Source organism: Maribacter aquimarinus, from assembly GCF_047345505.1.
Lineage (GTDB): Bacteria > Bacteroidota > Bacteroidia > Flavobacteriales > Flavobacteriaceae > Maribacter.
This window is the reverse complement of sequence record NZ_JBLFEO010000035.1, coordinates 1-41,572: the sequence shown is the minus strand read 5'-3', so window position 1 is coordinate 41,572 and position 41,572 is coordinate 1. Positions and strand designations below refer to the sequence as shown.

General features: G+C 44.2%; 24 protein-coding genes. 20 read left to right on the top strand and 4 right to left on the bottom strand.

Features of this window, described 5'->3' with window-relative positions:
• Positions 1-155: 155 nt before the first annotated feature.
• From tnpB to ACKWCC_RS17640, 3 genes are all read right to left on the bottom strand, one after another.
• Entirely contained in the window at positions 156-506 is a 351-nt protein-coding gene (gene tnpB, locus ACKWCC_RS17650) for an IS66 family insertion sequence element accessory protein TnpB (RefSeq protein ID WP_413997294.1), read from the bottom strand.
• A 315-nt stretch (positions 507-821) separates the two neighbouring features.
• Positions 822-1,160 carry an IS200/IS605 family transposase gene (gene tnpA / locus ACKWCC_RS17645; RefSeq protein WP_413997293.1) on the bottom strand — a complete coding sequence of 113 codons (339 nt, stop codon included), beginning with the start codon at positions 1,158-1,160 and terminating at the stop codon, positions 822-824.
• A 146-nt stretch (positions 1,161-1,306) separates the two neighbouring features.
• Positions 1,307-2,436, bottom strand: a protein-coding gene (locus ACKWCC_RS17640) for an IS3 family transposase (RefSeq protein ID WP_413997292.1) whose coding sequence is annotated in 2 segments (ribosomal slippage) — positions 1,307-2,175 and positions 2,175-2,436 — 1,131 coding nt in all. Because the reading frame shifts where the segments join, the coding sequence is not laid out codon by codon here.
• 199 nt (positions 2,437-2,635) lie between these two features.
• Between ACKWCC_RS17640 and ACKWCC_RS17635 the strand changes: the two genes are divergently transcribed.
• Positions 2,636-3,298, top strand: coding sequence for an RNA polymerase sigma factor (locus tag ACKWCC_RS17635; RefSeq protein ID WP_413997291.1), 663 nt, complete (start codon positions 2,636-2,638; stop codon positions 3,296-3,298).
• A 668-nt stretch (positions 3,299-3,966) separates the two neighbouring features.
• Here ACKWCC_RS17635 and ACKWCC_RS17630 read toward each other — a convergent pair.
• On the bottom strand, positions 3,967-4,272 hold the full coding sequence (locus tag ACKWCC_RS17630) for a hypothetical protein (RefSeq protein ID WP_413997290.1): 306 nt from the start codon (positions 4,270-4,272) through the stop codon (positions 3,967-3,969).
• 404 nt (positions 4,273-4,676) lie between these two features.
• Here ACKWCC_RS17630 and ACKWCC_RS17625 point away from each other — a divergent pair, with 404 nt between their 5' ends.
• From ACKWCC_RS17625 to ACKWCC_RS17535, 19 genes are all read left to right on the top strand, one after another.
• A complete protein-coding gene (locus tag ACKWCC_RS17625; protein WP_413997289.1) occupies positions 4,677-5,909 on the top strand; it encodes a FecR family protein in 1,233 nt (410 codons plus the stop codon).
• Between the two features lie 109 nt (positions 5,910-6,018).
• Complete coding sequence (locus tag ACKWCC_RS17620) at positions 6,019-9,534, top strand: SusC/RagA family TonB-linked outer membrane protein (RefSeq protein ID WP_413997288.1); 3,516 nt, start codon at positions 6,019-6,021, stop codon at positions 9,532-9,534.
• Between the two features lie 77 nt (positions 9,535-9,611).
• A complete protein-coding gene (locus tag ACKWCC_RS17615) occupies positions 9,612-11,117 on the top strand; it encodes a RagB/SusD family nutrient uptake outer membrane protein (protein ID WP_413997287.1) in 1,506 nt (501 codons plus the stop codon).
• A 271-nt stretch (positions 11,118-11,388) separates the two neighbouring features.
• Entirely contained in the window at positions 11,389-14,940 is a 3,552-nt protein-coding gene (locus tag ACKWCC_RS17610; RefSeq protein WP_413997286.1) for a VCBS repeat-containing protein, read from the top strand.
• Positions 14,941-14,969: 29 nt separating this feature from the next.
• On the top strand, positions 14,970-16,598 hold the full coding sequence (locus ACKWCC_RS17605) for a glycoside hydrolase family 31 protein (RefSeq protein WP_413997285.1): 1,629 nt from the start codon (positions 14,970-14,972) through the stop codon (positions 16,596-16,598).
• The gene (locus tag ACKWCC_RS17600; RefSeq protein ID WP_413997284.1) at positions 16,595-18,220 is read left to right on the top strand and encodes a sulfatase family protein; all 1,626 of its coding nucleotides are present in this window, start codon (positions 16,595-16,597) and stop codon (positions 18,218-18,220) included. The genes ACKWCC_RS17605 and ACKWCC_RS17600 overlap by 4 nt, the downstream gene beginning before the upstream one ends.
• A gap of 56 nt (positions 18,221-18,276) precedes the next feature.
• Complete coding sequence (locus ACKWCC_RS17595; RefSeq protein ID WP_413997283.1) at positions 18,277-20,241, top strand: glycoside hydrolase family 97 protein; 1,965 nt, start codon at positions 18,277-18,279, stop codon at positions 20,239-20,241.
• A gap of 54 nt (positions 20,242-20,295) precedes the next feature.
• Positions 20,296-25,227, top strand: coding sequence for an Ig-like domain-containing protein (locus ACKWCC_RS17590; RefSeq protein WP_413997282.1), 4,932 nt, complete (start codon positions 20,296-20,298; stop codon positions 25,225-25,227).
• 40 nt (positions 25,228-25,267) lie between these two features.
• A complete protein-coding gene (locus ACKWCC_RS17585; RefSeq protein ID WP_413997281.1) occupies positions 25,268-26,530 on the top strand; it encodes a TolB-like translocation protein in 1,263 nt (420 codons plus the stop codon).
• A 69-nt stretch (positions 26,531-26,599) separates the two neighbouring features.
• Complete coding sequence (locus tag ACKWCC_RS17580; RefSeq protein WP_413997280.1) at positions 26,600-29,407, top strand: glycoside hydrolase family 2 TIM barrel-domain containing protein; 2,808 nt, start codon at positions 26,600-26,602, stop codon at positions 29,405-29,407.
• Between the two features lie 104 nt (positions 29,408-29,511).
• Positions 29,512-30,207, top strand: coding sequence for a GDSL-type esterase/lipase family protein (locus tag ACKWCC_RS17575; protein WP_413997279.1), 696 nt, complete (start codon positions 29,512-29,514; stop codon positions 30,205-30,207).
• A 295-nt stretch (positions 30,208-30,502) separates the two neighbouring features.
• Positions 30,503-31,693, top strand: coding sequence for a hypothetical protein (locus tag ACKWCC_RS17570; RefSeq protein ID WP_413997278.1), 1,191 nt, complete (start codon positions 30,503-30,505; stop codon positions 31,691-31,693).
• A 1,450-nt stretch (positions 31,694-33,143) separates the two neighbouring features.
• Positions 33,144-33,860 (top strand): helix-turn-helix domain-containing protein, encoded by a 717-nt coding sequence (locus tag ACKWCC_RS17565; RefSeq protein ID WP_413997277.1) that lies wholly within the window; start codon positions 33,144-33,146, stop codon positions 33,858-33,860.
• 71 nt (positions 33,861-33,931) lie between these two features.
• Complete coding sequence (locus tag ACKWCC_RS17560) at positions 33,932-34,840, top strand: helix-turn-helix domain-containing protein (protein WP_413997276.1); 909 nt, start codon at positions 33,932-33,934, stop codon at positions 34,838-34,840.
• 197 nt (positions 34,841-35,037) lie between these two features.
• Entirely contained in the window at positions 35,038-35,775 is a 738-nt protein-coding gene (locus ACKWCC_RS17555; RefSeq protein ID WP_413997275.1) for a pirin family protein, read from the top strand.
• A gap of 134 nt (positions 35,776-35,909) precedes the next feature.
• Positions 35,910-36,863, top strand: a complete 954-nt coding sequence (locus ACKWCC_RS17550) for an MBL fold metallo-hydrolase (protein WP_413997274.1) — start codon at positions 35,910-35,912, stop codon at positions 36,861-36,863.
• Between the two features lie 35 nt (positions 36,864-36,898).
• Positions 36,899-37,369 (top strand): hypothetical protein, encoded by a 471-nt coding sequence (locus tag ACKWCC_RS17545; RefSeq protein WP_413997273.1) that lies wholly within the window; start codon positions 36,899-36,901, stop codon positions 37,367-37,369.
• Positions 37,370-37,594: 225 nt separating this feature from the next.
• On the top strand, positions 37,595-38,248 hold the full coding sequence (locus ACKWCC_RS17540) for a hypothetical protein (RefSeq protein ID WP_413997272.1): 654 nt from the start codon (positions 37,595-37,597) through the stop codon (positions 38,246-38,248).
• Positions 38,249-38,881: 633 nt separating this feature from the next.
• Complete coding sequence (locus tag ACKWCC_RS17535) at positions 38,882-41,170, top strand: glycoside hydrolase family 3 C-terminal domain-containing protein (RefSeq protein ID WP_413997271.1); 2,289 nt, start codon at positions 38,882-38,884, stop codon at positions 41,168-41,170.
• The last annotated feature ends 402 nt before the right edge of the window (positions 41,171-41,572 follow it).

The following is a 41,572-nucleotide window of genomic DNA, read 5'->3' as shown; positions in this document are numbered from 1 at the left end:
TGTGATAATCACATTTGTAGACAACATGGCTGAGTTTCCTATATTTACCCATACAACAAAAATAGGCATAGCCCTCAGAACATGACCACCTGCAAAGCAGGTGGATTTTTAAGATGAATTAAAAATACGAAAAAAAGCCAATAAAAACAAGGGTTTCAAGGGCTTTTGTACCTGCTCTTCCGGGACAGGTTGCCAATGGTGATCCCATCGAAGAGGAGCACCAGTTGGGCATGGTCCAAGACCAGGCTCTTCACCGATGCATCGTAGAGGGGAAGCTCAAAAGTGCCCTTCTCCAGACGTTTGTAGTACAGCACAAAGCCGCCGGATCGCCAATGCAGAAGCTTTATCCTGTTGTTGAGCCTGTTGACGAATATGTAGACCGTTCCGTCGGTCGGCGTCTTGGCCAGTTCGCCCTGGACGATCCCGCAGAGGCTGTCGAAGCTCTTGCGCATATCGGTCGGTGGAAGGTACAGTTCAAATCTGGCGGTGCTGTCAAGTCCTAACATCGGTTCTGGTTTATGCGATCACAAAACTAGACCGATAGGTTGCCCAAATCAAGATGCGGTTGGTCGGACGGATACATTACCATCCTATAAATTGTTGGACTTCAAAACAAAAATTTCGTTAGAAGTGTACAAGTTTCAATTCCCTGGTGGATTTTTCATCAGGCCCTTCAAAGTTCCAAGTCATCCTTTGATAATTCTGACTAACGGTTGATTTTTATCTTAAAATTCCTAAAAAAACTCGGCTCGTTAGCTAAAGTAACTAAACCACCCTGTACTGCAAGTGCAGGGGTTTTTACCGAAGGACTGAAAGCCCTGCTATTCCAATATGAAATTGGTCCGGTCACTTGAACCTTGTCGTCGGTGATGTTCCAAATAGTCGTCCACCATCTTATCCGTGATGTTGCCAGTGCTCCAAACACCGTTACCACTGGCCCAAAAATGGTTGCCCCAATAGCGCTTTTTCAATTCCGGAAACTCTTGTTGAAGGCGACGCGAAGACCTTCCCTTGAGCCGCTCCACAATATCGCTGACGTTCAACTTCGGGGCATACTCGATATGCATATGGATATGGTCCGAGCTGACCACTCCCTTCAATACGTCGATCTCTTGAGATTCGCACACCTGTATCAACAGCTCACGGCAGCAAACCTTCAAATCGAATCGCCTTGAAGTACTTTGTAACGCTATCTGGTGCACCACACGATATGACAGGTTATTCGACCTACAGTATGAGAACCCTTACGTATAATTCGTACTCATCGGCACGAATGTATATGTAAGCTTCCCTTGATTAAAACTGTTTAGTTTTCCAAAATTACTTTTTTATTTTGTTTTTTAATTCCTCTGGGGCTAGCCCCAGAGGAATTAAGTTTTGCATATTTTACTGGTGGGATTTTCCCTAAGCTATCGTGCGGTCTTTCATGGTTATAATCATCCATCCAGATTTTGGTTTGCTCTCTGACTTGATTTAGGTCTTCAAAAATGTATTTATTAAGGACCCCACGTCTGTATGATCCATTGAATCGCTCTATAAAAGCATTTTGGGTTGGTTTTCCCGGTTGGATATATTTAAATTCTATATCGTGCATTTGACTCCATTCACTTGTTATTTGTGCGATAAACTCTGGACCGTTGTCCAAACGTATCTTCTTGGGCCTCCCTTTTTTATTGATCAAATGGTTGAGTACCCAAACAATGCGGTTGCTTGTCAAGGAACAATCTACTTCAATATGAAGTGCTTCTCTGTTAAAATCATCTATAATGTTAAATGCTCTGAAGCGCCTTTTGTTCTCTAGGACATCGGTTACAAAGTCCATACTCCAAGTATGGTTTAACTCATTTGGAACCCCTAGAGGCTCTTTAATTCTTGTTGGCAAGCGTTTCTTCACCTTTCTTCTCAAAGGAAGTCCCAAGGCTACGTAAACACGGTGCACACGTTTATGGTTCCAAGGTTTGCCCTCTTCCCGTAAACGGTCGTAAGCTTTCCAAAAGCCCTCTTCAGAACGATCCTCTGCTTTTTTCTCAAGTGCATCTTCTATAGCTGAATCGTCTTTGGGCAAGGGTTTGTAACAGTAAACACTCTTGCTCATATTTAAAACACGGCACGTCCTGTTGATGCCGTAATGAACAAGCTCCTTGGCGATACTTCGTTTACGACAGGGCTTTAGAGCTTTTTTTCTATGATCTCTTTGGCCATCTGGTGATCTAGTGCCAAACTCGCATACATCTGTTTGAGTCGCGTGTTCTCTTGTTCGAGTTCTTTGAGCCTTTTTAGCTCCTTTGAGCTCATTCCTGCATACTTGGAACGCCATTTGTAAAACGCAGCGGAACTAACACCGTGCTCACGGCTTATCTGGTCAACACTCTTTCCGTTGTCGAACTCTTTTAAAATCTTTGCAATCTGTGTGGGTGAAAATCTGCTCTTTCTCATACCGTCTAAATTAAGATTATTATTCTACTTTTAAACAGTTCGGTTTTAGGGGAAGCTTACATATAGATTTTTTCGTAGTACTAAAGTTCTACAATAAAATGTAGGCTTATTATTTTCTAGATTAGCGGGTAAATTTTTTAGATATTAATGTTTTGATAATCATTATTTACTATATTAGCAATGAAGTGCAGTCCTTAATATGAAAACTGAAAAGATAAACACAAGTATCTCAGCGTCAGAAAACGGCCTATTCGTTGCTACGAATGAAAAGTCATCCAACTTTGACCCTGTAAAAGACGAAGCCCTCTGGCAGCAGTTTAAGGCCGGGGACGAAGCTGCATTTGGGTTGATTTACAAGCGGAATGCAGAAAAATTGTTCCGATACGGAATGAAAATCGTTAGGAACAAAGAGCTGGTAAAGGATGCCGTTCAAAGCCTTTTCGTAGACCTTTGGAACAACAAGGAGAAACTATCGGCAATAAAAACCATACAGGCATATCTCTTCAAAAGCTTACGGCGATCGTTAATTCGAAAAGCTGCTAAAGAGAGAAAGTTGATTAACATTTGCCAAGATAACACCTTATTTTCAAACCATACTCCGTCTGCTGAATTTAACCTCATAGAAAAACAGCGTTTTGACGAGAAACGAAGGGCATTGCAAAGCGCGTTAGGGCACTTAAATTTGAAACAACGGGAAATTCTACATTTAAAATTCTATGCCCGCTTGAATTATGAAGAAATCATGCAAGTTATGAATCTCAACAAAAAAGCGGCTTATAATTTATTGGCCAGAAGTCTTAAAAAACTTCAAGCGTATATGTCCATTCTAGTTTTTACCCTTTTGTATCTCTCCTCGCTATAATTTGCTATATTAAGATTTAAATGATTCTGTTGCTCGTGCTTTCGGTGATTAACTCTATACAAAGTCAATTATCTTTATAAATAAAAGATGAAATGCACCTGCAAGTTTCCTATAAGTAAACCGACTCATTTCCAAAATAATCCCTCCCCTAGCAAGACCGGCGTTGTTGGCTATTTCAAAAACACGGCTAACAACTGAACCCTACAATTTTTTCTGATTAAATCAAAAAACCAAGAAAGTGAACAACTACTGATACGAGAAGTCGGAATACGAGAATACTTGTAATCTTGATTGATTACCCGTCACCCGTCTATGTACCAGTAGAGTGTCGTGATTGCTATTGTGAGCCTATTGAACAGCCTTTCATCAAAATACCTTCTGTTTGGTTAGTAACAGAATTAGTCTAGGTAGTTCCGCAGGTAAATCCCTTTTATCTTTTGGTAAACCATTTTGCATTGGCAATGGCTATATGAAACCATTTTAGTGTGGTTGCCGTTGTTTCCTTACCGGATTTTTCCATTATGTGCATCTCGATATAAGTGGATATGTTCACATAGCTTGTACTTTTGTCGCTGAAAACGATGCTCGTTTCCTAAAAGTTACCCTTTACAATTTCATCTATTACCTCTGCCTTGTGGGAAGTAAGTATCTTCATCTTGAAATAGACACTATCCCATTAAGTGTGTAAGTTGAAAATATTGGCAATGGCTACTTTTCTCCCCGGTATCGGGGTCTTCCGAAGGGGTCCATTCCGCCATCACCGCAACATTGGACTGTTTTTGGCTGCCGCGCCCCGTTTTGAGGTTCTTCTTTACATTTTCCTTGACAGCGGACTCAAAGTAGCCCTCGTCGAACTCGATTTCTCCTTTGAGTCCGTAAAGCGCACCGAGCTTGCGCATTGCCTCCCTAATCTTGTGCAAGAGCGACCAGACCGTATCGTACCTTTTGTGTCCCAACTGCCGCTGGAGTTCCACCGCGGAAACATCTTTTTGCCATAGGTCATTTAGGTCATGGCGATATAACAAGTGCTTACGGGCAATAGTCTGTTCTCCATCATCGTTCCGCTGAGCAGGGTCGTCCTGAAGCCACAGTCAGCGCATGGCCATTGTCCTTTTGGCCTTGAACCAATACTGCTTTTCCCTTTACGTTGCCCATATCGGAACCACAGGATTCCTCATCGGGGAACTGCTCCATAAATCTCAATAGGTTAACATATTACCATAATTTGTCCTAAAGTTAACAGACCAAAGTACACCGGTAAAGCACTGTGGAATCAATTAATCTTAACAGTCTTCAAAAAAGTTCGCCATTTTGGGAGTAATTGTAGTTTTTTGGTCTCTTATATATTGAGAGGTTTATGTAAACCCTTTTCAAAAGAATGATTTACGAAGAATTTTCAATAGAGGATTTTGCAAGTGATGAGTACTTCCAAATATGGGTTTGGAATAAAAATATCATGGCCGATACCTTTTGGACCGATTGGATCAAGCAGCATCCCGAAAAAAAAGAGACCATAGAAAAAGCACGGCAACTGGTACTCTTAATGGACTTTGACCACGAAGATTTTACCGAAAAGGACTTGGACGGCATATGGCGAAATATTGTATCCACAAGAGGAAAGGGAAAAATGAAGCGTCTTGGGGTACGAAAAATCGGAAGCAGTGACTATCGCCCCTTTCTTAAGATTGCAGGCGTTTTTTTAGCCGCCATTGCAGTGACGACTTTTTTAAATACTACTAGGTTTTTCGACAATGAGGAACATCCCGTGATTGATACCGAATCAAGTGTTGTCCTGGAACTTCAAGACGGAACACGGCAAATCTTGGATGAAAACACCTCCAAGGATATTACGGATAAGGGTGGAAATACCATTCTAACACAAGAGAAAAATGTACTTCACTATGGAGAAGAAGGCTATTTAACTGCCAAAGAACTTGTATACAATCAGCTCACCGTACCTTATGGAAAAAAATTTGAACTAAAGCTTTCCGATGGATCTTATGTTTATTTAAACTCCGGCTCAAAATTAAGATATCCCGTTCATTTTTCGAGCAAAACATCCCGAGATGTTTATTTGGATGGTGAGGCGTATTTTTCCGTAAAACAAGACAAAACACGTCCGTTTACAGTGATTACCGATGAGATGAACACCCGGGTGTATGGTACGAAGTTCAATGTGTCAAGTTATAAGAATGAGAACAATACAGCCACGGTTTTGGTAGAAGGCAGTGTTGGGGTCTACAAATCGAACAATGAAGATGCCGAATCGCCCATAGTAATGGTTCCTGGTACGCGAGCAGTATTTCAAAACGAAGAAATCAAAGTAGCTAAAGCCAACATATCAAAATACACGGCTTGGACAAAAAATAAATTGCTCTTCCTAGATGACCCCTTTCACATAATCATTCGAAAGCTTGAAAGGCATTTTGCCGTGGAAATAAACAACGAATTCACTGAGTTGGAGTCGAAAAATTTCACGGGTACGTTCGAGAAGGAATCGCTCGCAGACATATTAAATATTTTTAGAGAATACACACCTTTCGAATACCGAATAGAAAACGATGTGATCGTCATATCAAAGTATAAAACAATACCAATAGCACGCCAATGAAATAAAACCTTGCCCAATTACAATTTAGAAATGAAATCGGAAAGTGCGTCAACACTTTCCGATTCAAAAAATGATTTCAGTCGTCACAACTAAAACCAAAATTAAAAATATGAAAAAGCCCTACAACTATCAAGATTTTCTCAGGCCTTTTTTTTCCATAAAACTTGATTTGAAAATGAAATTTTCTTTGTTTTTACTCCTTATCGGTATATTTCAACTTCAAGCGGAAAATGGGTATGCACAGAAAACAAAAATAACCCTTAATGTGCGGTCCGTTTCTGTAATAGATGTAATGAACGAAATAGAAACTACTTCCGATTTCAGGTTTTTCTATAGCAAGGATGATTTGAACCTGAGCCGAAGGATAACCATTAAGGCTAACGAAAAAGATATTAGATATGTTTTAAGCAAACTTTTCAACAATAGTTCCGTCAGTTTTAGAGTAATTGAGAAGCAAATTGTCTTAACGCCGCGGACGAAAGCGGTAAATGTAGGGGTAAACTCGAATACCGACAACACCAAAAGCACACAAGAACCAATCGTCGTAACTGGAACTGTAACAGACGATGAGGGGGTTGCTTTGCCGGGAGTAAATATTGTGGAGAAAGGTACCAGCAATGGGGTTTCCACCAATTTTGATGGCGAGTATAACATTGAGGTTAGTGATAAATCTGCGGTACTGGTTTTTAGTTATCTCGGTTTCAAGAACCAGGAATTACCTGTTGGGGAATCTAAACAGATCAATGTTACTATGGCAGTAGACGCAGAAACCTTGGGAGAAGTGGTGGTGGTCGGCTACGGTACACAAGAAAGGGAAGATGTTACCAGCGCCATATCTTCGGTAAAGGCCGCCGATATCGTTCGTAATTCCGTGCCTAGATTAGACCAAGCACTCCAGGGCCGAATTCCTGGGGTGGCCATCTCTACGAACGATGCCTCACCGGGTGGCGAGGTAAGTATTCGAATTCGTGGTTTCTCTACGGCCGCCCAAAATGGAGATAATTCGCCCCTATTCATTATCGATGGTGTGCCTACAAAAAACGGCATCGACCTTCTTAACCCAAACGACATTGCATCGGTAGATGTATTGAAGGATGCCGCGGCATCATCCATCTACGGGGTACAGGCAGCAAATGGGGTCGTGGTGATTACGACCAAACGGGGAACTGTTGGCAAATCAAGCCTGACCTTGAATATGCACACCGGCATAGGTGAAGCATGGCGGCAAAATGTCCAAGTACTTAACCCTAGGGAGCAGGCCATTGTCAACAACATAGCGGTATTAGATCGAAACACCAGACCTGATGGCAGCGTGATTCAAGAGGGGGAAGATGGATTTTTTCCACAGAATCCGTTTTACACAGACCCGCAGTCGCTTCCCTTAACGGGAACCGATTGGCAGAAAGTAATTTTCAGAGCGGCACCTTTTAGTGATTTGAACCTAGCCTTCAACGGAGGTACTGAACAAACACAATACGCGATGTCCGCAGGGTACCGTTCACAAAAAGGGGTCATTATCAACAGTGATTTTGTTCGTTATTCAATACGTGGAAATGTAGACCACAAAGCTACCGACTTTCTGAAATTGGGCACTAATTTCATTTTTAGTCAAAACGAACTTGGAGGAGTTGACACCAACATCAATTTTGATTCGGTCACCTTTTCTGCCTTGGGATATTCACAGCTCTTTCAACCAAGAAGACCAGACGGACAGTACGATGTTACACCCGTTGGGCCAGTGGAATACTGGGGTGGTGCAAAACATCCATTGGCCACCGCTGAAAGGGCTGATAGACGAAATATTAGAAATGCCATTACAGGCAGCCTATATGCCGAATTGGACTTGTTAAAAAACCTTGAATTCAAATCGCTTTTTGGTTATAGCCGGTTTTTTGGTACATCAAAGATTTTTACGCAACCAGCAGTTAAGGATGAGGACGGCATCAACAACCCGGCAGTTTCAAATTTAAACGAGAACTCCTCCAATTCGGTCAATCTGAACTGGGATAACTTCTTGACCTATTCAAAGAATGATGGGAGTCATGATTTTACCGCAGTAGTTGGCTCTTCGGCCCAATCTTTTTCAGATGAATTCATATTTACAAGACAAGACGGTTTTACCGATACCACTCCTAGCAGACGGTTTATCGGTTTTGGTGATCCCAACAGATTAATTGCGAACAGTAATCGTGGAGAAAGGTCGCTGCTCTCGTTTTTCGGTAGGTTAAACTACTCTTACAAGAATAAATATATTTTACAGGCCGTATTGCGAAGGGACGGTGCCTCGGTTTTCGCCGAAGATTTGAGATGGGGTACGTTTCCCGCTTTTTCCGTGGGATGGAATATTGCTAAGGAAAATTTTCTACAGGATAGTAAAGTCATCACAAATATGAAGCTTAGAGGTAGCTTTGGGGAATCGGGTAACTTTAACTTGGGAGATAATTATTTAATATTCAACCGACTTTCAGCTGGAAGCAACTATCCCTTCGGTGGAAGCTTACAACCTGGTGTTCGTCCCTCCCAGCTGGGCAACAGAACGATTTCATGGGAAACAAATGACCAGCTCAATGTAGGTCTTGATGTATCGCTTTTTAACAATAAACTCGATTTTACGGTCGATTATTATAAAAAGACAACCCGTGATATGTTGATCAGAGCCGCCATTCCAGCAGTAGGAGGTGGTGCTGAGGCACCCCCACAGAATTTAGGTCGCGTTCTGAACAGAGGTGTTGAATTTGCTGTATCGTACAATGGTTCAATAGGTAAAGATTTTAATTTTAATGTAACGGCCAACGGGGCTACTTTAACCAATGAGGTGCTAGACCTTGGTGGCGATGAATTTGTAATCACCGATAACAGCTCGGTAGCTTTCCGTATTGATGAGCCAGTAACCCGGGCCGTGGTGGGTAGTACTATATCTTCCTTCTTTGGGTATCAATTCGACGGTATTTACCAAAATGAAGCAGAGATTGCGAATGGACCTACTCCCGATACCCCGAACGTACAGCCAGGTGATGTGCGATGGAAAGACATCAGTGGTCCCGACGGGGTTCCCGATGGTATCATTTCTCCTGACGACAGAACAGTAATTGGGGATCCCATTCCCGATTTTACCTACGGATTCACCTTGAATGCCCAATACAAGAACATTGATTTTAGCACCTTGTTTCAAGGGGTATCAGGAGTGGATATTTTCAGTCTGGTATATCGTAATTTAAATGATGACGCCGGTGGTGGGGGTAACAATCGTTTGCCCGATGCACTCAACGCATGGTCCGGTGAAGGCTCGACCAATACCTTCCCAAGAATATCTTTTAACGATCCCGCGGACAACTATCGAGTATCAGACCGCTATATTTTTGACGGCGACTATTTAAGACTTCGAAATATTGAATTGGGATATACATTTCCCGAGACAATTGTGGAGAGCTTGGGGATGAGGCGATTCAGATTTTATGTCGCGGCACAAAACCTGTTTACTTTGACAAACTATTTTAGTTTTGACCCGGAGGTAGGCCAAAATACCAGGAGCGGTGGTGGAAACCGGGACTTGGAACTCGGTATCGACAAAGGAGTATATCCGCTACCACGAAACTTTTTGATGGGTGTTAACATTACATTCTAGATGGTGCTCATACAACAAGAAACAAAACGAATCGGCGGACTGCTGATGAAACAATACTGTTTATTCAAATAAAAACTATGAAAACAAATAAAATTATTACAAAGGGAATCGTACTGATACTCGTAGCCATCATAACGGGTGCTTGTGAAGACTATTTAGAAAAAGAACCCATAGATGTCATCGTAGCCGACAACTTCTATTCCAACGAGGAACAGGTATTTCAGGCACTTGTAGGTGTGTATGACGCGATGCAGACCCGTGCTATGTATGATTTAAACATGTGGCGAATGGTCGATGGGCCTACGGATAACTTACGAGGCAATACCGGGGCACGCGAATTGGCCGAGTATGCGGCTAGTACCACCGACAGAACCCTTCTTTCAACCTGGCGCGGTCTCTACGATGGTATCAATCGCGCCAACCTATTACTGGAGAACATTCCAAATGCCCAAGGACTCGACCCTGAAATACTCAATCGATTTGAAGGCGAAGCCAAGTTCTTAAGGGCCCTTTTCTATTTCAATTTGGTAAATCTATGGGGTGAAGTACCTTTGGTATCCGAAGTGCTACCCGCTGATGAACTGACAATTGCGCCATCATCTGTCGAAGATGTTTATGCCTTTATCGAACAAGATCTTAAAGACGCCATAGAAGGCTTACCACTTAACTCTGAACTTGGGTCAACCGATACGGGAAGAGCTACTAAAGGGGCCGCCCAGACCCTATTGGCAAAGACTTTTCTATATCAGGAAAAATGGACGGATGCCATTACCTTCGCCAATGAAGTGATTGACTCAGGGCAATATAGTCTTCAGGATGATTTTCTTTCCATCTTCCAAGAAAGTAATGAATTCAACTCTGAAATCATATTTGCCGTAGTCTTCTCACCTCAACAAGGCGAAACTCAACTTACCTCACAATGGATGGAACCTCAAGGATGGGGCCAGTCAACGCCAACCGAAGATTTGGTGGAAGCTTTTGAACCCGGAGATGAACGTATGAATGCAACTGTAATTCAAGAGGGAGATTTCATGATAGAACCAAGTTTTGAGGTACGATCAGCAGGGTACGAGCTAGCACCGGGCGAAACTATAAGTGAGGATTTTATTTCAAGAAATAGGGGCGAGACCTTTACAAAACTTTGGTGGGCCAACAAATTTTGGTCAAGGGATGGGTGGCTAAATAACGTTGCTGCCCCTGACAACGCCATCGATTTTCCTGTATTACGCTATGCCGATGTCATATTGGTTCTCGCCGAAGCCTTGGCAGAAAACAATGATTTGACGGGTGCTTCTACCGAGCTGAACAAAATCAGAAATCGTGCTGGCCTGCCCAATGTGGAGACGGTCATTGATGTTTCCAATCAAGCGGAATTACTTGACAAAATCTATAATGACCGGCGATTGGAATTTGTTAACGAATGCCAACGGCTTTATGACCTCCGACGTTGGGGCATTGTCATTGACCGATTAAATGCTGTTGAAAAGCAGGCTATTGCACCCAGAGATTTGGAATATCCCTACCCGCAGGAAGAAGTTGATCTGCACAACGGAACACTACAACAAAAACAAGGTTGGAATTAGATTTTTGTAATTATGTTTTGAGTTAGTTTGATTGAAAGAACGGGGAAAGAAATTCTCATCTTTCCCTGTTCCCAAACTACAATCCATAAGCTCTTTAACATAGGCTTTCTGAACATTGTCTTCACCTTATTTTGTTTCTAAACAAGCTCTGGGCAAGCTCTCGAAATATTAAAGGAAATTCTAGGTAAAAATATCGACGTAAGTCTGTTCAAACTCCAATTGCAAAGGCTTTAAACATTAAAATCACGATTATTTAGCCAAGTTAAAACGAATGAAAACGATTTATCTCACTGCTTTACTGGCCGTCATATCATCGTTTTCATGTACGAATACATCCGAAGGCTTAGAAAATAGATCGCAGATGGCTCAACCAATCTTCCATAAAATACCGGAATCAATCAGCGGAATTGGTTATAAAAACCTGATTTCGGAAAACGATTCCATCAACATACTTCGATACGAATATCTCTACAATGGCGCAGGAGTGGCTGTGGGGGATTTCAATAACGATGGCCTACCCGATACTTTTTTCGCCGGAAATCAAGTGAATGACCGATTATATATGAACAAAGGCAATATGAAGTTTGAGGATGTCTCTGAAGAATCGAACATTGCCTCTAAAAGCGGTTGGTCAACCGGTGTCAGCGTGGTTGACATCAATTCAGACGGCTTCCTCGATATTTATGTGTGCCGTTCCAATAAAAAAGTTTACCGGTATTCCAAAAATGTATTGTGGGTCAATAACCAAGACGGCACCTTTACCGAAATGGCCGAAGCCTATGGCCTCGCCATTACGCCCAGTGCCACCCATGCCGCCTTTTTTGATTATGATAAAGACAGTGATTTAGATGTGTTTATCCTCATTGATGAGTATGACACTTTTGACCCAAACTCCATAAGGCCAAGACGTACCGACGGTTCTGCCCCAAATACCGATATGCTTCTTGAAAACATAGGTATTGATGCTCAGAAAGGTCATGTGGTGTACCGTGATGTCAGCAATACTTCCGGAATCGTGTTCGAAGGCTATGGTTTGGGCGTAAGCATCAGTGACATCAACGGCGATAGCTGGCCCGATATTTATGTCTCCAATGATTACAATTCTAATGACATCTTATACATGAACAAGGGCAACGGCACTTTTGAAAATAAGGTGGCCTCCGTTTTACGGCATCAGGCAACATCATCGATGGGATGTGACATTGCTGATTTCAACAATGACGGCCTAGTAGATATCATATCGTTAGACATGCTCCCCAAAGATATTCAAAGTCAAAAACTGATGATCGGGTTCGTCGAAAACACCAGGCTGAAACTTCAAACCCAAATGGGTTACGAACCGCAGTTCATACGCAATATGCTGCAAGTACATCAAGGGATGGATGCGCAGGGCGAACCTTATTTTAGTGAAATCGGGCAATTATCGGGTGTTTATAAAACAGGCTGGAGCTGGGGGCCGCTGTTTGCCGATTTTGATAATGATGGAAACAAAGACCTTTTTATAACCAATGGCATCCCTAAGGACCTTACCAATCTCGATTATATCGATTATCGAAAATCAAGTATACGGCCGGGCACCGATGCGCAAACCTTTGTACGCTTAGTAACCGAATACATGGCAAACCTTGACTATCTGAAAGATAAAAATCAACTGTTTCTCAATAATGGAAATCTGACTTTTTTAGATCCAGGCGATCGTTCAGGATTGACCGAAAAAATATGCTCCAACGGGGCCAGTTATGCCGATTTGGACAACGATGGTGATCTAGACCTGGTGATTAATAATTTGAATGCCACCTCCGCGATTTATAGAAATAACACCAGAGAAAATGGTTTGGATTCCAATTTTTTGAAAGTAGCGCTATCGGGCGAAACACAAAACAAGAGTGGTGTTGGTGCAAAAGTCACCCTTTATCAGGGCAAGGAACTGCAATACGTGGAAAACAATCCGTATCGAGGGTTTCAGTCGTCGACCATGGGCCCAATGCACTTTGGTCTTGGAACAACCGCCAAAATTGACTCCGTGAAAGTGGTTTGGCCTTCCGGCAAGCAGGAAATATCGTACGGTATTGCATCCAATCAAACCATTTCATTCGATGCGTCCAAAGCAATGTATCCTACCCAAAAAGATGCAAAAGAGAATCCACCTCTTTTTGAGCGTGCGAACGAACCTCCGGGCATCAATTTTAAACATTCAGAGCCAGCATTTAACGATTTCAATTATGCGCCTTTGCTGCTTCACAAGTTTTCAAAACAGGGGCCGGGCATTGCCGTTGGTGATATCGATAACAATGGCTTGGAAGATATTTTTATAGGAGGGGCTTACAAACAATCCGGAACTTTTTTCCTACAAACGGAAGAAGGAACTTTTTCTAGCCAAAACCTCATAATTGGAGAAAAGAAGGAAGAAGACACCGGCGTGTTGCTGTTCGATGCAGACGGTGATGGCGACCAAGATTTGTATGTCGTGAGCGGTAGCGGCGAGTATGGGGCATCTTCTAAGTACTACCAAGATCGGCTTTACGGCAACGATGGAAATGGGAATTTTAAAAAACTGAAAGGTCGGCTTCCCGAAATAAACGTTACCGGATCGATCGTCGCCGCAGCGGATTATGATAAAGATGGCGATTTAGATTTGTTCCGGGGCGGTCGGGTGGCCATTACCAAATACCCTGAATCTGTCAAAAGTTTTCTACTCCGGAACGACAACGGAAAATTCACGGACGTAACGGCCAACAACGCTCCTGGGCTGCTCGAAGCAGGGATGGTCACTTCTGCCTTATGGACGGATATCGATAATGATACATGGCTCGACTTGATCGTAGTCGGTGAATGGATGCCCATTACGATATATCGAAATGACAATGGCACACTCACAAAGAAGATAGATGTACCACAGTCAGGGTTTTGGAATTCCGTTTCAGGGGGTGATTTCGACAACGACGGCGATATCGATTACGTATTAGGAAATTTAGGCCTCAATTCGTCCCTTAAAGCTTCGAACGAACATCCCTTGACCATATTTTCAGATGATTTGAACAATGATGGTGTCATAGACGGCATTATCAATAGTTGGGAAAAAGATACCGCTGGGGCAGCACAATTGGTTCCCATCCACCCAAGAAATACCTTGTTCGAGCAACTGATCGGCCTCAAGAAAGCATATCCTGACTATGCCAGCTATGCCACCGAAACCACGGAAGGTCTGCTGCAAAAAATACAACTGAATGACATACCCAAAAAATACATCAACGAAACACGAACCGGCTATCTCGAAAATTTGGGGGATTTTAAATTTCGATTCAAGCCCTTACCCATAGAAGCGCAATTTGCCCCTGTAAACGGCACGCTCGCCACCGACGTCAATAACGACGGTAACTTAGATATTTTATTGGTTGGCAACGACTATGCAGTGAATGCTTTGATTGGTCAGTACGATGCCTTGAATGGTCTCGTCCTCTTAGGGGATGGCAAAGGAAATTTCGCACTTATGGAAGAAAATACAGGGTTTCATGTACCCGACAATGCCAAAGCTTTGGCCCTACTTTATAATAAAAGAAAGGAGCCGTTGGTAATAGCTACAAGAAACGATGCAACGAGCCAGGTCTTTAAGCTCCAAAAACAGTTCGATAGACTGATTCGTCCACTTGAAAATGAGACCCATGCGATGATTACCTTCAACAACGGCAAGAAACGAAAAGTAGAATTTTATAGGGGTGGTTCGTATTTGTCACAGTCTTCGAAAGCCATACCGTTTACCGATGCCATAGCGTCGATTATAATGGTAGCGATCAACGGAAAAGAACGTGTGTTTGAAAATTGATTTAGGAGGGAAACAATGCAAAAGATAAAATGAGAAAGCAGATAGGATACATAATAACCACGATCGCGATTTTGATAGGCAACCCAGTAGTTTCCCAAAAACCGATGCAACAGTTGGATTTAGATGCCGATAAAAACTGGTGGGCAGGTATTATCAGTATGGGGGAAATGATGCCCTTGTCTAATTCACTGACCATTGATATGTACGGCAATAATTACGGCAACCAAGTTCAGCCATTGTTGCTCTCGGATGCAGGGGACGTAGTATGGAGCGAAACACCCTTTCAATTTTCTTATGAAAATGGAAAACTCGTTGCCATTGGCGATTATGGTACGATAGCCCACCATAAGGCTGGAAAATCACTTAAGGAGGCCTTTCAATATGCCAACGCCAATTATTTCAACGCTTCGAGGCGTATGCCAAGCGAAGCATTCTTTCGCGTACCCCAATACAACACTTGGATCGAGCTTACCTATAACCAAAATCAAAAAGATATTCTCGAGTACGCCCATAATATCATCAAAAATGGTATGCCTCCGGGGATTTTGATGATCGATGACAATTGGCAAGAAGATTATGGGACATGGGCGTGGCATCCCGGCAGGTTTCCCGATCCAAAAGCGATGATGGAAGAACTGCACCAACTTGGTTTTAAGGTAATGCTTTGGGTGTGCCCCTTTGTGAGTCCCGATAGTGCCACTTTTCGGGAGATGGCACAGAAAGACCTTTTTATAACCTCAAAATCTGTTGAAGAAGACAAAGCAGGGCTGCCCACTGAACTTCCGAAGAGACATCGGCCCAAAATGATTCAGTGGTGGAACGGCGTGAGTGCGGTCTTAGATCTTTCCAATCCCGATGCGGTAGCTTGGTTCAAAAAAACATTGGATTTCTTGCAGTCAGAGTATGGTATAGACGGATTTAAGTTCGACGCCGGCGATTCAAGCTACTATACCCAGGGCGAAAGTGTCAAACCCATTTCGGCCAATGAGCATACCCGGCTGTTCGCCAAAATAGGGCTTGATTATCCCTTCAATGAATACCGGGCCACCTGGAAAATGGGCGGTCAACCCCTGATCCAGCGGTTAAGGGACAAAAAGCATACGTGGGAAGACCTTGAAAAACTAGTCCCCCAAATGGGGCTCGCAGGTATCATGGGGTATCCCTTTAGTTGCCCCGATATGATTGGCGGTGGCGCGTTTAGATCATTTTTGAACGATGCGGAAATCGATCAAGAATTGATTGTTCGCTCCGCACAAAGCCACGCCCTGATGCCCATGATGCAATTTTCAGTGGCCCCTTGGCGCGTATTGAACGAAACTCATTTGAATGCGGTCTTAAATGCGGTCAAATTGAGGGAAAAATTCTCGGATTATATCCTCAAAACAGCCCAAGAAAGTTCCCGGACGGGGGAGCCTATTTTACGGTTACTTGAATATACCTATCCCCATTCGGGCTATGCAAACGTCAAAGATCAATTTCTGTTGGGCGATACCCTGCTGGTAGCGCCCGTTCTTGAAAAAGGGGCCACCAAACGAAAGGTTGACATTCCTCCTGGAAAATGGAGAAGCTTTACCGGCAAAACAATCAAGGGACCCAAAAAGATTACGGTTTCCGTAGGTCTTGACGATCTGCCTTATTTTGAAAAACTGAACCTATGAAAAAGGTAGGTATTACTATTGTGATGTTGCTGTTGGCAGTAGGGCTCTTGATCGGCTGTTCTTCCAAGGAGCGTTCTGATGCGCACAAACGACCGAATATTTTGATCGCCATGATGGATGATGCCTCCTTTCCACACGTCGGCATCAATGGCTGCACCTGGGTAGAGACCCCAAACTTTGATCGCATAGCTCAGGAAGGTATTCTCTTTTCGAACGCCTACACGCCCAACGCGAAATGCGCACCTTCCCGTTCTTCCTTTTTGACAGGCCGAAATTCTTGGCAATTGGAAGAAGCGGCAAACCATTGGTGCTACTTTCCTGAAAAATTCAAGAGTTTTTTCGAGTCGTTGGCAGACAATGGATACCATACCGGTTTTACGGGCAAGGGATGGGCACCGGGGGTCGCCACTATAAACGGTAAGCCCAGATTTTTGACCGGTACGCCCTTCAACGACAAACAAACCGAAGTACCCACAACCGGCATTTCGAAGACCGACTATGCCGCAAACTTCGAGAATTTCTTAAACCAGAAAACAGAAGAAGAACCCTTTAGTTTTTGGTTCGGCTCAAAAGAACCCCACCGCGATTATGAATACGGTTCGGGCATCGCCAAGGGGAAGAAAAAATTGGCGCAGATTGATTCCGTCTATGCCCATTGGCCAGATATCGATTCGGTACGTACCGATTTGCTTGACTATGCCTTTGAAATCGAATATTTCGATAAGCAACTCGGCAACATGCTGCGACTGCTGGAAGAAAAGGGAGAACTTGACAATACCTTGATCATCGTAACCGCTGACAACGGTATGCCTTTTCCACGAATTAAAGGTCAGGAATATGAGCTATCCAATCACATGCCGCTGACCATGATGTGGAAAAACGGAATTGAGCAACCCAATAGAAAGGTTGACGACATGGTCAGCTTTATCGACCTTGCACCTACCCTTTTGGAAATTGCAGAAATAGCCATCGAAAAAAGTGGAATGATGCCCATGGAAGGGAAAAGCCTGACCGATATTTTCCGTTCAAACGACCAAGGCGTAATCGACCCGGCAAGGGATCACGTACTCATCGGTAAGGAGCGCCATGATGTAGGCCGCCCCGATGATGTGGGGTACCCCATTCGCGGCATCGTAAAAGGGGACTATCTGTTCGTTGAAAATTTTGAGACCGACCGATGGCCGGCCGGCAATCCTTCGACCGGCTATCTGAATTGTGACGGTTCACCCACAAAAACCACCCTATTGCATCTCAAGGATAGGTCGGAGGACAGCCCTTTGTGGGAACTGAATTTTGGAAAACGACCACCCTTCGAACTCTACAACATCAAAGAGGATATCCTCTGCATGAACAATTTGGCCCATCAATCGGGCTACCAGACAATGGTCAATGAGTTGCGCACTCAAATGTGGGATCAACTCAGGGCCCAAAATGATCCTAGAATACTGGGGCATGGGGAAGTTTTCGATCATTATGAATACGCCGACACCAGCGGGGTCAATTTTTACGAACGATATTGGAACGGGGAGGAATTGAATTCCTCATGGGTCAGTCCGACCGATTTTGACCGTGTAAAAGAAGAAGTGTTGCCCAAAAAGAATCAAAAATCAAATTCCGACTAATGCCAAGAACGTACGGTACATATCTAGAAATAAAGTCCAATAAAAAAAATAGGTTGATGAGCCACATCCTATTTATCTGGGCCGCCCTCTTTTTCACTTTCGCAACGACAGCGCAGCAGACCTTTGAGATTTCTTCTGAAGACCGCAATACGCAGGTAACGGTAAGCGTCGGAGAAGTCATCTCATTCGAGGCGAGCAAATATGGGAAAAAAGTTATTGAAGGTGTCGAAATAGGCCTGGGCCTCTCTAATAAATACTTAGGGAAAAATGCCAAAGTAATCCTCGACAAGATCAACGAGAAACGGGACGATATCGAACCTGTGGTTCCTCTAAAAAACAAAATACTCCAGAATTCGTACCGGGAGCTCGTTCTTACCTTCAAAAAAAGATTCTCCCTGCATTTTAGGGTCTACAACGAGGGTATCGCCTACAGGTTCTCCACCGCACTAAAGGGCGATATCGAAGTGGTCTCCGAAAAAATGGAGGTTACTTTTCCAGAAGGTTCCCTTGCTTATTTTCCTCTAGAGGAAAGCATGTATTCCCATTACGAAAGGGACTATCTCAAAAAAGAGGTCAAAGATATTGCGGACGGGCAATTTGCCTCACTCCCCGTGCTTTTCAAAGATAATGCTGACATCTCTGTGCTTTTTTCGGAGGCAGACCTTTATGATTATCCCAATCTGTTTTTACAAGGTACGGCTTCGTCGAAGCTGCGAGCTATATTTCCAAAGGCTGTCCTAGAAACAAAACCAATGGATTCCTTGCCCGACCGTAGTGAGATAATCACCAAAGAAGCGGATTATATTGCCAAAACAAAAGGAAAGCGAACGTTTCCCTGGCGCGTCTTTGCCATTACCGATGAGGATAAAGACCTCTTGAACAATGAGCTGGTCTTCAAGCTTTCAAGCCCCTTGGAAATTGATGATGTTTCTTGGATCAAGCCCGGAAAAGTGGCGTGGGACTGGTACAATGCCAATAATATCCACAGGGTGGATTTTGAGTCCGGACTGAATACGGAAACCTATAAATACTACATCGATTTTGCCTCGAAATACAATTTGGAATACGTCATCCTCGACGAAGGTTGGACCAAGACGACCACAGATATCCTGCATTTCAATGAGCATATTGATGTAAAAGAATTGATAGCCTATGGCAAACAGAAGAACGTAGGTATCATTTTATGGTGTTTATGGAAACCGCTCGACGCAGCTTTAGAGAACATTTTAAAAACCTATGCCGAGTGGGGTGCCAAGGGAATTAAGGTTGATTTTATGCAGCGTGGTGATCAGTATATGGTCAATTCTTTGACTCAAATCGCCCAAGAAGCGGCAAAAAACCAACTCTTGGTCGATTTTCACGGTTCCTATAAGCCAGCTGGTCTTCGAAGGGCCTATCCCAATGTAATCAGTTATGAAGGCGTCAAAGGCAGTGAGAACAATAAATGGTCGGCCGACATTACGCCCGAGCACAATGTGACCCTACCCTTTATCCGCAATGTCGTGGGACCTATGGACTATACCCCGGGTGCGCTGAGCAATGCCCAAAAGGAAAATTTCAACATCAGTTTCTATCGACCTATGAGCTTGGGTACCCGGGCCCATCAGGTTGCGATGTACGTAGTTTACGAGAGTGGTCTTCAAATGCTTTGCGATACCCCTTCCTCTTATCTAGACGATGAGCATACGGTTGAATTTATTTCCAGAATTCCGGTCACTTGGGACGAAACACTTCCCTTGTTCGGCGAGGTCGGCGAAGCCGTAATGGTGGCCAAAAGAAAGGGCAATAACTGGTATGTCGGGGCCATGACCAACTGGAAGGAACGTAGTCTTTTACTCGATCTTTCATTCCTTCCGAAGAACAAAACATATACGTTATCGCTATACCGTGACGGTATAAATTCCAATACCTACGCGGAGGACTATACGGTTGAAAAAATGGAGGTGACCAGTATGAGCCGAATCCCTATTGAAATGTCAAAAGGCGGTGGATGGACCGGTATTTTAAACTTCAATCCATAAAATTTAGAATTTAACGCACCTTTTGAATAATAAACGATCTCGTAAATAACACCCATGAGAGCAACGGTAAAGCAAGGGCAGAGAAAAAATTTCACCTGGCAACAAAAACTACAGCTAAAGCGAGTCTTACCTGGGATGCTTCTCGTGGCAATGATACCTATGAACGCTCAAGAGTGGCAGTACAATGGTCTTCGCAATACAGAACAAAAAGAAGCCGGTTTTATCGGTAGCGAAGGGGGCAACTGGCCCCAAGCCTTGGCAGTCAGTAGCGACGGGGAATTTCTGATGATGGGTACCGATGTAGCTGGGCTTATCAGAACGGACAATGGGGGCAATCTTTGGGAACAGGCCAATGCTGGCTACACACCTCGAGGCAACTGCGCTTTGGCCATCGACCCAAACAATGCCAATAAGGTATTGGCCGTAGGCGGTAACTCGGTTCCCTCCCTCATCGATAAAGTGTACAATGGTGTACATCTTTCCAAGGATAAGGGCAAGACCTGGAACCAAGTCGTAGAGGCCGACGTCTGTGGCTATCGCGATATTAGGGAACAGGTCGTTTGGGACGCCTCGAGCTTTGATGCGGCCATCGGAGGAAGTGCCATCGCCTACTGGAGCCGGGCTGGAAGGTCTTTTTGCAACAACCTTCCCGACCGGGGCGAAGTACTGCCCGGTCTTTACAAATCAGAAGATGGTGGGGAGAATTGGGTGTTATTGCCCAACTCGGCCGCCTACGGACAAAGTATATTGAAAGTACATCCCACAGAAGGCTTCGTCTACGCTGCAAGGGAAGACGGCTTTTATAAGAGTACCGACGGAGGCGCCACCTTTACCTTAAAAGAACCGGGAAATATGACCGGGATGGACGTGGTGCCCACGCAACCGAACAATGTATACCTCAGCAAGGCAGACGGTATTTATCTTTCCAATGATGCCGGGGAGACCTTCACACAAATAACCGCTACAAATTATCCCCCAGGAGCATTTTTTATCAAAGTGAGTCCGGCAAATACCAATAGAATGATGATACAGCAGGAAGCGGAGCCCTTCTTCAACCCTTGGTTCTACTCCGAGGATGGGGGCGTCACCTGGACCGAATCGTTCATCGATGATGCCTTGGCCTTTTTGCCCCAAAATCGAGGAAAGAAGCTTTATCCTATTTGGCATCCGACCGATGAGAATATCGTTTGGACCAGTGGGGGTGACTGGATTACCCAAAGCACCGACGGCGGTAAGAACTTCGTGTTCAAGAACAATGGCAACTCCATGATCACCCAAACCGGGTTCTTGAATTTTAGCGTCGAGAATCCAGATATCGTGGTCGTCACCAATCAAGATTACAACGCCGCAATCACTACCACCAGAGGCGATACGTATAAATACTTGAATACCTCCGGAAAAAGCTTTGGTGGCTTCGCCTACGGAGGCTATTCCCCAGACGGAAAAACCATTTTTGTACGCAATTCCCCGGGAAGCAACAGTGCCCCTCGTGAATTGGTCATCTCCTTTGATGGCGGGGAAAGCTTCAACATGACCGGTATTGTTTCCGGTGGAAGACGTACCGGATATAGCGATCCCGAAAACAAGAATATTTTCTTTTTGGGGGATTTAAGAAGTGAGGACGCCGGCCTGACCTGGAGCACCATGGCAGATTGCGATGGGGTTTTCACCCATAACCGCAGCGATTCTGGCGAGCTGTTGGGAATCAAAGGTACCAGCGTGGTCAGTTCGATGGACAGCGGATTGACCTGGAGCGTTATCTTCACCAGTGAAAGCGGTCAGGAACTGGAGGACATGGCACACGATCAGATCAACGATATTTTCTACGCCGTATCAAAGAACCACCTCTACAAATATGAACGGGTGACCCAAACACTGACCGACATTACCAACAATACCCCGATCGACCAACTAGATCAGCGGCGGGTTTTCAATACCGTTGCGGTTGATCCCGTAGTGACCGATATCGTGTACACCGGCAGTTCAAAGGATGTCTATGCGACCGACGTGGCGATAAACCGCTCACTCGACCGGGGCCAAACCTTCATACCCCTGACCAAAGCGCCCCGTCATGGCAATGTTGACGGTGGTCTCGATGCAGGTCGAGAGGTCACCTGTGTGCGGGTACATCCCGTAACCCGAGAGGCCTGGGTAGGCTGTGGCGTCTATGGGCTGTGGAAGATACCCGCGCCAAATGGCAACGTACCCCCGACCATTGACATCAAGGGAACCTTTGAGGGTGCCTTCTACGAACAGCCTTTTGAAACTGATTTTGAGGTCAACGCTGCCGATAGTGACGGTTCAATAGACCGGGTAGAATTCTATATCGATGGCCAAAAGGTCTTTGAAGATGTTGATGCCCCCTACAGCTTTCCCCTGCGATTGGACCAGTTGGGTACCTTTGTCGTTCAGGCCCGAGCCTTTGATAATGAAGACGTTTATACAAGTTCTGAAGAGGTGAGTTTTACCATTGCCCCTTCCGGAACCTATGCAGAAAATTTCGATGATGGTGAGGCGCAGGATTGGAATTTCAGTATTGGAACCTGGGAAGTCGTCGGCCAAGAACTTACTACCCCCGAAATAACTGGCAACAAAACCGCTATTTACGAGGGGGCCGATTTTACCGATTTTACCTACGAGCTCCAAGCGACCCCGTCCATCGGCAACGAATACGGTGTCTATTTTCAATATCAAAACAGTGATAACTATTTTTTACTACGAATAGACCCGAACCCGAAGGAATTCAAATTAACGAAGAACGAGAATGGCACCCTTACGGAAATTGCCCTTGGCACCTACTCCAACGGTGGGGTCAGGACTTCCAATTCCGTGAAGATTACCTACCAAGAGAACAAGGTCGGGCTGATTTTAAGCGGAGAGACTGTTTTAGAGGATATCGATGCCGAGACCTTTGCCTCAGGTAAAATCGGGCTCTTTGCCAATTTCAATTCGTTGGTCTTCGACAATATTCTGGTAACACCCTTGGTTCCAATAAGCAAGGCACCGGTCGTTACCATTACCTCCCCTGAGGACGGTGCGGTATTTCAACAGGGTGAAGCCGTAACGCTACAAGCCGAAGTACAGGAAAACAATGCACCCATCGCCAAGGTCGAGTTTTTTCTGGATAGCACCAAGGTTGGGGAGAAAACAGCGGCACCGTACGATTTCGTGCTCAACGCTTTAAAGCCCGGTTCGAACGCTATCGAAGTCGTGGCTACGGATGAAGAAGGAATTACGGGATCGGACCAAATCAGTATCAATATCGCATCAGAGGGATTGTACCTCGAGGATTTCAATGATGGCATCGCCCAAGGTTGGAAAGCCATTCGGGGCGATTGGGCTGTCGTTGACAGTATCTACAATACGGCCGAGGTAATCCAAAATAAACTGGCCGTGAACGACAGTTTGGTATTTGAAAATTTCATTTACACCGTCGAGGCGACCCCAAGATTTCAAAATGCCTACGGTTTGGTTTTTAACTACTCCGATACCGAGAACTATACCTTCGTACGCGTAAGCATCAACCCCAAAGAGGTCTCATTGATAACGATCGCCAATGGTACTCAAACCGTACTCGCAACCGAAACCTATGAGGAAGGTACCAACAATGAAAAGAACACCTTAGCGGTAAAAAATGAAAATGGCGAGACAACGGTTACCCTAAATAATGTGCTGATTCTTGATGCTATAGCAACTTCGGATCAAGGCGCTGGCAACATAGGTTTGTACGCCAGTTTCAATCCCGTGGTCTTTGATAACGTTCAAGTACAGTCCACCGACACACCCGAACGAAGTAGCATCGGCGAAATCGGAAAATCGGAGGGAAATCATACCTGGACTACCGTGGAACTGGAACGAAACTTTGAAAACCCCATAGTCATCACGAGCCCTTTGTCAACTACCGGGTCTCAACCCGCAACGGTTCGGGTGCGAAATGTCACGGGCAATAGCTTTCAATGGCGGGTAGATGAATGGGAATATTTGGATGAAATCCATTTAACGGAAGAAATCTATTATTTGGTCGTGGAACGCGGGGTACATGAACTGGAAAATGGCACTACGCTGCAGGCCGGTACAGCTAGGGCTAGTAGTACCTTCAATACCCAGATTCTGAAAATGCCTTTTAACTCCGCTCCCATTCTTCTTACCCAGGTGAGCACTGAAAATGAGGCGGAAGCCGTGGTGGTATCGGTCAAAAATGTGAGTCCCGATTCCTTCCGTTTGAAATTGAGCGAAGAAGAGCGGGGCAATCCCAGCCAGAAAAATGGGAATGGGCAACGTAATCGTGACCACATACCTGAAACCATATCATGGCTGGCCATAGAGAGCGGATCAGCAAACGGTATCGGAACTGACTTCTTTGAAGCCGTTAAACTGCCAGCAGCCGATATCCATACGCCTTGGACGGTCATCGACTTTCTACAAACCTATTTTAATGACGAGCGGGCGTTTTTTGCCGATATTCAGACCGTGAACGGTATCGACCCGGTAAATTTGAGAAGAAGGCGAAATGTATCGAACGGGGTCGATAGTTTTGGTCAAGATAAAATCCAGTTATTTGCACAAGAAGAACAATCAAGAGACTTCGAAACCAACCATGCGCCGGAAGCAATAGGATATTTGGTATTCAATGGTTTGGGTAGCTTGATGGGGTATACGTTCAATACGGAAAATCCATCGAACAATCGAAGTACCTTGGCCGAGAACAGCGAGGCAATCGCATCTGGGGAAACACTGACCATTTCGGTAGCTACCAACCCCATAAAAGATAAGACCGTTGAACTGTCTTTTTTTGGTCTGGATATCGTTCCCCGAGAACCTTTTTCACTCCTGATTTATGATTTATCGGGAAATTTGATTGTCGAGCAGGCGCTGATCAGTGCCGAGTCGGTAACCGTACCCGTTGAAAAACTTGGGAAAGGAGTTTACATCATGAAACTGGCCCTCCCGTCAGAAAACAAAGCATTTAAACTGTTGGTTGATTGATTTTCAGCCCAATAAAAACCGATAACAAATTCATTTATCTATGAAGCATTCCTTATTCATCTTAGCACTCCTGGGGCTTATGTCCTGCAAACAACAGCCGAAAGATACTGTGCCACAACAGCAAGCGAAAAAGACCGCGGTAAATACCGTCAATTTTCCAGAGGTTTCAGAACCCATTCAGTTGATAGACAACGGAAAAGAGCATCTGTACGCCAGTTATTACGGTATCAATTCGTTCAGCGCCAATCAGAAATACGTCACGGTATTGGAGACCGATGTCAAGCACCGGCTGCCAACAGAACAGGATACGGCCACCTTAGGTATGGTAGATTTGGAGACCTTGGAGTTTATTCCACTGACCACTACCCGGGCGTGGAACTTTCAACAGGGCTGTATGGCTCACTGGTTGGGTACTTCGCCAGATTCGTTGATTATTTACAACGACCTCCGCGACGATAAGTTCGTTTCGGTGATCATGAACGTGCATACCAAGGAAGAGGTAAAAACAATACCCTATCCGGTAAGTGCCGTATCTCCTAACGGAAAGGAAGCGGTAAGCATCAATTTTGCCAGGCTACGCCTTACCCGTTCCGATTACGGCTATGGTGGGGAAGGACAGAAAGCCCAGCCCGAGGTACGTTTTCCAGAAAACGACGGGCTGTTCTTGGTCGATTTAGAAACGGGCGAGGGAAAATTAATACTTTCCATTGCCGATGTAAAGGATTCAGTGCCGGAAATACCGGAGGATGGTATGGAATACTTCAACCACACCCTGTTCAGTCGCGACGGCAGCAAGATCTTTTGGCTGGCCCGTGCCACTCCAAAAAGAAATACGACTTCTTTCACCATCAACAGAGACGGCACCAATCTTCAACGCTGTTTTCCAGATAATTGGGGCGGCTCACATTTTGACTGGTTGAGCGACGATAAATTAATGGTTACCGCAAGCTATGAGGCAGAACAAATGTCACATATTCTCTTCACCGTGGGACAGAAGAATTACAAACGACTGGGCAATGGCCTGCTCGACTTCGACGGTCACGGTACCTTTTCGCCAGACGGGAAATGGATGATCACGGACACCTACCCCAGCAAGAACAAACTTCGGGAACAAAAGATATATCTGATGCACATGGAAACAGAAGCGGTGTTGCCTTTGGGAATTTATCCTGAACCAGCGGAATTCGAAAAAGGCCATCGCTGCGATATCCATTGTCGATGGAGCCCCAAGGGCGATATGGTCGGATTCAATTCCACCCATACCGGATCGCGCCAGGCCTACCTCCTAAAATTTGATTTTTAGCTCTCCAGCGATAAAGGAAAAATACATCAGCTTTTTTTATAGTCTAGTTCGTCATCAAACAATAATTCAATGAATTCAAAAACACTGCTCCTTTTGTCCCTCGTTCTTTGCTATTCTTTCCATCTTTTTGGTCAGAAGACCGAAATCGTTTTTCTGTCGGGCAAAGATGCCGCCCGTACGGTTGAATGGGACTTTTATTGTACCGACGGTCAAAACAGTGGTAAGTGGTCAAAAATACCAGTACCCTCAAATTGGGAGTTACAGGGCTATGGAACTTACAATTACGGCCATGACCATAAAAGGAAAGACGTAAAACTGGGGAAGGAACACGGGCTGTACAAACATGAATTCGAAGTACCGGCTTCTTGGAAAGGGAAAACAGTGAAAATCGTCTTTGACGGTTCCATGACCGATACCAAGGTGAAAATTAATGGCAAATCGGCCGGAAAAATGCATCAGGGAGCCTTCTACAGGTTTAAATATGACATCTCAAAACTGCTAGACTATGGTACAACCAATTTGTTGGAAGTGGACGTCGCCAAGCATTCAGCTAATGCCTCCGTTAACGCGGCCGAACGCCAAGCCGATTTTTGGCTTTTCGGAGGTATTTTTCGGCCTGTTTTTTTAGAGGTACTTCCCAAAACCCATATGGCCCGCACCGCGATCAATGCCAAGGCAGACGGTTCGTTCCAAACCTTAATCGAACTGAACAAATCGAAGTCCGATTATTCCCTAGCTGTCGAATTATTCGATATGACCGGTAACCCAGTTGGAAAGGCGCAACAGTATGATATTGGTAAAGGGGTATCGGAAAAGACGATTTCGGGAAAGTTTGAAAATGTAGCTTCCTGGAACCCAGAACGCCCGACCTTGTACGACATGAGAATATCCTTGAAAAAAGGGAATGACCTAGTGCATCAAGTTACCGAGCGCATCGGTTTTAGAACCGTCGAGCTTCGCGAACACGATGGCTTTTATGTAAACGGTGAAAAAGTGGTCTTCAAAGGGGTCAACCGGCATTCCTTTTGGCCCGAGACCGGTCGTGCCCTCAGTGAGGAACACCACCGTACCGATATACGACTGATGAAAGAAATGAATATGAACGCCGTGCGAATGTCACACTACGTGCCTGACAAACGGTTTTTACAACTATGCGATTCCTTAGGTCTGTTTGTACTCGATGAAGTAACTGGCTGGCAAGATGGCTACGACACCACAGTAGGCCCTAAATTGATCAAAGAAACGGTGCTCAAGGATGAAAACCACCCTAGTGTAGTCGCTTGGAACCATGGTAACGAAGCTGGTTGGGACTTTGCCAATGAGAAATGGTTCCACCATTGGGATCTTCAAGAACGCCCCGTTATCTACCCATGGTTGTTACGCAACGGTATCGACACGCATCATTATCCAAAATATGATTATGCCGTAGGCCGGTTCGTCGACGGTAACGCACCGTTCATGCCCACTGAATTCTTACATGGTCTCTATGACGGCGGCCACGGGGCCGGATTAAACGATTATTGGACTAAATACAGTGCCTCTCCCCTATTTTCGGGCGGATTTTTATGGGTCTTGGCCGATGAAGCCGTACTGCGCACCGATCAGGCGGGAACCGTATTTGACAGCGACGGCAACAATGCCCCGGACGGAATTTTAGGGCCACACCGTGAAAAAGAGGGAAGCTTTTATACCATCAAAGAAATTTGGTCGCCAGTACAGGTACGGCCCGTGACCATTAACGACAGCTGGAACGGTAGCTTGTTCCTTGAAAACAAATTCATCTACACTAATCTCAAGGAGTGCCGATTTGAATGGGAAGCCGTAAAAACGGAAATAGGCCGCCAAGATGAAACGGTTATCGGAAGTGGTACCGTACCTAGTCCGGATGCCCTGCCCGGCGAAACGGCACGGGTTGACATTGAAATGGAGGTACCGTTAACGGAAGCCGATATATTCAGGTTTACGGCTCTGGACCCTCAAGGCAATGAATTGTATTCCTGGAGCCGGCCGGTAGTGCAACCCGAAGTCAAAGCGGCGGCCTATCTGTCAAAAAACTATGCCGAATCGGAAATACAGATTACCGATGAAAATAACCGTGTCATCGCAAGAGTCAGTGATTTGAGCATTACCTTCAACAAGGCTGATGGCACCCTTAAAGGTATCGAGAATGCAAAAGGCCCAATTTCACTTGCCGGCGGACCGGTTCCTGTTGGTACCGCTGCGGAAATTGAAGATGTGCAAATGGGAATTACCAAAAAGGGAGACTATCAAGTCACCATCCGGTATACCGAATACCCAAAGAAACTGGTCTGGACCGTCAAGAAAAACGGTTTGCTGGGTCTAGCGGTCGACGCACCCTTGCAGACCATGAATGACTTAGACTATTTGGGGGTTACCTTCAACTATCCTGAAGAAAAAGTAAATGGAATTACATGGATGGGACGCGGCCCCTACCGTGTTTGGAAAAATAGAATCAAGGGGAGCAACCTAGGGGTATGGCAGAAAGCGTATAATAATACGGTCACTGGTGAAAGTTTCAACAATTTGGTCTATCCAGAATTTAAAGGCTATCACGCCGACACCTACTGGATGACGTTCGATACCGACGAGTCTGACTTCACGATAATTTCCGAAACACCAAACCTCTATTTCCGGCTTTTTACACCGGAAGAACCAAAACACGTGCGAGGCGGGGTATATCCTCCCTTTCCAAAAGGTGCTATTTCATTCTTATACGAAATACCGGCTATAGGCACCAAATTCAATATGCCGGATCGGTTGGGGCCAAGCGGCCAAAAAGGAGCTTTTAACGCCCGGGAAGGAGATCAAACGCCGCCTATAAAGGTGTGGTTCGATTTCCGAACGAATCGACCATAAGAAGTGATGTAATTGGCCCAATCAAGATTGATAATCAATCAACATATGGAAATCTAGTGTACGCTGGGAATTCATTGATAGTTGGATATAACAATGACAAAATAATGTTTAAGAGGTACAAGGTGTTCATGCTACTATTGCTGGCCTCATTGTTGGCGGCAAACTCCTGTGCACCCACACACAAATACCGGCACCATTTGACCAAATGGGAAAGCGATATCGACCGCTTTACCGAATTGGACCGCAACCAAGAGTATCCTGATAACAGCATTATGTTTTTGGGTAGCAGCAGCATCCGACTATGGGATTCCATAGAAGAGGATATGGCACCCTATCCGGTAATTCAAAGGGGCTTTGGCGGCTCCTGCTTTGTCGATGTGGCCCATTATGCCGCCCAAGAGACCCTCCCAGCGAACTTGGGGGCATTGGTGCTTTTTGCCGGCAATGATATCTGGGGCACCGAAGAAGACCGTACCCCCGAGGAAATCGGTAAGCTGCTAGAATACACCATCAGAAAGGTACGCAAACGCCATCCTACGATGCCCTTGTTTGTAATTGAAGTGACGCACGTACCCAAAAGGGAGCATTTGATAGCAGAAATCGATGCCGAAAACCGGGAATTGGAACGTGTTTGCGGAAAGCATGAGCAGGTCTATTGGATTGCGACAAAATCTATGTTTTTGACTCAAGACAACAAAATACGCCGAGAAATTTTTCGTGATGATGACATACACCAAAACGAGGAAGGCTATCAACAATGGACCCGATTGATCAAGACCGAAATAAAGAAATGGCTGTGATTGAAAAAAATTTGAATAAAATGAACCGGAATTTCGATTACCTACGGCGAATTTAGGCAACGCTTTATCGAAAAGTGTTTTTCTGCCAGTCGCCCATTCCCTTGCAATGCAATGAGCTTAACTAATTGATTTTAGGGTAAATATCGTTTGTTACAAGTCTTTAATTATCAAATGAAATCAGAAATGAACAGAATGGCTACTAAAAATGTAACAACTTCTTCCGGTCCCTGGACGTACATATTATTGCCCTTAATCGAACCTTTTATATAAAAGAAGCATAATTAAACCCTAAATCATGAAATTAACTAGTAATTGCACCACCAGTATCGCTTTTGTTCTTCTGTGTTTTAGCTTTCTTTTGGTAGGATGCGAAAATACGGAAGACACTTTGATTGAAGCAAACGATGGTGAAACACCGGTATCTGAAATGCCAGAAGAAGATGTTCCTGATGACACTACTCCAGAAGAAGAGCCCGATATGGGCGCTATAGGCCCTCGAGATCCCCTAAAATGGCCTTTTTTAAAAACCTCTATCTGGAATATGCCCCTTGGTAGCGATGCGGTCTATAAAGATGCAAATTTTGAACCTGCCGGTAATGTGGGTGTTGACACCCAGCATATCATCATCTTATCAGATGATGACCCTACCTACCCCGTTTGGAACAGTCCTAGTTTTCAGGCAAACCGGTGCTCAGGTACAGACTATTTAGGCTTTGATCTTAAGTTTCCTAAAGACCTCATCATTGCAGACGCTGGTTCGAGTCCGTACGGCCTCACTCCCAATAGCAACTATGCCATTCTTGACCCTTCAGACCAAATGATGGTGGAAGGTTCGCGTATCAGCCGTTGTATTGCCGATGGCCCCATTCATTTACCGGAATGGAAAAGATTTGAGAACAACAGAACCCGCATATCGTATTTAGGAGATGGCCTTGAAGGCGCGGGTGGACAGGGGGCAAGCCATTTGTCAGCCTTGGGCGGCACCATCAGATTGGGTGAATTGGTCGGTGATGAGCCCATTCGGCATGTGATTAAAATTAACCCTTGGGCAGAGAAATATTTGCATTATTCTGACGAAGTTCCAGGTTTCAAATGGCCCGCGCAAAGTGCTGACAACTATGCGCCTACCATTTACAACAGAAATGCCGATCCTGATATTGTAATGGGTTCATTATTCGCCATACCGAGAGACGTTACCGCTGAAGACCTTGGACTGGAAACCGAGGCAGCAAAAAAGTTGCTCTACACTTTGCAGCACTACGGCACCTATTTTACAGAAGATACCTATTGGGACACTTGGGACTTAATCGTTGAAGAATATGTAGCGCGTGAGTTTGAAGAAGCTTATGGGTTCGGTATGGAAAGTGACCTATGGAAAGCCGAAATCAACAAATTGATGACCGCGCTTCATGTGATCACCAATAACACCGAAAACACCATTGGCGGCGGTGGTGAACCAGTAGCTCCGTTGGCACCAGATTTTTAAACATTATGGTTTATATGGAGAAGCCTCAAAGTTTAACCCAGAATATGCACTAGACATTCTATTACGGCTGCAAATCCCTGCAAAATCAATCGTTGCACTGACTTTCGCTCAATCACCTTAGCGATGGCTAAGCCTCAATCGCAAAAGTCTTGATTTTATTGCGCTTTGCACCCTCATGACGAAAGTCTAATACATAATCTGGGTTTAAGATATACTTTTTCAATAAGGTAGGGCAAGCCTGTCTGTATCGACAGACAGGCTTGCCCAATATACAATTGATATTAAAGGCAGCGGCTAGTCCTCAAAAAGTCAGCTGGGGTGCTCTTTGGGTGCAAAGCGTTATTATATAGACCAGATTTCTTTCTAATTGTACGCCATAACCATCAAGAAGCTGTGAAAAGGAATGAAATGCCCTTTTTGTCCCAACCATCGGCATAGGTTATAGATTCGCCCTGTTTTAACCGAAAGAAGACATTGGCCCGCACTTAATATATCCAGAGGGTTTTCCTCTTTTTGTTTTTTTCCCGAAGCCTCGGGGTTGTTGCGCTTCATTTTTGAGGATTTGATATGATTTCATGGTTTCCGTTTTTGATTTACTTCCCATAGAGCCGTCCGCTGTTACCTTTTTTTGTCGCTTGATTGTATACAATATCCGGGCTTGGTAAGGCGTATAAAAAGTGAAGCTCAGCGAAACGGTTTATGCCGCCGTCCATGAACGGATGTTGTTTTTTTGCCGTCAAAAAAAGAAGAACGGTGGCGGTTCGGGCAGTAGGTCGAAAACCTTGGGACGTGAAACTTCCAATCCTCTTGAAGCGCAACAAAACACGAATTAGACAATCAGGTCAAGCGGACGCTAGCACGGGTTTTGGGCTTTCGAGCGCAGCGGTAAGCCCGAAATTCGGGCTTGTGTCCAAGACCTATCCAGTGAAGCTCTTTGCCCGGAATGCAATGGAGTGGCAATGTGCTGAACGGCCTATAGATTTCGCTTATGGGTTTTAGCAGGATAAAAGACGGACGCTATTTCAAAGACGTAGTTTGCCAATGATACCTCTTTAGTCAACTCGGGATACCCGATTTTCATCTACCCAAAGGTGTTTGTGGAATATAGAATTACGTCTTTAAAATTGTGTCCAAGACTTTTGTAGCGAAGCGCTTTTCCCGGAATGCAATGAAGTGGCAATGTGCTAAACGGATAATGAAAACGGTTGCGCTTTTATTATAGGATAAAAGGCCGACTAAATTTTTATCATGGGCAATGGGAATTAACCTGCCAGGATCTTTATTTCGTTATATTTATAAAATGTCTACTATCAAGCGCCATACTATTGATGACTTCAAAAAAACCATTGAAGTATAATCAAAGCATCCCGACTATTTTTTAAAAGAGTTTCGGGAAGGAGATCCATATCCAGAGGAACCTTATCGAACGGAAACCTTTGGCATCGCATTCGTGAAAAGAGGACAGCTTTACTTGACCACTGGACTTACCGACCATGAAATCAAGGCCCCTGCACTATTGACCATGGGACCGAATGTTATTAGAAAATGGACCCAGACCTTTAAGGCTGCCGAAAACGAGACCATATTTTTCACGAAAGAGTTTTTACTCACCAAATCGACCGATGTCGACATTCTAAATCGGGCCGTTTTTTATGAACATGCTGACCTTCATGTTTTCCACTTGCATGAAAAAGACCGCGAATGCATAGATACTTTGTTCGACGCCCTTAAGCGTTTTATCAACTCGGACTATAAAAACAAAGACGCATTAGTGAAGCATCAAATAGCGCTGTTGCATATCATTTGTGATGAGCTTCATTCTTCTAATACCAATGACCACCAGAAAGCAGAGGATAGTGTGACCTATGAATTTAAACAGCTTGCCGCCCATAATATAAAAACGCACCGAGATGTGGCTTGGTATGCAAATCGCTTGCATCTTTCGGCTAAAATATTATCAGAAAAAATGAAGCTGAACCTTGGTAAAACAGCCAGTCAATTTTTGCACGACTTGATGATTTTGGAAGCTAAAATTATGCTTCAAAACCCGAACATGACCATATCTGAAACAGCATATGCCCTAAATTTTTCAGACCCTTCAACATTTGGTAAATACTTCAAAAAATATGCTGGTGTAACGCCATCAAAATACCAAGAGCAGTTATGAAAACAGCTATGTAAATGAGATGGTTAAATCAGAATACAGTACCCTAAAAAGCAAATATCACCTTCAAATAAATGAATGGCATTTTTGACCTTACCGATTTCAACCACGTCTTAAAACTATTACGTTTTAAGCAAGTGCCTGATGCATCAGTATTTCATATTTGCAGGTTAGAGCATGTTCTGAACAAAAAACAAAGCGTTGAAACCCCACTCTACCGTCAGCACTTTTTTGATATCACCTTGTTCATGGGTGCTGATTTTGAGTATAGTTATTCTTTTCATCGTGAAAAAATATCTAAAAACACGCTACAAATCGTACCACCAAGAAAGGTACAAAGAATAATGGCCGAAGCACCGACACTCTCTTCTTTAAAGGGATATACCCTACTCTTCAAGCCCCAGTTTTTATCCATCGCATCGCACAACGCCAATTTTATTGAAACGTTTCCCTTCTTTTCATATTCCAATAATGACTGCGTTGTAAAACTCAGCTATCAAGATAGTACAACCCTATGTGATTTGTTCGAAAGAATGGTATCGCTCTATGAAGGCCAGGTTGCGAGCACTACACAAATATTGAATGGGTATTTATGGGCCCTTTTGCACACCGTTAACAATATCTGGCTGAAGCACACCGAGCATGTAAAAAGCCCAATAATCAATACCCATCATATGGTAGCGTCATTTGAAAGTGCCGTGCACAATCATTTGAAAGCGACAACAAAGGTTTCGGCCATTGCAGAATTGCTTCACGTTTCACCTAAATTCCTTTCCGAAACCCTGAAAAAGGAAACCGGCCTGAATGCCAAGCAACTATTGGACAGGGCCCTGTTTCTAGAGGCTAAAATGATGTTGGCCCAAACACATAGTACCATCTCACAAATATCCCACTTTCTACATTTCTCAGATGTTTCCAATTTTTCAAAATTCTTCAAAAGAATGTCGGGCCTATCACCCTCAGATTTTAGAGGCCCCAAGTAATTTCTACCCAACAATAAGTAATTTGGATAATAACTAGCCCACCGTTAAATCGAACCTTTGCCCTAGGTACATTCCCCCTAGATACAAATGACAAGCATAATGTGATGCTCAGGAAATAATGACTATATAAAGTCCATTTTTGCCCTGTTCACATGTTCAGTTTGACGGCAACTTTGTATCGAATAAAAAACGTTACAATGAAAAGCCTTTTAAGAGCATCTGCATCCCATAAAATACATAAAGGTGACTTTAATATAGATATCAATTTCCCTGGTTTGGCCTTAACAAACAGCGCTGATAAAAGAGGGCTCGCCCAATTGGGAAGGTTTGACCGCGGCCGATTGAAACCTGGGGTGTTCGTAGCCATGCACCCGCACGTGAACGATGAAATTCTTTCCTATATCCGAAAGGGTGATTTGGTGCATGAAGATACCGAGGGTGATAAAACTACGGTCACCAATACAAAAATCATGATGATGAATGCCGGTGCAGGCATTTACCATCAAGAATCAATCGGTGATAACGGGCAAGATGTTGATATGTTGCAAATCTTTATGCGTCCGGCGGTAAGCGGCCTAAAACCGCGCGTTCAGTTTTACGATTTTGAGAACGCCTACAGTATCAACGAATGGCGCACCATTGCAGGGCCATCACACCAAAATGTACCCCTCGAAATAAACTCAGAGCTCAGCGTTTATGATGCAAGGCTGCAAAACCAATCATTGGCACTTCTCAACCAAATAGAAAAAACCTATGTGCTCTATGTTTTTGAAGGTAAGGTAAACGTCGAGGGTATTGCATTATTGACCGGTGATTTAATGGTCTATCAAGATGAGAACATGCGTATTTCAGCCAATGGCACAGCAGACATGGTGCTTTTTGAATTGGATTTAAAAGCCACCTACACAAGGGAAGGCATGTACAGTGGGGTGTAGTGCCCGTATCGTGCAGCCTTTCAATTCGTGAATAGATAGTAATAAAGTAAAGGGACGCCAAACTTGTTGATGATTTAAAACCCAAAAACAAACAGCGGAAAGACCCCAACACAACGCAAATTTAAACCATAAAAATGAAAAAAATAACACTCTTACTCATTGCAATGGCCATGATAGCAGGCAATGCACAACATAATTCAAACTTGCCCGAAACATCGAAAGGGCCAAATATTCCTTATGACAAAGGGTATTTGGTGGAAGAAATCAACAATGACCTGTATTGGGTCACTGACGGACTTTACAACGCCATTTTTCTGGTGTACGACCAAGGTGTGGTTATGGTAGATGCGCCACCGACCATTGGTGAAAACCTTTTGGCAGCCATTAAAGATGTTACTAACAAACCCGTCACCCATTTAGTCTATACCCATTCGCATACCGACCATATTGGCGCGGCGGCACTTTTTCCAAAAGATATTGAAATTATAGCCCAAGAAGAGACCAAGAAAATCCTAGAAGCCAGAAATGACGACCGACGCCCCGTACCAACGCTTACTTTTGAGAAAAATTACGAATTGAAAATTGGCGGGCAGCATTTACAGCTCGACTACCACGGCAAAAACCATATGGACGGTAACATTTTCGTGTACGCCCCAAAGCAAAAGGTGCTGATGTTGGTCGATATCATATTCCCAGGTTGGGTTCCCTTTAAAAATTTGGGTATTGCCGAAGACGTACCGGCCTATATGAAAGCCCACGACATTGCACTGGATTACGATTTTGAAACCTTCGTAGCCGGTCATGTCACCCGGTTAGGAAACCGTGAGGATGTCGAAGTCTCCAAGGCGTTCGTAACCGATCTGAAGAATACGTGCCAGCAAGCCTTCGGTAAGGTCGATTTCATGGAAAGCGCACAGGAAACCGGTTTTGAGGACAAATGGATGATGTACAATACCTATTTTGAAAAGGTGGTGGATGTGGCCACCAAGGAAATGCACGGGAAATGGATGGGCAAATTGGGCGGGCTGGACACCTATTTAAGGGACGACGTGTGGAAAATGTGCGAGAGCTTGAGCGTCGACTTTTAAAGGAATTCAGATAAAAATAACGCTAAAGATTTAAAATGATTCAAAATTCAAACTTAGTTTCGGTTGCCGCATTATTATTTAACAGTGCGTTTTCAGGTGCATTTCTATTTATTGCCGTAACCATCGTACCCTTTTGGTCCAGCTTGGAACCATCAGGCGTCAATGCATGGTATGCTACATATTTTTGGCGGTTTCCTACCATCATGGTACCCTTGAACCTATTGACCTTTATTGCCATTGCAATCGGTACCTACCGTGCACATAAGGTCAAATCCCCAAACGTGAAGTTGTGGTATCTGGCATTCGTAGCCATATTCCTTTGTTCATTGACCTATCCCTTGATTTTTGATGGGGCGAATAAAACTATGATGTCCCCGAATGCCAATTTACAGGAAGTTGCCGCAAGTTTTCAAAAATGGGTCGACTGGCACCGGGTCCGGACTCTGTTGTCTTTAATCTCCTTGGGGCTGATGACCTATATCACTGCAAGACCGCCTTCGAAATGATGGTTTTTTTGGACTTCAATTCATTTTATTGGCTTAGGAGCTCGGTGTTCCTTCCCGTCGCAGCGGGAAAAAAAACAGAAGTGGAGAGGCAAAACCGGAAATTATGCCTAAGACCCTTGTAGTGTGCAACTAATGGGTAACCTTATCAAAGAGGTATTACCACAATTGCAATAAACAGAACCTGACAACTTAAAAATCAATGGTCTTAGGCCATACAGGAAAACCATGAGGAAATACCTATTCGTTATATGCCTAACGCTATGCACCGCACTTTTTGCACAAGAGCAACCTGCGCATAAAAATCCCCCTATACCTGTAGAATTTTCTTTTGGCCATAACCATGCCAATTTACAAGCCGTATTCAACCGCGCTTTTACAGAAACCAGTCGATTTGGCTTTTTTAACGTAACTACGGCCAGTGTGCCTTACCAAAATGAAGATGGCGCCAACGAACTGGTAAGCATTAATACGCTGACGTACGAATTCATGAAAAACCTACGCTTATCGGCAGGCGTTCAGTTTCATTTTCTCAAGGGCTTTGTACCCACAACAGGCGTTCAATATACCTACGCCACAAAAACATGGTTGATTATTTTAACACCGAACCTCAACTACAAACCAAGTTTAAACTTTGAGACCATTGCCATTGTGGAATTCAAACCCAAAATCACCAAAAAATTAGGTGTTTATACCCGGGTACAAGGTCTTTACAACCAAAACCTTGACTCGGGCTTTCATGACCGTAGCTACCTCAATATCAGGGCAGGATTGTCATACAACACCTATGCCTTTGGCTTTGCTGCCAACTGGGATAATTATGGCCCCAACAATAGGTCTGAGAACAATTTTGGTGTTTTTATTAGGCATGGGTTTAACTAAGTAAAATCCTGAAAAACAGTATATTAAATGCTAAAACCTTAAGGTCAACCGTCACTTAGCAAACACATAACCCGGTACGTCTTAATCAAAAGGAACGAGTTCTTTATCAGCCTTTTTGCTTCGGCACTGAAGTAGTCTGAGCTCTTCTCTTGGTATGCAATTTATAACCCGATTTTATGGTTTCGGCGTCCATTACGTTTGGCACAGACAAGGTAAGAAAGGAATGCTACTGCTTTTCTGAAATCTTTTATCCCTTTGAGTGTTTGAGGCGAACTTAATTTTGAAGTTGTAGATTGGGAATGAAGCCCGTCGATTATGCGCAGGACAGACTTTTCTAATCGGTTCAGCAGGTCGGTGCAGCGCATTGGAAATCAGAAGCTTTAAAATTGTGTCCATAACCTTTGTAGCGAAGCGTTTTTATCGAAATGCAGCGAAGCGGAATGTAGGGGAATGTGCTTCGCGGGCCGTCAGGTTGAATGTTGCATTTACTATGAAATGTATGTTTAGCTTCACCTTATTTTAGATGCGATTATTAAAGACCGCAAAGGTCAAAGACATGAATTCCTTTATAAAAAATGGCCCTCTTTTGTTTCAGTTGCCTACTTTAGTGAGTGCTGCGAACAAATTAGATGTATGCTTCGAAAAATATTCAGGATCACATTCAAGACTATTGGCGTACTGCTGCTACTTGTATTGGCCGTTGCCGGATACTTTTATTACATCGGTACTTATTATGAGACCTATTCGCTCAAAGTAGATAAAGCTAATTTTCCGAACGTTGTTACAAAAATCCAAATCGATTCTTTGGCAGAAGCATTGGTGTCACACATGACGCTGGAAGAAAAAATTGACCAGATGTATGGTGAAACGCCCGTAAAAGGCTGGAATAAGCTGATTGTCAATTCACAAATCCACAACATCTTCCCCCACATTTATGTAGGCAGAAACGAACGCCTGGGCATACCGCCTTTTGTATTGTCTGACGGGCCGCGGGGAGCACGGGTGATCTCGAAGGATACTGAGGGTGTCACCACGTTTCCGGTAGCTATGGCAAGGGGTGCCAGTTGGGATGTTGACCTTGAACATCGCATCAACGAGGTGATCGCCATCGAGATGCGGGCCAATGGTGCCAACTATGCTGCTACGCCCTGTATGAACATACTACGAAACCCCAAATGGGGCAGGGCGCAGGAGACCTACGGTGAAGACCCTTGGCATATGGGAGAAATGGCCGTGGCTGCCACCCAAGGCATTCAAACGCACCATGTCATGGCCTGCCCAAAGCATTATGCCCTAAACAGTATCGAGAATTCGAGGACCGTGATCAACGTAGAAGTTGAGGAACGTGCGTTGCGTGAAGTCTACTTGCCACATTTCAAGAAAGTGTTACAAGAAGGTAAAGCGGCATCTATCATGTCTGCTTATAATAAGGTCAATGGGGAATATCTTTCCGATAACGACTACCTATTGACCGATATCCTTCGAAAAGAATGGGGTTTTGAGGGTTTTGTTACCTCTGACTGGATCTTGGGTACCCATGATGCCACCGAGAGCATCAGGGCAGGGATGGATATTGAAATGCCTTTTCAGAATATTTATGCCTATGATAAGGTGAAAAGTGCATTGGAAAACGGGGAAATAACAGAACCGGATATAGATAAAATTGTGTTGCGCATTTTGAAGACCCGACTCCCCTATGCCTTCGCAAAGGATAGCATGCGGTATTCAGAAGGCCTTTTGGCGCAAGAAAAACATACAAGAGTTGCTTTAGAAGCTGCCGAAAAAAGCATGGTACTGCTTAAAAATGATGGGGTACTCCCATTCAGTAAAACAACTGGTAAAAAAATAGCGGTTATCGGCGGCTTGGCGAATTCAGAAAATACCGGTGACCATGGTAGCAGCGACAGTCGCCCGACCTATGTGGTTACTCCTTTGGAGGGAATACGGGCATATCAAAAAGCTTTGGGCAATGAGGTCATTTACAACGATGGCATTGATATCGCTACTGCTGTTTCCGATGCAGTGCAGGCAGACGAAGTTGTTCTGGTGGTGGGGTACGACGCCGATGATGAAGGAGAGTATATTTTGGCTGACATCAATAGCCAACAATTGATGGAGCAATCTGCAAAGGCCGGGAAATTGGTCGGAAAGAAAGGGATAGGCGGTGATAGGGAGTCATTGCGATTATCAAAAAACGACGAAGCTTTGATTAAAAAAGTAGCGGCAAGCAACAAGAATTCAGTGGTCGTGTATGTTGGCGGTTCGGCCATTGATATGTCTGCATGGCATAACCAGGTTAATGCCATACTCTTTGCCTGGTATGGCGGCATGGAAGGCGGTAATGCCTTGGCCAATATACTCTACGGCAATACCAGCCCCAGTGGTAAATTACCTTTTAGTATTGCGAAAAACGAAGATGATTATCCCTATTTCACGCCTTATGCTACAGACATCACATACTACTATTACCATGGATATACCCTTTTTGAAAAAAAGAACAAACCCGTGGCCTACCCCTTCGGTCATGGCTTGAGCTATACGACCTTTTCTTATGATAGTTTACAGGTGCTTACACCTGAGATATCAATTAATGACGAGTTATCGTTTTCAGTTAGGGTGACCAATTCGGGTGCCGTTGACGGTGAGGAAGTGGTACAGCTCTACATCGGTTTTTCAAATTCGGCCATAGACCGCCCTATAAAATTGTTAAGAGGTTTTAAAAAAGTTGCCTTAGAAGCGGGTGAAGAACAAACTGTATCCTTTAAATTAAACGCCAAAGACCTTGCTTTCTATAATCCTGAAACCAAAAATTGGGAAATTGAACAGATGGACTACGAGGTGTATATTGGCGGGTCTTCGGATGAGAGGCGACTACTGAAATCTACTTTTAAGTGTGTGGCAGGTTCGCAAAACAAATATTAGGTTTTTGATATAATTTTCAAGGGATAAAATTGTCGTGGAAAGAAATTTTCAACAAGTTAAAATTAGGGATGATTTTAGTGTACACCTCCTTTGTTTTGCCATTAGTAAGTAGTGGATTGAAAAGTCAATTGGGTTCGAACGGGCAAAGGCCACTTATGTTGTGAAAAGTTTATAAGCAATACAATAGTATCGCATAATGATTATCCGCTTTTTTTAGAAGACTCCAAAGTAGTATCCTATTTTCAATATAGTCTAATACAGTCTTGATAAGTCTTATAGTAGGGCTTGCTGATTTTCGCAAGGATCATAAACTTTAGGCCGCTACGATTCGGGGCGCATTTCGGCCACCATTTCCGATCGGTGCAAAAACCTTGCTTAAGAGCCCCTTTATGACGCCAGGGT

What these genes read in the sequence shown, in the direction of transcription:
- tnpB (WP_413997294.1), bottom strand. Translation starts at nt 506, where the DNA reads ATGTTAGGACTTGACAGCACCGCCAGATTTGAACTGTACCTTCCACCG.
- ACKWCC_RS17635 (WP_413997291.1), top strand. Translation starts at nt 2,636, where the DNA reads ATGAAAACTGAAAAGATAAACACAAGTATCTCAGCGTCAGAAAACGGC.
- ACKWCC_RS17625 (WP_413997289.1), top strand. Translation starts at nt 4,677, where the DNA reads ATGATTTACGAAGAATTTTCAATAGAGGATTTTGCAAGTGATGAGTAC.
- ACKWCC_RS17620 (WP_413997288.1), top strand. Translation starts at nt 6,019, where the DNA reads ATGAAAAAGCCCTACAACTATCAAGATTTTCTCAGGCCTTTTTTTTCC.
- ACKWCC_RS17615 (WP_413997287.1), top strand. Translation starts at nt 9,612, where the DNA reads ATGAAAACAAATAAAATTATTACAAAGGGAATCGTACTGATACTCGTA.
- ACKWCC_RS17610 (WP_413997286.1), top strand. Translation starts at nt 11,389, where the DNA reads ATGAAAACGATTTATCTCACTGCTTTACTGGCCGTCATATCATCGTTT.
- ACKWCC_RS17605 (WP_413997285.1), top strand. Translation starts at nt 14,970, where the DNA reads ATGAGAAAGCAGATAGGATACATAATAACCACGATCGCGATTTTGATA.
- ACKWCC_RS17600 (WP_413997284.1), top strand. Translation starts at nt 16,595, where the DNA reads ATGAAAAAGGTAGGTATTACTATTGTGATGTTGCTGTTGGCAGTAGGG.
- ACKWCC_RS17595 (WP_413997283.1), top strand. Translation starts at nt 18,277, where the DNA reads ATGAGCCACATCCTATTTATCTGGGCCGCCCTCTTTTTCACTTTCGCA.
- ACKWCC_RS17590 (WP_413997282.1), top strand. Translation starts at nt 20,296, where the DNA reads ATGAGAGCAACGGTAAAGCAAGGGCAGAGAAAAAATTTCACCTGGCAA.
- ACKWCC_RS17585 (WP_413997281.1), top strand. Translation starts at nt 25,268, where the DNA reads ATGAAGCATTCCTTATTCATCTTAGCACTCCTGGGGCTTATGTCCTGC.
- ACKWCC_RS17580 (WP_413997280.1), top strand. Translation starts at nt 26,600, where the DNA reads ATGAATTCAAAAACACTGCTCCTTTTGTCCCTCGTTCTTTGCTATTCT.
- ACKWCC_RS17575 (WP_413997279.1), top strand. Translation starts at nt 29,512, where the DNA reads ATGTTTAAGAGGTACAAGGTGTTCATGCTACTATTGCTGGCCTCATTG.
- ACKWCC_RS17570 (WP_413997278.1), top strand. Translation starts at nt 30,503, where the DNA reads ATGAAATTAACTAGTAATTGCACCACCAGTATCGCTTTTGTTCTTCTG.
- ACKWCC_RS17560 (WP_413997276.1), top strand. Translation starts at nt 33,932, where the DNA reads ATGAATGGCATTTTTGACCTTACCGATTTCAACCACGTCTTAAAACTA.
- ACKWCC_RS17555 (WP_413997275.1), top strand. Translation starts at nt 35,038, where the DNA reads ATGAAAAGCCTTTTAAGAGCATCTGCATCCCATAAAATACATAAAGGT.
- ACKWCC_RS17550 (WP_413997274.1), top strand. Translation starts at nt 35,910, where the DNA reads ATGAAAAAAATAACACTCTTACTCATTGCAATGGCCATGATAGCAGGC.
- ACKWCC_RS17545 (WP_413997273.1), top strand. Translation starts at nt 36,899, where the DNA reads ATGATTCAAAATTCAAACTTAGTTTCGGTTGCCGCATTATTATTTAAC.
- ACKWCC_RS17540 (WP_413997272.1), top strand. Translation starts at nt 37,595, where the DNA reads ATGAGGAAATACCTATTCGTTATATGCCTAACGCTATGCACCGCACTT.
- ACKWCC_RS17535 (WP_413997271.1), top strand. Translation starts at nt 38,882, where the DNA reads ATGCTTCGAAAAATATTCAGGATCACATTCAAGACTATTGGCGTACTG.